Source organism: Micromonospora sp. NPDC048170, assembly GCF_040652795.1.
Taxonomy (GTDB): domain Bacteria; phylum Actinomycetota; class Actinomycetes; order Mycobacteriales; family Micromonosporaceae; genus Micromonospora.
The window spans coordinates 1-57,671 of record NZ_JBEZMR010000033.1; the positions used below are offsets into that span (position 1 = coordinate 1).

At 73.7% G+C, this 57,671-nt stretch carries 50 protein-coding genes and 1 pseudogene (1 of these 51 running past the window's edge); 30 read left to right on the plus strand and 21 right to left on the minus strand.

Annotation, left to right across the window (positions count from 1 at the left end):
• Positions 1–124 precede the first annotated feature (124 nt).
• The 4 genes from AB0D32_RS28060 to AB0D32_RS28075 form a co-directional block, all read right to left on the minus strand.
• Positions 125–1,756, minus strand: coding sequence for a cytochrome bc complex cytochrome b subunit (locus tag AB0D32_RS28060; RefSeq protein WP_357096585.1), 1,632 nt, complete (start codon positions 1,754–1,756; stop codon positions 125–127).
• The gene (locus AB0D32_RS28065) at positions 1,753–2,841 is read right to left on the minus strand and encodes a Rieske 2Fe-2S domain-containing protein (RefSeq protein WP_357096588.1); all 1,089 of its coding nucleotides are present in this window, start codon (positions 2,839–2,841) and stop codon (positions 1,753–1,755) included. The genes AB0D32_RS28060 and AB0D32_RS28065 overlap by 4 nt, the downstream gene beginning before the upstream one ends.
• Before the next feature lie 67 nt (positions 2,842–2,908).
• Positions 2,909–3,742, minus strand: coding sequence for a cytochrome c (locus AB0D32_RS28070; RefSeq protein WP_357096591.1), 834 nt, complete (start codon positions 3,740–3,742; stop codon positions 2,909–2,911).
• Positions 3,743–3,814: 72 nt separating this feature from the next.
• On the minus strand, positions 3,815–4,414 hold the full coding sequence (locus tag AB0D32_RS28075) for a heme-copper oxidase subunit III (RefSeq protein WP_357096593.1): 600 nt from the start codon (positions 4,412–4,414) through the stop codon (positions 3,815–3,817).
• A gap of 108 nt (positions 4,415–4,522) precedes the next feature.
• Between AB0D32_RS28075 and AB0D32_RS28080 the strand changes: the two genes are divergently transcribed.
• From AB0D32_RS28080 to AB0D32_RS28095, 4 genes are all read left to right on the plus strand, one after another.
• The gene (locus AB0D32_RS28080) at positions 4,523–5,467 is read left to right on the plus strand and encodes a cytochrome c oxidase assembly protein (RefSeq protein WP_357096596.1); all 945 of its coding nucleotides are present in this window, start codon (positions 4,523–4,525) and stop codon (positions 5,465–5,467) included.
• Between the two features lie 186 nt (positions 5,468–5,653).
• Positions 5,654–6,049 (plus strand): hypothetical protein, encoded by a 396-nt coding sequence (locus AB0D32_RS28085; protein WP_357096599.1) that lies wholly within the window; start codon positions 5,654–5,656, stop codon positions 6,047–6,049.
• A gap of 86 nt (positions 6,050–6,135) precedes the next feature.
• Entirely contained in the window at positions 6,136–7,182 is a 1,047-nt protein-coding gene (trpD, locus tag AB0D32_RS28090) for an anthranilate phosphoribosyltransferase (protein ID WP_357096602.1), read from the plus strand.
• 155 nt (positions 7,183–7,337) lie between these two features.
• Positions 7,338–7,541, plus strand: a complete 204-nt coding sequence (locus tag AB0D32_RS28095; RefSeq protein WP_357096605.1) for a hypothetical protein — start codon at positions 7,338–7,340, stop codon at positions 7,539–7,541.
• Between the two features lie 618 nt (positions 7,542–8,159).
• Here the strand turns inward: AB0D32_RS28095 and AB0D32_RS28100 are convergent.
• Together AB0D32_RS28100 and coxB are read right to left on the minus strand one after the other, a co-directional pair.
• Positions 8,160–8,588, minus strand: a complete 429-nt coding sequence (locus AB0D32_RS28100; RefSeq protein WP_357096607.1) for a cytochrome c oxidase subunit 4 — start codon at positions 8,586–8,588, stop codon at positions 8,160–8,162.
• A 10-nt stretch (positions 8,589–8,598) separates the two neighbouring features.
• Positions 8,599–9,570 carry a cytochrome c oxidase subunit II gene (gene coxB, locus AB0D32_RS28105; RefSeq protein WP_357096610.1) on the minus strand — a complete coding sequence of 324 codons (972 nt, stop codon included), beginning with the start codon at positions 9,568–9,570 and terminating at the stop codon, positions 8,599–8,601.
• Between the two features lie 188 nt (positions 9,571–9,758).
• Here coxB and AB0D32_RS28110 point away from each other — a divergent pair, with 188 nt between their 5' ends.
• Entirely contained in the window at positions 9,759–10,910 is a 1,152-nt protein-coding gene (locus AB0D32_RS28110) for an aminotransferase class V-fold PLP-dependent enzyme (protein WP_357096613.1), read from the plus strand.
• Positions 10,907–11,140 carry a sulfurtransferase TusA family protein gene (locus tag AB0D32_RS28115; RefSeq protein WP_357096616.1) on the plus strand — a complete coding sequence of 78 codons (234 nt, stop codon included), beginning with the start codon at positions 10,907–10,909 and terminating at the stop codon, positions 11,138–11,140. Before AB0D32_RS28110 ends, AB0D32_RS28115 begins: the two co-directional genes overlap by 4 nt.
• Positions 11,141–11,295: 155 nt before the next feature.
• Here AB0D32_RS28115 and AB0D32_RS28120 read toward each other — a convergent pair whose 3' ends face one another.
• From AB0D32_RS28120 to AB0D32_RS28130, 3 genes are all read right to left on the minus strand, one after another.
• Positions 11,296–12,273 (minus strand): carbohydrate kinase family protein, encoded by a 978-nt coding sequence (locus AB0D32_RS28120; protein ID WP_357096619.1) that lies wholly within the window; start codon positions 12,271–12,273, stop codon positions 11,296–11,298.
• Between the two features lie 169 nt (positions 12,274–12,442).
• Positions 12,443–12,811 carry an iron-sulfur cluster insertion protein ErpA gene (gene erpA / locus AB0D32_RS28125; RefSeq protein WP_132263018.1) on the minus strand — a complete coding sequence of 123 codons (369 nt, stop codon included), beginning with the start codon at positions 12,809–12,811 and terminating at the stop codon, positions 12,443–12,445.
• A gap of 320 nt (positions 12,812–13,131) precedes the next feature.
• Entirely contained in the window at positions 13,132–14,271 is a 1,140-nt protein-coding gene (locus tag AB0D32_RS28130; protein ID WP_357096736.1) for a glycerate kinase, read from the minus strand.
• Between the two features lie 68 nt (positions 14,272–14,339).
• Between AB0D32_RS28130 and nadA the strand changes: the two genes are divergently transcribed.
• From nadA to AB0D32_RS28145, 3 genes are all read left to right on the plus strand, one after another.
• Positions 14,340–15,539, plus strand: coding sequence for a quinolinate synthase NadA (gene nadA / locus AB0D32_RS28135; RefSeq protein ID WP_357096622.1), 1,200 nt, complete (start codon positions 14,340–14,342; stop codon positions 15,537–15,539).
• Between the two features lie 156 nt (positions 15,540–15,695).
• Positions 15,696–17,108 carry a UDP-N-acetylglucosamine 1-carboxyvinyltransferase gene (gene murA, locus AB0D32_RS28140; RefSeq protein WP_357096625.1) on the plus strand — a complete coding sequence of 471 codons (1,413 nt, stop codon included), beginning with the start codon at positions 15,696–15,698 and terminating at the stop codon, positions 17,106–17,108.
• A 73-nt stretch (positions 17,109–17,181) separates the two neighbouring features.
• Entirely contained in the window at positions 17,182–17,790 is a 609-nt protein-coding gene (locus AB0D32_RS28145) for a DUF3043 domain-containing protein (protein WP_357096628.1), read from the plus strand.
• Positions 17,791–17,886: 96 nt separating this feature from the next.
• On the opposite strand, the gene AB0D32_RS28150 is transcribed toward AB0D32_RS28145, so the two are convergent.
• From AB0D32_RS28150 to AB0D32_RS28170, 5 genes are all read right to left on the minus strand, one after another.
• Positions 17,887–18,849 carry an ATP-binding cassette domain-containing protein gene (locus AB0D32_RS28150; RefSeq protein ID WP_357096631.1) on the minus strand — a complete coding sequence of 321 codons (963 nt, stop codon included), beginning with the start codon at positions 18,847–18,849 and terminating at the stop codon, positions 17,887–17,889.
• Positions 18,846–19,637 (minus strand): ABC-2 family transporter protein, encoded by a 792-nt coding sequence (locus AB0D32_RS28155; protein ID WP_357096739.1) that lies wholly within the window; start codon positions 19,635–19,637, stop codon positions 18,846–18,848. Before AB0D32_RS28155 ends, AB0D32_RS28150 begins: the two co-directional genes overlap by 4 nt.
• A gap of 52 nt (positions 19,638–19,689) precedes the next feature.
• Positions 19,690–20,406: an ABC-2 family transporter protein gene (locus AB0D32_RS28160; protein WP_357096635.1), complete on the minus strand. Its 717-nt coding sequence runs from the start codon at positions 20,404–20,406 to the stop codon at positions 19,690–19,692.
• A gap of 3,562 nt (positions 20,407–23,968) precedes the next feature.
• A complete protein-coding gene (locus AB0D32_RS28165) occupies positions 23,969–24,619 on the minus strand; it encodes a hypothetical protein (RefSeq protein ID WP_357096638.1) in 651 nt (216 codons plus the stop codon).
• Between the two features lie 504 nt (positions 24,620–25,123).
• Positions 25,124–26,596: a hypothetical protein gene (locus AB0D32_RS28170; RefSeq protein WP_357096641.1), complete on the minus strand. Its 1,473-nt coding sequence runs from the start codon at positions 26,594–26,596 to the stop codon at positions 25,124–25,126.
• A 67-nt stretch (positions 26,597–26,663) separates the two neighbouring features.
• Here AB0D32_RS28170 and AB0D32_RS28175 point away from each other — a divergent pair, with 67 nt between their 5' ends.
• Positions 26,664–27,971: a WG repeat-containing protein gene (locus AB0D32_RS28175; protein ID WP_357096644.1), complete on the plus strand. Its 1,308-nt coding sequence runs from the start codon at positions 26,664–26,666 to the stop codon at positions 27,969–27,971.
• Between the two features lie 58 nt (positions 27,972–28,029).
• On the plus strand, positions 28,030–29,028 hold the full coding sequence (locus AB0D32_RS28180) for an aldo/keto reductase family protein (RefSeq protein ID WP_357096647.1): 999 nt from the start codon (positions 28,030–28,032) through the stop codon (positions 29,026–29,028).
• Between the two features lie 79 nt (positions 29,029–29,107).
• On the opposite strand, the gene AB0D32_RS28185 is transcribed toward AB0D32_RS28180, so the two are convergent.
• Positions 29,108–29,905 (minus strand): site-2 protease family protein, encoded by a 798-nt coding sequence (locus AB0D32_RS28185; protein ID WP_357096650.1) that lies wholly within the window; start codon positions 29,903–29,905, stop codon positions 29,108–29,110.
• The gene (locus AB0D32_RS28190) at positions 29,905–30,105 is read right to left on the minus strand and encodes a hypothetical protein (RefSeq protein WP_357096653.1); all 201 of its coding nucleotides are present in this window, start codon (positions 30,103–30,105) and stop codon (positions 29,905–29,907) included. The genes AB0D32_RS28185 and AB0D32_RS28190 overlap by 1 nt, the downstream gene beginning before the upstream one ends.
• Positions 30,106–30,307: 202 nt before the next feature.
• On the opposite strand from AB0D32_RS28190, the gene AB0D32_RS28195 reads away from it, so the two are divergent.
• From AB0D32_RS28195 to AB0D32_RS28215, 5 genes are all read left to right on the plus strand, one after another.
• Positions 30,308–30,508: a hypothetical protein gene (locus tag AB0D32_RS28195; RefSeq protein ID WP_357096656.1), complete on the plus strand. Its 201-nt coding sequence runs from the start codon at positions 30,308–30,310 to the stop codon at positions 30,506–30,508.
• A gap of 59 nt (positions 30,509–30,567) precedes the next feature.
• Complete coding sequence (locus AB0D32_RS28200) at positions 30,568–32,550, plus strand: protein kinase (protein WP_357096659.1); 1,983 nt, start codon at positions 30,568–30,570, stop codon at positions 32,548–32,550.
• A 49-nt stretch (positions 32,551–32,599) separates the two neighbouring features.
• On the plus strand, positions 32,600–34,567 hold the full coding sequence (locus AB0D32_RS28205) for a bifunctional adenosylcobinamide kinase/adenosylcobinamide-phosphate guanylyltransferase (protein WP_357096662.1): 1,968 nt from the start codon (positions 32,600–32,602) through the stop codon (positions 34,565–34,567).
• A complete protein-coding gene (gene cobS, locus AB0D32_RS28210) occupies positions 34,557–35,330 on the plus strand; it encodes an adenosylcobinamide-GDP ribazoletransferase (RefSeq protein ID WP_357096665.1) in 774 nt (257 codons plus the stop codon). Before AB0D32_RS28205 ends, cobS begins: the two co-directional genes overlap by 11 nt.
• A gap of 66 nt (positions 35,331–35,396) precedes the next feature.
• Positions 35,397–36,692: a DUF2314 domain-containing protein gene (locus AB0D32_RS28215; RefSeq protein ID WP_357096669.1), complete on the plus strand. Its 1,296-nt coding sequence runs from the start codon at positions 35,397–35,399 to the stop codon at positions 36,690–36,692.
• A 15-nt stretch (positions 36,693–36,707) separates the two neighbouring features.
• Here AB0D32_RS28215 and gcvT read toward each other — a convergent pair whose 3' ends face one another.
• Positions 36,708–37,844 (minus strand): glycine cleavage system aminomethyltransferase GcvT, encoded by a 1,137-nt coding sequence (gene gcvT, locus AB0D32_RS28220; RefSeq protein ID WP_357096672.1) that lies wholly within the window; start codon positions 37,842–37,844, stop codon positions 36,708–36,710.
• Positions 37,845–38,005: 161 nt separating this feature from the next.
• Here gcvT and AB0D32_RS28225 point away from each other — a divergent pair, with 161 nt between their 5' ends.
• Positions 38,006–39,577 (plus strand): leucyl aminopeptidase, encoded by a 1,572-nt coding sequence (locus tag AB0D32_RS28225; RefSeq protein WP_357096675.1) that lies wholly within the window; start codon positions 38,006–38,008, stop codon positions 39,575–39,577.
• A gap of 70 nt (positions 39,578–39,647) precedes the next feature.
• Here the strand turns inward: AB0D32_RS28225 and AB0D32_RS28230 are convergent, their stop codons facing one another.
• Entirely contained in the window at positions 39,648–39,977 is a 330-nt protein-coding gene (locus AB0D32_RS28230) for a hypothetical protein (RefSeq protein ID WP_357096677.1), read from the minus strand.
• Positions 39,978–40,155: 178 nt separating this feature from the next.
• Here AB0D32_RS28230 and lpdA point away from each other — a divergent pair, with 178 nt between their 5' ends.
• From lpdA to AB0D32_RS28250, 4 genes are all read left to right on the plus strand, one after another.
• The gene (gene lpdA, locus AB0D32_RS28235) at positions 40,156–41,547 is read left to right on the plus strand and encodes a dihydrolipoyl dehydrogenase (protein WP_357096680.1); all 1,392 of its coding nucleotides are present in this window, start codon (positions 40,156–40,158) and stop codon (positions 41,545–41,547) included.
• Positions 41,548–41,613: 66 nt separating this feature from the next.
• Positions 41,614–43,410 (plus strand): 2-oxoglutarate dehydrogenase, E2 component, dihydrolipoamide succinyltransferase, encoded by a 1,797-nt coding sequence (gene sucB, locus AB0D32_RS28240; protein ID WP_357096682.1) that lies wholly within the window; start codon positions 41,614–41,616, stop codon positions 43,408–43,410.
• A 156-nt stretch (positions 43,411–43,566) separates the two neighbouring features.
• Positions 43,567–44,898 (plus strand): low temperature requirement protein A, encoded by a 1,332-nt coding sequence (locus tag AB0D32_RS28245; RefSeq protein WP_357096685.1) that lies wholly within the window; start codon positions 43,567–43,569, stop codon positions 44,896–44,898.
• Positions 44,899–45,052: 154 nt separating this feature from the next.
• Positions 45,053–45,973: an LLM class flavin-dependent oxidoreductase gene (locus AB0D32_RS28250; RefSeq protein ID WP_357096687.1), complete on the plus strand. Its 921-nt coding sequence runs from the start codon at positions 45,053–45,055 to the stop codon at positions 45,971–45,973.
• A gap of 141 nt (positions 45,974–46,114) precedes the next feature.
• Here AB0D32_RS28250 and AB0D32_RS28255 read toward each other — a convergent pair whose 3' ends face one another.
• Positions 46,115–47,659, minus strand: coding sequence for a glycosyltransferase family 39 protein (locus AB0D32_RS28255; RefSeq protein WP_357096690.1), 1,545 nt, complete (start codon positions 47,657–47,659; stop codon positions 46,115–46,117).
• A 112-nt stretch (positions 47,660–47,771) separates the two neighbouring features.
• Here AB0D32_RS28255 and AB0D32_RS28260 point away from each other — a divergent pair, with 112 nt between their 5' ends.
• Positions 47,772–48,023 carry a hypothetical protein gene (locus AB0D32_RS28260; RefSeq protein WP_357096693.1) on the plus strand — a complete coding sequence of 84 codons (252 nt, stop codon included), beginning with the start codon at positions 47,772–47,774 and terminating at the stop codon, positions 48,021–48,023.
• Between the two features lie 50 nt (positions 48,024–48,073).
• Positions 48,074–48,973, plus strand: a complete 900-nt coding sequence (locus tag AB0D32_RS28265; protein WP_357096696.1) for a TIGR01777 family oxidoreductase — start codon at positions 48,074–48,076, stop codon at positions 48,971–48,973.
• 52 nt (positions 48,974–49,025) lie between these two features.
• Here AB0D32_RS28265 and AB0D32_RS28270 read toward each other — a convergent pair whose 3' ends face one another.
• The gene (locus tag AB0D32_RS28270) at positions 49,026–50,270 is read right to left on the minus strand and encodes a PHB depolymerase family esterase (protein ID WP_357096699.1); all 1,245 of its coding nucleotides are present in this window, start codon (positions 50,268–50,270) and stop codon (positions 49,026–49,028) included.
• Positions 50,271–50,432: 162 nt separating this feature from the next.
• On the opposite strand from AB0D32_RS28270, the gene AB0D32_RS28275 reads away from it, so the two are divergent.
• The 6 genes and pseudogenes from AB0D32_RS28275 (at position 50,433) to AB0D32_RS28300 (ending at position 55,329) form a co-directional block, all read left to right on the plus strand.
• Positions 50,433–52,253 carry a DUF2079 domain-containing protein gene (locus tag AB0D32_RS28275; protein WP_357096701.1) on the plus strand — a complete coding sequence of 607 codons (1,821 nt, stop codon included), beginning with the start codon at positions 50,433–50,435 and terminating at the stop codon, positions 52,251–52,253.
• A 65-nt stretch (positions 52,254–52,318) separates the two neighbouring features.
• Positions 52,319–52,957, plus strand: coding sequence for a lipoyl(octanoyl) transferase LipB (lipB, locus tag AB0D32_RS28280; RefSeq protein WP_357096704.1), 639 nt, complete (start codon positions 52,319–52,321; stop codon positions 52,955–52,957).
• A gap of 75 nt (positions 52,958–53,032) precedes the next feature.
• Positions 53,033–53,113, plus strand: a pseudogene (locus AB0D32_RS28285) (VOC family protein); the annotation flags it as partial.
• Between the two features lie 197 nt (positions 53,114–53,310).
• Positions 53,311–54,021 carry an SRPBCC family protein gene (locus tag AB0D32_RS28290; protein WP_357096707.1) on the plus strand — a complete coding sequence of 237 codons (711 nt, stop codon included), beginning with the start codon at positions 53,311–53,313 and terminating at the stop codon, positions 54,019–54,021.
• A complete protein-coding gene (locus AB0D32_RS28295) occupies positions 54,018–54,692 on the plus strand; it encodes a DUF4166 domain-containing protein (protein ID WP_357096711.1) in 675 nt (224 codons plus the stop codon). Before AB0D32_RS28290 ends, AB0D32_RS28295 begins: the two co-directional genes overlap by 4 nt.
• 13 nt (positions 54,693–54,705) lie before the next feature.
• On the plus strand, positions 54,706–55,329 hold the full coding sequence (locus AB0D32_RS28300) for a TetR family transcriptional regulator (protein WP_357096714.1): 624 nt from the start codon (positions 54,706–54,708) through the stop codon (positions 55,327–55,329).
• A 128-nt stretch (positions 55,330–55,457) separates the two neighbouring features.
• Here AB0D32_RS28300 and aspS read toward each other — a convergent pair whose 3' ends face one another.
• Entirely contained in the window at positions 55,458–56,744 is a 1,287-nt protein-coding gene (gene aspS / locus AB0D32_RS28305) for an aspartate--tRNA(Asn) ligase (RefSeq protein ID WP_357096717.1), read from the minus strand.
• A gap of 409 nt (positions 56,745–57,153) precedes the next feature.
• Here aspS and lipA point away from each other — a divergent pair, with 409 nt between their 5' ends.
• A protein-coding gene (gene lipA / locus AB0D32_RS28310; RefSeq protein WP_357096720.1) for a lipoyl synthase crosses the window boundary here: on the plus strand, positions 57,154–57,671 show its 5' portion. 532 nt of this gene lie beyond the right edge of the window; 518 of the gene's 1,050 nt are visible here — the first part of the coding sequence; it begins with the start codon at positions 57,154–57,156; its stop codon lies beyond the right edge, outside the window.

The following is a 57,671-nucleotide window of genomic DNA, read 5'->3' on the forward strand; positions in this document are numbered from 1 at the left end:
GATTATCTTGCTGCTGGGGGGGTCCATCCCCCCCCCCCCCGGGGTGTGGTCGGGGGTGCTGGTCGTCGGGGGGGCCGCGCGCCCGGGCGCCGCCGGGCGGCCCCCACGTCGAGGTGTCGCGGGATCAGCGGCGGCTGCCGCCGCTGTCGATCTCCTCCCGCTCCGGTCGGGGCTCGACCGGCGGGTGCCCTGGCGAGACCGGCGCCTCGGCCGGCTTCTCGATCGGGTAGAAGAAGCCCCGGATGGCCGGGCCGAGGGCGCCGAGCCGGTTCATCTTCTTCGGCACGACCCAGCCGGCGTACTCCAGACCGCCGTGGCCGTCGTCGTGCCCGTCCGTCACCGCGAGCGGCTGGTGCACCTCTTCGAACCGGCCGTCCGGCAGTCGCCGGATGATGCCGGTCTCGACGCCGTGGGCGAGCACCTCCCGGTCGTGCTGCTGGAGGCCCAGGCAGATCCGGTAGGTGACGTAGTACGCCAGCGGCGGCAGGAGGAGCAGGCCGACCCGGCCGCCCCAGGTCATCGCGTTCAGGCTGATCTGGAACTTGTCGGCGATGACGTCGTTGGCGCCCGAGAGGGTCAGCACGATGAAGAAGGTCAGCGCCATGGCGCCCAGGCCGGTCCGGGCCGGCACGTCGCGGGGCCGCTGGAGCAGGTTGTGGCTCCGCGTGTCCTTGAGGCGTCGGGCCTCCAGGAACGGGTAGAGCGTCGACATGCCGACGAGGATGCCCGGCAGCACGACCGTCGGCCAGAACAGCGGCGGGATCACGTACCCGTCGCCGATCGGGATATTGATCTCCCAGGCCGGCATCAGACGGGTCGAGCCGTCGAGGAACATGACGTACCAGTCGGGCTGGCTGGCGGCCGAGACCACCCACGCCTCGTACGGGCCGAACAGCCAGAGCGGGTTGATCTGGAACAGGCCGCCCATCAGCGCGATCACACCGAAGACGACCATGAAGAAGCCGCCCTGCTTGATCGCGTAGCGGGGGAACATCCGCTCGCCGACCACGTTGCCGTTGGTCCGGCCGGGGCCGGGCCACTGGGTGTGCTTCTGCTTGAAGACCAGGCCCAGGTGGGCGCCGATCAGCGCCAGCAGCAGGCCCGGGACGAGCAGCACGTGGGCGATGTAGAACCGGCTGATGATGATCGTGCCGGGGAACTCCCCGCCGAAGACCGCCGCGGTGACCCAGGAGCCGATCACCGGGATGGACAGCATGATCGACGAGGCGATCCGCAGGCCGGTGCCCGACAGGCCGTCGTCCGGCAGGGAGTAGCCGGTGAAGCCGGCGAGGAAGCCGACCCAGAACAGCAGCGAGCCGATGATCCAGTTGGTCTCACGCGGCTTGCGGAACGCGCCGGTGAAGAAGACCCGGAGCATGTGCACCACGATGGCGGCCATGAACAGCAGCGCCGACCAGTGGTGCATCTGCCGCATGATCAGACCACCGCGGACGTCGAACGAGATGTCCAGGGTGGAGGCGTACGCGGCCGACATGGGCGTGCCCCGCAGCGGGGCGTAGCTGCCGTTGTAGACCACCTCGGTCATCGCCGGCTCGAAGAAGAAGGTCAGGAAGACCCCCGTCAGCAGCAGGACGACGAACGAGAACAGCGCGATCTCGCCGAGCAGGAAGGACCAGTGGTCCGGGAAGACCTTGTTCAGCAGCCGGCGCAGCGGGGTGGCCACCTGGAAGCGGTCGTCCACTCCCCGGGCGGCGTTGCCCGGCACAGCTGCCATCTCGAACTTGCGCCGCTTCACGGCCGCTCCCAGAAGTCGGGCCCGACGGTCTCGGTGTAGTCGGACTTGGCCACGAAGTAGCCCTCGGCGTCAACCTCGATCGGCAGCTGCGGCAGCCGTCGGCTGGCCGGGCCGAAGATGGGCCGGGCGTTGTCGGTGATCAGGAACTGCGACTGGTGACACGGGCAGAGCAGGCGGTTGGTCTGCTGCTCGTACAGGCTCGCCGGGCAACCGGCGTGCGTGCAGATCTTCGAGTAGGCGGCGAAGTTGCCCCACATGTAGTCGCCGTGCCCGACCCGCTCGTTGGCCCGGAGCGACTCCTGCGCGTCGAAGTCCCGCAGGTGGATCAGCAGGGCCGGCGAGTCGGCGTGCAGGTTGCTCACGCCGTGGTCGATGCCGGGGAAGACGGTGATCTGGCCGCCGGCGCTGACGTCCGCCGGGCGGACCGGCCGGCCGTCCTCGCGGACCAGCCGGATCTTCGCGCCGCCCTCGCCGGGGGCGAACCCGGTCGTGAACATCTGGTTGTTCTTGTGCGGCTGGGAGATCAGGCCGCCGACCAGGGGCGCCGCGGCGACCGCGCCGACCGGCGCGAGACCGGCCAGCAGCGAGATGCCGAGCAGCGGCCGGCGCTTCACGCCCAGCTCGTCGGCCATGTAGAGCATGGTCTGGCCGGTGATGATCCGGTCGTCCTCGGAGACGGCACCCTCGTGCCGGTCCTGGATCGAGACCTCCTTCGGCAGCAGCTTCTTGCCCCAGGTCAGGATGCCGAAGCCGACGCCGAGCAGGGCCACGCCGAGGGTGACGCCGAGCAGCGGGGTGTACCACTTGTCGCCGCCGCTACCGGGGGCGTACTCCCACGGCCACCAGATGTAGATCACCAGGAAGGCGGTCGCCGCCAGCCCGGTCAGCAGGAAGAACGACGCGATCGTACGGGTCAGCCGGCGCTCGGCCTTGCTGCCCGGCGCGACCTGCGCCTCGTAGTGGACGATCTCGATGTCGTCCCGGCGCGCGCCCTCGCGGACGATGTCGAACTGGCTGAGCCCGGGGGTCCTCACGTCGAGCGGCTCCCGGCCCTGCTGAGCCTGGTGCTCGGTGTGCGTGGTCATACCGTCACCTCGCTACGCGGGGTGCCGGGCTGCGGCACCACAGCACTGAATCGGATGAGCCGCCCGGTCACGACTTGCCCGCAATCCACAGGCTCGCGAAGACGAGCGCGACGATGCCTACCAGGAAGATCGCCAGTCCCTCGGTGGACGGCCCGTACCGACCGAGGTTGAAGCCGCCCGGGTCCCCGTCGTGCTTCAGGGTCTGCTGGATGTAGGCGATGAGGTCCGCCTTCTGCTCCGGGGTGATCTGGTTGTCACCGAAGACCGGCATGTTCTGCGGGCCGCTCAGCATGGCGGCGTAGATCTGCCGGTCGGTGGCCGGGCGCAGGCCCGGCGCGTACTTGCCGGAGGACAGGGCGCCGCCGCTGCCGCCGAAGGCGTGGCACTGGGCGCAGTTGATCCGGAACAGCTCGCCACCGGCGGCGATGTTGCCGCCGGCCTGAAGGTTCTCGCCGCCGGGCACCTCCGGGCCGCCGCCGAGCTCCTGGATGAACTGCGCGAGCTGGCGGGTCTCCTCGTCGGTGAAGAGCTCGGGCTTGCGCTGTGCCTGGGCCTCCTGGCGGGCCATCGGCATGCGGCCGGAGCTGACCTGGAACTCGACCGAGGCCGCGCCGACGCCGATCAGGCTCGGCCCGCGCCCCTCGACGCCCTGGGCGTTGCGACCGTGACAGGTCACGCAGCTCACGTCGAACAGCGCCTTGCCCTCCGCGGCGGCGCCGGTGAGCGGGGCGTCCTGCGCCTGCACGCCGGGGGCGAAGACCGTGTAGGCGCCGCCGGCCAGCATCAGCGCGGCGAACAGCCGGACCGCGGCGCCCAGCCGGCGGCGGCCCCTGCTGCGCGCTGCGGGCCGCTCGCGCAGCCGCGCGAGCAGACCGCGTCGGCGGTCGTTGTCAGAAGTCATGACCTGTGTCCTTAACCGGTTGGACCTTGTCTCAGGGGACGGAGCAGCGGCGCGGTTCGTGACGCGCCAAGATCACTGAAGCCAGTAGATCATGGCGTAGAGCCCGATCCACACGACGTCGACGAAGTGCCAGTAGTAGGACACGACGATCGCCGACGTGGCCTGCGCCGGTGTGAACCGGCCCATGGTGGTGCGGATCATGAAGATGACGAAGGCGACCAGACCGCCGGCCACGTGCAGGCCGTGGAAGCCGGTGGTCAGGTAGAACATCGACCCGTAGCCGTCCTTGTTGATCTTGATGCCCTCGTGCACGAGCTCGCGGTACTCGTTGAGCTGGCCGAGCATGAAGATCAAGCCCATCACGAAGGTGATCGTGAACCAGCGCCGTAGCGCGTGGACGTCACCCTTCTCCGCGGCGAACACACCGAGCTGGCAGGTCACCGAGGACAACACCAGGATCACCGTGAAGGTGGTCGCGTAGGGGATGTTGAGGATCTCGGTGTGCTCCGCCCACTGCTCCGGCGCTGCCGCGCGGATGGAGAAGTACATCGCGAAGAGCGCCGCGAAGAACATGAGTTCACTGGAGAGCCACACGATCGTCCCCACGCTGACCATGTTGGGTCGGGTCAGGGAGTGGATCCGGCTCTTGTCAATGGCTGGGGCCGCAGTCACGCGGTCATTATTGCCCTTGACCGGGGCCGGCGATCAGCGGGGGGCCAAACCCGTGCCAACCACAGCCCGATCGGGGCAGTCCGGTTCGCCTGGCCTAGGCTGAAAAGCGTGCTGCACGCCGATCCGATTCCCGCCGCAGCCACGGTCGCCGCGCCGGTGGCGACCGCGGCCACCCCGCCGCCGTTCACCGTGACCTCGGTGTTCACCGAGACCAAGCTGGACAGCTGGCTCGCCGTCGGCCTGGTGCTGGCCGCCGGCATCTACCTCTACGGGGTGCACCGGCTGCGGGTCCGGGGCGACCGGTGGCCGATCGCCCGGACGATCTTCTTCCTCGGCCCCGGCCTCGGCGGCATCGCGGCGGTCACCGTCAGCGGCCTGCACGCGTACGACACGGCGCTGCTGTCGGTGCACATGGTCCAGCACATGGTGCTCTCCATGATCTCGCCGATCTTCCTCGCGCTGGGCGCACCGTTGACGCTGGCCCTGCGCACCCTGCCGCCAGGGCCACGCAAGCGGCTGCTGGCGATCGTGCACAGCCGCGTCGCGCGGATCTACAGCTTCCCGCTGGTGGCGTTCGCCATCTTCGTGGTGAACCCGTTCGCGCTCTACTTCACCGACCTGTACCGCTACACGCTGGAGAACGTGTGGGCGCACGAGGTCGTGCACGCGCACTTCATCATGACCGGCTGCGTGTTCTTCTGGCCGCTGCTCGGCCTCGACCCGCTGCCGGGGCGCTGGCCGTACCCGGGCCGGGCGCTGCTGATGCTGCTCTCCGTGCCGTTCCACACCGTGCTCGGGCTCACCATCATGCAGAGCAGCACGCTGTTCGGCGGCGACTGGTACCCGTCGCTCGGGCTGACCTGGTCGGACCCGTGGCAGGACCAGGTGGTCGCCGGCGGCATCCTCTGGGCGGGCGGCGAGTTCGTCAGCGTGACCATGCTGGCCGTACTGGTCGTGCAGTGGATGCGGCACGCCGAGCGGGAGGCCCGCCGCGTGGACCGCGACCTGGACCGCCAGGAGGCCCGCCAGCGGGCCGCGGAGTCCACCGCCTGAGCCCCGCCGGCGGTACGCTCCGCCACCGCCACCGGGCGGACGCCGCACACCTCACGCGGCCCGGTACGATCAACGTGCAGCTACGAGGTGGGAGCCAGTCCAGCCAATGAGTGTGCGCAGCGAACGAATCGTCAAGATCAGTGCGATGGTGCCTCACGACGGCACGGAACGAACCGGAGTGCCGGCATGAGTGATCGTCTTTGCACCGTCCTGCTCTACAGCGACGACCCGGAGGTCCGCGACCGGATGCGGCTCGCCATCGGGCCGCGCCCCGCGCCCGGCCTGCGGATCGAGTTCGTCGAGGCGTCCGCCTACGCCGAGTGCGTCCGGCTCGTCGACGACTACGAGATCGACCTGCTGGTGCTCGACGGCGAGGCGAGCCCGGGCGGCGGCATCGGCATCGCCCGGCAGATCAAGGACGACCGGGACGACGCTCCCCCGACCTGCGTGGTGATCGCCCGCGCCGCCGACCGGTGGCTCGCGTCCTACGCCGAGGTCGACGCCACCCTGGTACACCCGCTCGACCCGGTGACCACCGGCACCACGGTGGCCGAGCTGCTGCGGACGCACGCACCCGCCTGACGTCCTCCCGCTCCGGCCGCCGCGGCGCCGGGCCGACCGGTGCCGGTTCCATCCCACCCGTATCTCGCACGCTCGGGAGACCCGCCATGGGCGATCGGACCTGGCCGCACCTGCTCAACGCGCTGCTGCGCGGCGAGGAACTCGCCACCGTCGACACGGCCTGGGCCATGGGTGAGATCATGGCCGGCTCGGCCGCCCCGGCGCAGATGGCGGGCTTCGTGGTCGCGCTGCGCGCCAAGGGCGAGACCTCGGCCGAGCTGGCCGGGCTGGTCGAGGCGATGCTCGGCCGGGCGGTCCCGGTCGAGCTGCCCGAGGAAGTGCGCGCCACCGCCCTCGACGTGGTCGGCACCGGCGGTGACCTCGCGCACACGGTCAACATCTCGACCATGGCCTCGCTGGTGGTGGCCGGCGCCGGCGTCCGCGTGGTCAAGCACGGCAACCGGGCGGCCTCCTCCTCGTGCGGCACCGCCGACGTGCTGGAGTTCCTCGGCGTGCCGCTCGACCTGGGCCCGGAGGGGGTGGCCCGGTGCGTCGCCGAGGCCGGCATGGGCTTCTGCTTCGCGGCCCGGTTCCACCCCGGGATGCGGCACACCGGCCCGGTACGGCGGGAGCTGGGCGTGCCCACCGTGTTCAACTTCCTCGGCCCGCTGACCAACCCGGCGCGGCCCCGCGCCGGAGCGGTCGGCTGCTTCGACCTGCGGATGGCCCCGGTGATGGCCGGCGTCTTCGCCGCCCGCGGCGACTCGGTGCTGGTGCTGCGTGGCGAGGACGGGCTGGACGAGTTCACCACCGCCGCGCCGACCCGCGTCTGGGCGGCCCAGGGCGGCGCCGTCAGGGAGTCTCTGCTGGACGCTGCCGACCTCGGGGTGCCCCGAGCCACCCTGGCCGATCTGCGGGGCGGTGACGCCGCCTACAACGCCGACGTGGTCCGCCGGCTGCTGGCCGGCGAGACCGGCCCGGTGCGCGACGCCGTCCTGGTCAACGCGGCTGCGGCGCTCGCCACGCAGGGCCCGCTCGACGGCGATCTCACCGAGGCGCTGCGGGCCGGGCTGGACCGGGCGGCCGAGTCCGTCGACTCCGGCGCCGCCGCCCGCGTCCTCGACCGCTGGATCGAGGTCGCGCGCTCCCTCTGAGCGCCGGGCGTCGCCGGGTGGCCCGGGAGGGTGTCGGACCCTCGTGGAAAACTACAGCTGAGTAGTTCCCACATCTCTGCCGCGCCGTCGGGTGCGGCATCCCCCGCCGGACGGGTGCGAGCCCTTTGCGGGAGCCGGAGCGAGAGGAGACGCCCGTGTCGGAGCGCGAGCTCTACTGCGACACCTGTGAGGGCGTCGAGCCGTTCGAGGTGCCGCCGTGCGCCGACGGCCACGGCGCAGACTGCCCCGAGTTGGCCTGTACGGGCTGCGGCACGGCCCTGCTCGTCACCACCTTCACGGTCCACCGGGCACGCCCGGCCGGTCGGCCCGGGTTGTCGGCCCGCCGCCGCGCCGCCTGACCGCCACGCCGCCGCGCCACGCCACGCCACCACACCGCCTGACCGCCACGCCACGCTGCCATGCCGCGCCGCCTGACCACCGCGCCACGCTGCCGTGCCACGCCGCCCGTCAGCCGCCGCGCCACCTGACCACCGCGCCACGCCGCCCGCCGCGCCACCTGACCACCGCGCCACGCCGCCCGCCGCGCCACCTGACCGCCACGCCACGCCGCCCGCCGCGCCGCCGCGCCACGCCGCCACATCGGCCGCGCCACGCCGCCAGCCACACCGCCACACCGCCACACCGCCTGACCGCCTGACCGCCGCGCCACGCTGCCAGCCCGCCCGCCCGCCAAAGGTGGCCGACCTTCGCTTGTCCTGCTGACGAGGCTGGATGTGGCCGGCCGGGTCGGGCAGCGGAGATCGTTTGTCGCCTACCCGGGTCCCGCCCGCGGATCGCGCCGGGTGAGCAGCAGACGATCAAGGGGCGGCCCCACGGGCCACCCAGCCGACGGCCCGCCTCCCGAACGAACCGAACGAACCGAACGAACCGAACGAACCGAACGAACCGAAGGCCCGCCTCCCGAGGGAGGCGGGCCTTCGTGACGTTCGCGGGCCGCGGTCGACGCGACCGACGGATCAGTGTTCGGCGGTGCGCCGGGTGCCGCTGTAGTACTCGAACAGCAGGCCGCAGACGGCGAACGCAACCGTCAGCAAGCCGAGGCCGAGCAGCCAGAGCTGCCAGAACGCGAGACCGAAACCGGCGGTCCCGACAGCCAGCGCCAGGCCGAACGGCCAGTAGCTGCCCGGGCTGAAGAAGCCGACCTCGCCCGCGCCGTCGGCGATCTCACCGTCCGGCCGGTCCTCCGGCCGCAGGTCGATGCGGCGCGAGACGAACCAGAAGAAGCCGCCGCACATGGCACAGAGCAGGAAGCTCAACAGCAGGGCGACCGTACCCACCCACTCGACCTGGCCACCGGAGTCGGCGGCGGTCCACCCGCCGTAGAGGACGGCGGCGAAGAGCAGGAACCCGGCGATGGCCAGGAAGATGCGCCACTCGGTCTTCATGCCCGATCCCTCAGCTTCCCGCGCCGGCCGGCGCGTCGTCCGGGTTGAAGTTGGCCTCGCCACGACGGGTCTCGAACGGCTTCGTGGTCTTCGCGTACGGGTCCTCGCCGATGGCCGTCAGCGCTTCCTGCGTGGACTTGCCGTCCCGCTTGGCCGCCAGGAACTGGTCGTACTTCTCCGGGGAGACGACCCGCAGCTCGAAGTTCATGAAGGCGTGGTAGCTGCCGCAGAGCTCGGCGCAGCGGCCGACGTAGGCGCCCTCGGCCTCCAGCTTCGAGACCTCGAACACGTTACGGATCTTGCCCGGCATCACGTCGCGCTTGAACAGCAGCTCCGGCACCCAGAAGGAGTGGACGACGTCGCGGCTGGTCTCCTCGAACCGGATGGACCGGTCGGTCGGCAGCACCAGGATCGGGATGACCTCGCTGGTGCCGAGCACGGAGGCGACGGTGTTGGCGTCCTGGCCCTGGCCGTCGCGGTAGTTGAACTGCCAGTTCCACTTGAACGCGACCACCTCGACCGTGACGTCGGGGTTCTTGGTCGTCCGCACCACGTCGGTCTGCACGATCGCCGTGTAGTAGAAGAGCACGGAGACGATCAGGACCGGCGCAATGGTGTAGAGGAACTCCATCGGCAGGTTGTAACGGGTCTGCACCGGCAGCTCGTTGCCCCGCTTGCGGTAGCGCACGACGCACCAGAAGATCAGGCCCCACACGAAGACGCCGACCGCGAGCGCCGCGATGCACGAGGCGATCCACAGGTCGTACATCCGGCGCGACTCGGGCGTGATGCCGCCCTGCGGCCAGCCGAAGCCGCCGAACGCCGCGCCGACGTCACAGCCCGTGAGCAGAACCAGCAGCGCCGCTCCACCGAGGCCGAGCCCGGCGATCCGACCGGCACGACGTCCCCGGCGCCCACCGGCTCCTGAGGCAGCGTTGTGCCGTACGGCCGACGGCCGTACCTCCGAACTCCTTGCGAACACCTGGTCCTGCCTCCCTAGCGCGCCGCGGTGTCTTTCCCTGCCCTCCGCCTGCGGAGCGACAGCACCAGCGGCAAAGGCGTCACCGACGGTCGCAGATTACTCGACCATGACGGGCTGGACCGTGTTGGGGTCGCTGTCGGCCCCCATCGGGGGGATCTTGGGCATACCGGCGCGATACGTTGGCTTCCGTGAGCGCATCCCCGGTCTACCTGGACGCGGCCACGGCCGCGCCCCTGCACCCGGTCGCCCGGCAGGCGCTGCTGGCCGCCCTCGACGACGGCTGGGCCGACCCCGGCCGGCTCTACACACAGGCGCGTCGCGCCCGGCAACTCCTCGACGCCGCCCGCGAGGCCGCCGCGCAGACCCTCGGCGTCCGCGCCGACGAACTCTCCTTCACCCCCAGCGGTACGACGGCCGCGCACGCCGCCGTGCTGGGGGGCGTGGCCGGCCGGCGGCGGGTCGGTGCCGCCCTGGTGCACTCCGCGATCGAACACTCGGCCGTGCTGCACGCCGCCGAGAAGCACGTCGCGGCGGGCGGCACCGCCACGTCCGTACCGGTGGACCGGCTGGGCCGGCTCGACCTGGACCGCTGGGCGGCGGCGGTCCGGGCACCGGGGGTGGCGCTGGCCGCGCTGATCGCCGCCAGCCACGAGGTCGGCACCCTCCAGCCGGTGCCGGAGGCCGCGCGGGAGTGCGCCGAGGCCGGCGTGCCGCTGTACGTGGACGCCGCCCAGGTGGTGGGCCGCGCCCCGGTGCCGGCGGGCTGGTCGGTGCTGAGCGCCAGCGCGCACAAGTGGGGTGGCCCACCCGGGGTGGGGCTGCTGGTCGTACGCAAGGGCACCCGGTGGGAGTCGCCCTGGCCGGCCGACGAACGGGAGTCGGGGCGTACGCCGGGGACGCTCAACCTGCCGGCGGTGGTGGCGGCGGCGGCGAGCCTGCGCGCGGCGGCGGCCGACGCCACGGCCGAGGCGGCCCGGCTGGCGGCGCTGGTGGACCGGATCCGGGCCCGGGTGGCGGCGGAGGTGCCCGACGTGGAGGTGGTGGGCGATCCCGACCACCGCCTCCCGCACCTGGTGACCTTCTCCTGTCTCTACGTCGACGGTGAGGCCCTGCTGCACGCGCTCGACCGGCGCGGCTTCGCCGTCTCCTCGGGCTCCTCGTGCACGTCGTCGACGCTGCGGCCGTCGCACGTGCTGGAGGCGATGGGGGTGCTCTCGCACGGCAACGTGCGGGTCTCGCTGCACCGGGAGACGACGGAGACCGACGTCGAGAGGTTTCTCACCGAACTGCCCGGCATCGTGGCGGGGCTGCGCGCCGAGGCCGGGGTGGTGGGGCTGTGACGGCGCCGGCGGAGATCCTCGACTGTCGCGGTCAGCGCTGCCCGCTGCCGGTGATCGCGGCGGCCAGGCGGCTGCCCGAGCTGCCCGTCGGCACGGTGGTACGGGTACTCGCCGACGACCCGGCCGCGGCGGTGGACCTCCCGGCCTGGTGCCGGATGCGCGGCCACGAGTTCCTCGGCACGATCACAGGCCCCGACGGCCCCGCCTTCGACATCCGCCGCCGCCACTGACCCCCGCCCCCGCGCTCCCCGCGCCCTCCCCCCCACCCTCTCCCCCCGCGATCTTGCACTTTCTGCCCCAGCAAAGCGGACTTAAGGGACTACGGTCGGGCCGAAAGTGCAAGATCGGCGCAGTGGGGGGTGGGAGGGGAGGGAGGGGTGGGGTGTTATGGCGCCAGGTGGGGGCGGACGTCCTCGGCGGCGGCGTCGCCGTACGACTCGGCCAGGCGCTTGACGAACAGGTCGCGACGGACCTCGTACTCCTGCGTGCCGACGGTCTCCAGCACCAGCGTGGCGAGCAGGGAGCCGACCTGGGCGGCCCGCTCCAGGCCGAGCCCCCAGGAGAGCGCGGTGAAGAAGCCGGCCCGGAATCCGTCGCCGACGCCGGTCGGGTCGACCGCCCGGATCTCGCGCGCGATCGGCACGTGGATCGTGTCGAAGTCCCGCCCGGCGATCTCCACCCCGTGCTTGCCCAGCGTGGTGACCCGGACCTTGACCCGGTCGAGCAGCTGCGCGTCGGTCAGCCCGGCCTTGCTCTGCAGCAGCGACTTCTCGTAGTCGTTGGTCATCAGGTAGTCGGCGCCCTCGATCAGCGCGACGACGTCGTCGCCGTCCATGCGGGCGAGCTGCTGGGACGGGTCGGCGGCGAACCGGTAGCCCCGCTCCCGGCACTCGGTGGAGTGCCGCAGCATCGCCTCCGGGTCGTTCGCGCCCACCAGGACCAGGTCCAGCCCGTCGAGGCGGTCGGCCACCGGCGCCAGCTCGATGTTGCGGGCCTCGCTCATCGCCCCGGCGTAGAACGAGGCGATCTGGCACATCTCGGTGTCCGTGGTGCAGACGAACCGGGCGGTGTGTGCCACCTCGCTGACGTGCACCGAGTCGCAGTCGACCCCGTGCCGCTCGAGCCAGGAGCGGTAGTCGGCGAAGTCCGCGCCGACCGCGCCGACCAGGACCGGGCGCATGCCGAGCTGCCCCATGCCGAAGGCGATGTTGGCCGCCACCCCGCCGCGCCGCAGCACCAGGTCGTCCACCAGGAAGGAGAGCGAGACCTTGTGCAGCTGGTCGGCGAGGAACTGGTCGGCGAAGCGACCGGGGAAGCTCATCAGATGGTCGGTGGCGATCGAGCCGGTCACGGCGATCTTCATGTCAACCTCGGGGTCGGGAGCAGGGCGCCGGTCAGCCTACCGGCCCGGCCCGCTCAGGATGACCGGTCGGTCGGCCCCGAATCATCTTCCCGACGGCGCATTCCCGGCCGAAAGACGACGGCGGGGCCGCCCCGGAGGACGGCCCCGCCGTGGTCAGCGGAGATCTGGCTCAGCTGAACGAGTCGCCGCAGGCGCAGGAGCTGCCCGCGTTGGGGTTGTCGATGGTGAAGCCCTGGGCGTCGATCCGGTCGGCGAAGTCGATGGTGGCGCCGGCCAGGTAGGGGGCGCTCATCCGGTCGACGACGACCTCGACACCGTCGAAGTCGGCGACGACGTCACCGTCGAGCGACCGCTCGTCGAAGAAGAGCTGGTACCGCAGGCCGGAGCAGCCACCCGGCTGCACGGCGACCCGGAGCCGCAGGTCGTCGCGGCCCTCCTGCTCGATCAGGGCCTTGACCTTCTGCGCCGCGACGTCGGTGAGGACGACGGACGTGGGGGCCTTGGCCTCGGTCGACTCGGTCTGCGCTGGCGTGGTCACGTGAAATCTCCCTGCGCGGTTGGGTCCGGACGCACTGGCCAACATCTCGTGTCGCCCAGCCATTCCCGGTGTGGTCCAGCTCCGATCGTACGCCGCCACGGCCGGACCCACCCGGCCGGCGTGAGCAGGGTCGTCGCCCGACGCCCGTTGTCGTCGACCACCGCGCGGGAAAGGCCGGTGACCCAGAACGCGGCCGGATGCGAAGTCCGTGACCCGGGGCACAACCGGAGGTGAGCCGTCGGCGGCCCGGGGGCGGGCGGCGGCGAAGTCGGCGGGCGGGTCAGCGGGTCAGCGGGTCAGCGGGTCAGCGGGTCAGCGGGTCAGCGGGTCCACTGCCGGGCCAGCCGGGTGCCGAGCGCCCGCAGCCCCTCGGCCGGGCGCTCCATCGCGGCGGCCAGCCCGCCGCGCTCGTCGCCCCCGAAGTGCTCCACCAGGCTGTACGCGTCGGTGACCCCGGCCGCCCCGGCCTCCCGCCGGCCGGTGCTCACCTGGCCGGCGACCACCACGCAGGGCACGCCCCGGTCCCGGGCGGCGCCGGCCACCCCGGCCACCACCTTGCCGCGCAGCGACTGGTGGTCGAACGAGCCCTCCCCGGTGATCACCAGGTCGACCGCGTCGAGCGTGTCGTCCAGCCCGATCGCCCGGGTGACCAGGCCGATGCCCGACTCGCAGTGCCCGCCCAGCGCCAGGACGGCCGCGCCCAGCCCGCCGGCCGCGCCACCGCCGGGCAGCGCGCCCAGCCGTTCGGGGCAGCCGGGCAGGTCCCGTTCCAGCACGGCGGCGAAGCGCTCCAGCGCGGTGTCGAGCAGCAGCACGTCGGCCCGGTCGGCGCCCTTCTGCGGGCCGAACACGTTGCTGGCCCCGTGCAGCCCGAGCAGCGGGTTGTCCACGTCGGTGGCGGCCACGAGGCGGGCGTCGCGCAGCCGGGGCGCGCCGTCGAGGGCGTCGGCCGCGCCGAGGGCGGCCCCGCCGTACGGCAGTGCCTGGCCGGTGACGTCCAGCGGGGTCACGCCGAGCGCGGTGAGCATGCCCGCGCCGCCGTCGTTGGTGCCGGAGCCGCCCAGCCCGATCACCACCGTCCGGGCGCCGGCCTCCACGGCGGCGGCGACCAGCACCCCCAGCCCGTACGAGGTGGTGGTCTTCGGGTCACGCTCGCCCGCGTCGAGCAGGTGCAGCCCGCACGCCTGGGCGCTCTCCAGCCAGGCGGTCGCCCCGCCGTCGGTGAGCAGGATCTCACCGGCCGTCGGACGGCCCAGCGGGTCGACGGTCGGCACCGGGATCCGGCGCCCCCCGAGCGCGTCGGCAAGCACGTCGAGGAAGCCCGGACCGCCGTCGGACAGGGGCCGGACGAGCAGGTCGTCGCCGGGCGCGACCTCCCGCCAGCCGGTGGCCACGGCATCGGCGACCTCTGGGGCCGGCAGCGTACCGGCGAACTTGTCCGGGCAGAGCAGCACGCGCATACCGAGCAGTGTGGCAGCACACACCGGTGGAGGCTGCGGCCAGGCCGCACTGTGGGACCATGGGGCACGTGACTTCGAGCTGGGTGGAACCCTCCAACACCGCGACGGCACTGCTGCTGCTCGGCCGGGGCAGCGACCCCGCCACCGAGCGCGGCGTCGAGTGTCCAGGTGACCTGCCGGCGCCCAGCGACCCGGGTCTGGTGGCCCGGGCGAAGGCGGCGAAGGCGGCGTTGGGCAGCAAGGTCTTCGTGCTGGGGCACCACTACCAGCGCGACGAGGTGATCCAGTTCGCCGACGTGACGGGCGACTCGTTCAAGCTGGCCCGCGAGGCGGCGGCCCGGCCCGACGCGGAGTACATCGTCTTCTGCGGCGTGCACTTCATGGCCGAGAGCGCCGACATCCTCACCTCGGACGCGCAGAAGGTCATCCTGCCGGACCTGGCCGCCGGCTGTTCGATGGCGGACATGGCGGTGCTGTCGCAGGTCGAGACCGCCTGGGACGTGCTCACCGAACTGGGCGTCGCGGCGGACACCGTCCCGGTGACGTACATGAACTCCTCGGCGGACATCAAGGGCTTCGTCGGCCGTAACGGCGGCGTGGTCTGCACCTCGTCGAACGCGAAGCGGGCCCTGGAGTGGGCGTACCAGCAGGGTTCGAAGGTCTTCTTCCTGCCCGACCAGCACCTGGGCCGCAACACGGCCGTGCTGGAGATGGGCTTCTCGCTGGACGACTGTGTCCTGTACGACCCGCACAAGCCGAACGGGGGGCTCACCCCGGAGCAGCTGCGCGACGCGAAGATGATCCTGTGGCGCGGGCACTGCTCGGTGCACGGCCGGTTCACGCTCGACAGCGTCAACGACGTGCGGGAGCGGGTGCCGGGGGTGAACGTGCTCGTCCACCCGGAGTGCCGGCACGAGGTGGTCACCGCCGCCGACTTCGTCGGTTCGACGGAATACATCATCAAGGCCGTCGAGGCGGCCCCGGCCGGCTCCGCCTGGGCGGTCGGCACCGAGCTGAACCTGGTCCGCCGGCTCGCGCTGGCCCACCCGGACAAGCAGATCATGTTCCTGGACAAGGCCGTCTGCTACTGCTCGACCATGAACCGGATCGACCTTCCCCACCTGGTCTGGGCGCTGGAGGAGCTGGTGGCCGGCCGGGTGGTCAACCAGATCACCGTCGATACGGACACCGCGCACCACGCCCGGGTGGCGCTGGACCAGATGCTCGCCCTGCCCGGCGCCGTCACCCCGCCCCCGGCGGCGACCTGACCACTGTCGGTAGCGACACTGGTACGTAAAAGGGTTTGATCACCGATAAGTACCCTCCGGGGCGATGTGACCGGGTCCATGTCGGTCACCGAGGGCTATGCTGCCGGTGCGACGACTCACGCGGGCCGTTTCGACATGGCCGCCCCTTGGGTAGCGATGACTATCGCGAGCCCCCACCATCAACACGGCAGCACCGACGCGCTGGAGGTTGCGTTGACCGACGACGTCCTGGTCGTACACGGAGGAACTCCGCTCGAAGGGCGGATCCGCGTGCGCGGCGCGAAGAACCTGGTCTCGAAGGCGATGGTCGCCGCTCTGCTGGGTGACAGCCCGAGCCGACTGTTCGACGTGCCGAAGATCCGCGACGTCGAGGTGGTCCGTGGCCTGCTCGGCCTGCACGGGGTCAAGGTCACCGACGGCGCGGAGGACGGCGAGCTCGTCTTCGACCCGGTGAACGTGGAGAGCGCCAGCACGGACCAGATCAACGTGCACGCGGGCTCCAGCCGGATCCCGATCCTGTTCTGCGGGCCGCTGCTGCACCGCCTCGGCCACGCCTTCATACCCGACCTGGGCGGCTGCCACATCGGGCCGCGCCCGATCGACTTCCACCTCCAGGCGCTGCGGGAGTTCGGGGCGACGGTCGAGAAGACCCCGGAGGGGCTGCACCTGTCGGCACCGAACGGGCTGCACGGCACCAAGTTCTCCCTGCCGTACCCGAGCGTCGGCGCGACCGAGCAGGTGCTGCTCACGGCCGTGATGGCCGAGGGCGTCACCGAGCTGCGCAACGCGGCGGTGGAGCCGGAGATCATCGACCTGATCTGCATCCTGCAGAAGATGGGCGCGATCATCAAGGTGCACACCGACCGGGTCATCGAGATCCAGGGTGTGCCGAAGCTGCACGGCTACACGCACCGGCCGATCCCGGACCGGATCGAGGCGGCGAGCTGGGCGGCGGCGGCGCTGGCCACCCGTGGCCACGTCGAGGTGCTGGGTGCGCAGCAGGCCGACATGATGACCTTCCTGAACATCTTCCGCTCCGTCGGCGGCGAGTACGAGGTCACCGACGCCCGGCCGCCGAAGCTGGGCGACCCGGGCCAGGAGGGCGGCATCCGGTTCTGGCACCCGGGTGGCGAGCTGAGGTCGGTGGCCCTGGAGACCGACGTGCATCCGGGCTTCATGACCGACTGGCAGCAGCCCCTGGTGGTGGCGCTCACCCAGGCCCGGGGCCTGTCCATCGTCCACGAGACGGTCTACGAGCAGCGGCTGGGCTACACCTCGGCGCTCAACTCGATGGGCGCCAACATCCAGGTCTACCGGGACTGCCTGGGCGGCACCCCGTGCCGCTTCGGCCGGCGCAACTTCAAGCACTCCGCGGTGATCGCGGGGCCGAGCAAGCTGCACGCCGCCGACCTCGTCATCCCCGACCTGCGGGCCGGTTTCAGTCACCTGATCGCCGCGCTGGCCGCCGAGGGCACCTCCCGGGTGTACGGCGTGGACCTGATCAACCGGGGCTACGAGGACTTCGAGGCGAAGCTGGCCGACCTCGGCGCGCACGTCGAGCGTCCGTAACGTCGACCACTCCCGTACGCGCCCGGTGCACCGCGATGTGCACCGGGCGCCGTCGTTTGGCTACCCTTTCCGCGTGCCGTCGTTGTTTCGCCGCAAGTCCTCCGACCTCGTCGACGAGGCCGTCACCCCGGTGACCCCCGACGAGGAGTCCACGCTCGCCCAGCCGAGGGGTCACACCCCGAGCAAGAAGGAGCTGGGCAAGGTCACTCCGAAGCGGCCGACCGCCGGCCGCCGGCCCGCCGGGGCCACCAAGCCGTTGACCAAGGAGGAGCAGCGGGAGCGCAGGCGTCAGCTGCGCGCCGAGGCGGCGGCGGAGTTCCGCACCGAGGGCGGCCCCCGCGACCGCGGCCCGGAGCGGCTGCTGGCCCGCAACGTGGTCGACTCCCGGCGTACGGTCGGCACCTGGTTCTTCGGTGGCGCGCTGATCGTGCTGATCGGCTCGAACGCCGCGATGCCCCCGATCGTGCGCCTGGTCTCCAACCTGCTCTGGGGCGCGCTCGCCCTGGGTGTGGTGATCGACTCGGTCCTGATCTCGCGCAAGATCGGCAAGCTGGTCCGGAAGCGTTTCCCGAACACCGGGCAGCGGATGGGCTCGCTCTACCTCTACGCCATCATGCGGTCGATCACGTTCCGCCGGATGCGGGCTCCCGCGCCCCGGGTGAACATCGGCGACCCGGTCTGAGCCTGCCGCACCGACGGCCCCTCCCGTACGGCGGGTGAGGGGTCGTCGCCGTCCGCGGGCCGACACCCGGTGACCCCGCAGCGGGCGGCGTCGGCGTCAGCGGCTCCGGTAGAGCCGGGTCACCACGTCCTCGATGTCCGGCTCGACGATCGAGACGTCCCGCAGCGTGCCCAGCCCGGCCAGGGCCGCCACCACCTCGGCCACCCCCGCCGACTCCAGCGCGAAGACCAGCCGGTGCCCGTCGGCCTCCTGCCGGTGCAGGGGCGCGCCGGGCAGCACCGGCGGCTCGGGCAGCGGGGCGTCCAGGTCGGCGACGAGCAGGCGGCGCGAACCGTACCGCTCGTGCAGCGCGGCGATCGACCCGTCGTGCACCACCCGCCCGTGGTCGACCACCACCAGGCGCCGGCAGAGCCGCTCGATGTCGGCCAGGTCGTGCGTGGTGAGCACCAGCGTCGTGTCCCCGGCCCGGCCCAGCTCGCCGAGGAAGCCGCGGACCGCCTGCTTGCTGACCACGTCAAGCCCGATGGTGGGCTCGTCGAGGAAGAGCACCTCCGGGCCGTGCAGCAGGGCGGCGGTCAACTCGCCGCGCATCCGTTGCCCGAGGGAGAGCTGCCGGACGGGGGTGTCCAGGAAGGGGTCCAGGTCGAGCAGGCTGCGGCAGCGGCGCAGCCGGGCGGCGTGCGCGGCGGCCGGCACCCGGTAGACGTGCCGCAGCAGCGCGAACGACTCACCCAGCGGCAGGTCCCACCAGAGCTGCGAGCGCTGGCCGAAGACCACGCCGACGCGCAGCGCGAGCCGGGTGCGCTGGGCCACCGGGCGCAGGCCGCACACGCGTACCTCACCGGCCGAGGGCATCAGCACGCCGGTGAACATCTTGAGGGTCGTCGACTTGCCGGCGCCGTTGGGCCCGATGTAGCCGAGCGTCTCGCCGCGGGGCACCCGCAGGTCGATCCCGTCGACGGCGGTGACGAGCCGCTTCTCCCGGCGCAGCCGGCCGGCCCGCACCCGGACGGTGAACTCCTTGCGCAGCCCGTCGGCCACGATCACGTCGTCGCTCACGACCCCGTACTCCGGTAGTGGCGGATGCCGGTGCGCCAGGCCGCCGCCGCCCCGCCGGCCGCGACCAGCGCGACGGCCGGCGCGCTCCAGCCGACCCACGCCGGCAGGCCGAGCGGGTCGGCGCGGCCGAGCAGCGCCAGCGCCGGGTGGTAGCTGACGAAGGCGAAGCCCAGGCCGTACGCGAACACCGCGCGGAACCAGCCCTCGAAGACGGTGATCGGGTACGAGGTGAAGTCCCGGCCGCCGTAGGTGACCGAGTTGGCGAGCTGGCCCGAGTCGACCCACCAGAACGAGACGGTGGCGGTGGCCACGAAGACCGAGCCGAAGAAGACCACGCCGGCCAGCGGGGCGAGGACCACCAGCAGCGCCCGCGCCGGGGTCCACTCGACGCCGGCCGAGCCGACCGCGACGACCAGCACGGCGAGCCCGAAGACCGCGCGGGACACCTTGCGCAGCGGCAGGTCCATGAGCAGCAGTTGGGGCAGGGCCCCGAGCGGGCGGACCAGCACGGCGTCGAAGAGCCCGGTGCGCACGTACCGGGGCAGCCGCTCGATGTTGCCCACCAGCAGGTCTGCGACGGCGAACGCGCACGTCGAGAGGCCGACGATCACCATCGCCTCGCGCAGTGTGAATCCGCCCAACTCCCGGGTGACCCCGAAGATGACCAGCACGGTGATCACGTCGAAGACGGTGGACCCGACGTTGCCGACCACGTCGATCACGAACGAGGTCCGGTACGCCGTCTGCGCCCGTGCCTGCGCGCCGAGCAGCGCCCGGTACGCGGCCAGCGCCCCTCCGCCGTGCACCCCCGGGTCGACGCCGCCGGGTAGGCCCGACGCGTCAGCCACCCTGGACCACCAGGCGACGCTCCGCGCGGTGCTGCACCAGCCGGCAGGCGGCCAGGATCAGCACCGCCCAGGCGAGCTGGAGCCCGACCAGCCCGACCTGGGTGCCGGTCGGGTCGCGCTCGACCAGCACGTCGAGCGGGGTCTGGAGCAGGCTCGGGAAGGGGGTGCCCAGCCACAGGACGAGTTGGAGCCACTCCGGCAGGAAGCGCAGCGGGAAGGAGAGCCCGGCGAGCACGCCCGAGGCGAGGGTCCAGAGGATCACCGGTCCCCGGACGTCCTGCAACCAGTACGCGGTCGCGTTGACCAGGAAGCGGCAGCCGAAGCAGAGGACCACGGCGACGACGGCGGAGAACACGAAGATCGGCAGGGTGGACCAGCGGTGGGGCAGGTGGACCTCGAAGAAGATCGGCCCGACCAGCACCGGCGGGAGGAACCGGACCAGCGTGGCGTGGCCTGCGCGACCCAGGTCGGCGGCGAGATGGCTGGTCACGGGGTGCACCGGCCGGAGCAGGTCGCTGGCGACGTCGCCGGTGCGGATCCGGTCGGCCAGTTCCGTCCAGCCCCAGAGGAGGACGACCGACAGCAGGCCCTGACCCACCCAGACGAAGGTGGCGAGCTGGCCCCGGTCGTACCCGGCCACCGTGCCGGCGGCGCCGGCCGCCGCGAGCAGGACGTAGCACCGCAGGAAGCCGAAGACGGTGTTGGTCACGACGCCCGCCAACGACGCCTGCCGGTACGTGGCGTAACGTCGGAAGCCTGATCCGGTTATAGCCTTAAATGTCCGGAACCATAGGATAACGTTTGGGGCGGTGGGCGGTGCCACAGTGGCGGTGAGCGAGCCCACGCCGCTACCCTCCTTCCGCAGCCACGCCGTACCGGAGGGGCGACTCTACCGGCACGTGGAGCGCCCCAGCGCGACAATTTCCAACGAGGTGACATCGCCGTGAGCGAGCGGACGCGAGGCGGCCACCGGGGCGCCGCCGTGAGCGGGCGGACGTCAGCCGGTCACCCGGGCGCGCCCGCTCACCGACGGCACGCCGAGGGCGTTCCGCCTACCCTCCGTGGCGACCGCCGGATCTCGACCCGTCCGGCACGGGCCGTCGTCCGGGCCAGCGCAGCCGCCGGCAGGTCAGCCGGATGAGCCGATACGCCGACCACTGGCACGACTCCACCGAACCGGCCTGGATGATCGAGCCGACCACCGAGTGGCACCCGCAGTTCCCGGGCCAGCGCTACGCGGGCGACATCGGCATCGAACACGCGTCACCCGCGTACCGGGGCCGGTCGGCCGTCGTCGGCCGGGCCGAGGTGCCCCCGCTCGCACCGACCCGGCCGGACGGGACCTACCTCGGCCGGTCGTGGGACGACCTACCTGACGGCCGGCCCGGACGGCAGGACGGATGGAACGGCCGACCGGACGGCCTCGACGCACGACGGCACGGCGACGAGTCGTACCGGCACCCGCCCGCCGGGCCGCGCCGACAGGACGACGACCGGCAGTGGCCGCCCCGGCAGGAGCCGCCGCACCGCAACGACCGGGGCGGATTCGACACGTCCGGTCGGCCCGTCGACTCCCCCCGGCAACGCGACCACGCCGGTCAGGACCACTACGACACCCGCACGCCCCGGTACGAGCCGACCGGGCGGGACCGCCCCGTCTCCCCCGCCGGCAGGTCCGATCCGGGCTGGCTCCCGGAGCCCGACGAGGACGCCCCGCCCCGCCGCTTGCCGGCGTACGACCGCCCGGACGCCGGCTACGACCACCGGCCGGATCCGGGCCACGACCGCCGGGCCGAACGCGGCCACGACCGTTCGGCGGCACCCGGGCACGACCGCCGGCCGGAGACCGCCGGCGACCGCCAGTCGGGCGGGGACGGACACCGGCCCCGCTACCAGTGGGGACCCCCGGCCACGCAGTCCCACCCGTCCGACGGCCAGCGGGAACGCCCGTCCGACGCTCAGCGGGAACGCTCCTCGGGCGCGCAGTGGGAACGGCCGTCCGACTCCCGACGGGAGCGTCCGTCCGAGTCGCAGTGGGAGCGTTCCGCCGGCGCTCAGTGGGACCGGGGCCACGGCGGGCGGGGCCGCGAAGCCGGCGTACCCGCCGACGGCCGGCCGCGCCCCGATCGGGCTCCCGGCAGGCCGCAGCCGGCTCCCGACGGGCAGCAGCCGGCTCCTGACGGGCAACGGCGGTGGCAGGAGCCGGGCGAACGGCAGCGCACGCACGAGGCCGCGCGCGCCGAGACGTACCCGGAGCGGGATCCACGTGGGGTCGCCCGGCCGGACGCCCGGCGGGAGGCTGAGGCGTACCGGGAGCCCCGAGGGCATCCGCAGCAGGACGCTGGCCTGCCCTGGCCAGCGCCCGGCCCGGTGCGGCCCGGCTTCGACCGGGACGCGCGGCGGCGCGGCGAGCCCCACCTCGAACAACGGCGAACGGTCGAACCGGTCGACCGCTCCCGCCCCGACGACGCCGCGACACCCCCGGCCCCGCCCGGGTACGACCAACGGCGGGCATCCCCGACCTACGGCACCCCCGTCTCGGGGCCGCCGGCTCCCGGGCCGGCAGGCTTCCGGGTCCCGCCCGGGGACGGCGCGGTCCCGGGCCGCCCTGTCTCGCCCGCCCCGGCCCACGGTCTGCCGCGCTCAGACCGGCCCGACCCGACCGCGCCGGTCCGTGGCCGGCCGGTGTCGCCCGCCGTTCCCGCCTCCGTGCCCGTGTCACCCGCGGGCCCGGTCACCAGGCCGGTGTCACCCGCCGGCCCCCGTTCCGAGCAGACGTCGCCGGCAGGTCCCATTCCGGTCCCGCTGTCGCCAGCTGGTCCGACCGCCGGCCACCCGGTGTCACCGGCGGTTCCGACGAACCCGATGGTCGGCCATCCGGTGTCGCCCACAGGCCCGACGAACCCAATGGCCGACCGTCCCGTCTCGCCCACAGGCCCGACGAACCCAATGGCCGACCGTCCCGTGTCGCCTGCGGGCCCGGCGGGCGGCCGGCCGGGATCGTCTCCATCTGGTGCCGACCGGCCTGGCGCGCCAGCCCCGGCCCCGCCGGCTCCCGTTTCCGGTGTGCCCGTTCCCCCGCCGGTCCCGGTCGACGGGCCACCGGCTGCCAGCCCCCGACCGACGCCGGCGCCCGGGGAAACGTTCCCACCCACCAGCAGCACGCCGCGCCCTGCCCCCGAGGACGACGCCACGCCGGTCTCGGCACCTCCTGCCGCCCGACTGCGCATGGAGTTCCTGCCGGTGTCGGCGGAGACCCCCGGCAGAGCGTCCGGTCCGAAGCCGGAGACGACCGCCAGCCCGGCAGCCGGTCCAGCACCGGAGACGACCGCCGACACGGCGTCCGACTCGGCCCGACCGGCGACCGCCGACACGGTGTCCGGCCCGGCCGAGCCAGCCACCGACGACACCATGTCCGGCCAGGCTCCGGCACGCCCGGCGCCGACCCAACCGGACGCCCCGAAGCCGCACCCGGACGCCGGGCCCGACGGGTCCCGGACCGCGACGCAGCCCCCGGCCCCCGTACCGGCCGGCCGGCCGCCGATCGCCCACCCGACCGAACCGCACCGCTCGACCGGAAGTCAGCAAGCCACAGGCACGGCCGGACAGGACGCCCCGGCACCGCAGGCGTTCATCACGCCCGACAGGCCCAGGCGGTACGTCCCGCCACCGCCGAGCGACCCACCCACGCCGGCCGCCCCGCCACGTCCCGAGCCATCCGCGCAGAGCGGGTCTGATGCCTGGTTCCGGCCATCCCGGCCCACGCCACCACCCGCTCCCGCCGCTCCTCGGTCAGCTTCTCCGGCCGCGTCGGACGAGGTCCAGCCCACCGTGCGTACTGACGTTCCCCCCGACGCCCCGCCCGCCCCGCCGGCGCCAGGCACTGGCTCGGTTTCCAGCGTCGCCCCGGTTCCGAACGCCACAGTGGCCTCAACCGCGACGTCGGCTCCCAGCCCGGTGCCGGCTCCCGGCGTGGTGCCGACTCCCGACGCGGTCCCGACTCCCGACGCGGTCCCGACTCCCGGCGCGGTGCCGGCTCCCAGCGCCACGTCGGCTCCCAGCCCGGTGCCGGCTCGCCGCGCGGTGTCGACTTCAGGCGCCGAGTCGGGCGTCGACGCCGCGCCGGCCCTGAGCCTCGACGCGCCGATCCCGAAGCCCGGCGATCTTGGTCGACCGGCCGCGGTATTGGCAGCCGACGAAGATCCCTTGTCGCCGGAGCCCGCTGATAACGACCCCGAACCACCGACCGAGGCCGTCGCGGAAGCCCCCGATCAGGTCTCGCCAGCCGCCACAGCGGCAACCAGCCCGCCGGTATCCGACCCGCCGGTATCCAGCCCGATGGCCGGCCCCCCGGTATCCGGGCCGCCGGTGTCCGGGCCCCCGGTATCCGGCGTCACGGACTCCGGCGTCACGGTTTCCGGCGTCACGGATTCCGATCCCCCAGTGTCCGGGCCGCCGGTGTCCAGCCCTCCGGTGTCCGGACCGATGGCCAGGCCACCGGTCGTACCGGCTCCGCCGACGGCGCCCGCGTCCCCCGTACTCGTGCCGGTGTCGGGTCCACCTGCCGGGCAGACGCTTCCTGTGGCCTTCCATGTGTCCAGGCCGTCTGCCGGCCCAGCCTCCGAGCCTGCCCCGACTGCCCTTGAGCCTGCCGTACCGACCTCATCGACGGTTGAGCAGCCGGACGCCGCAGACCCGCAGCCGGGCACCACACCGTCGGCGCGGCCTGTCTCCGCACCGCCCACGTCATTCGCCACCGCACCATCCGCCCTGCCCGCGCCGTCGAACTCCGCACCGCCTGAGTCACCGAACTCCGCCTCGCCCGAGTCACCGGACTCCGCCTCGCCCGGGCCATCGGTTCCCGTATCGCCCGCGCCGCCGGCCTCGGCACCGTCCGCGCCGCCGGTCACCGTGTTGCCCACGCAGGCCCACTCCGCAGCATCCACCCCGTCCACGACATCCGTCTCCGCAGACCTCGCGCAGGCCGGCAACGCAGCGTTCCCGCCGCGCCCGGTCTCCGCACCTCCTCCCCAACCCGTGTCGGTACCTTCGGCCGTACCGTCGGTTCCGGCACCGGGCGTTCGCCCGGCGGCGGGGCCACCGGCGGAAGCAGTTCAAGCCCGCTCGGCCACGCCTGATGCGGATGCGCCGGATCGAACGGCTCCGGATACAGCACCACATCCCGGATACGCGCCGCCGCCCCGCGATGTACCGGCCGCCCAGGACGCCCCCGAGTCGTACGTTTCCGGACCGGAAACTCCGACACCTCGCGATGCCGACACGGGCTCTCCGGATCCACGTGTCGCCGACCCGGAGACCTCCGACCTCCGCGCCAGCAATGCAGAGACCTCCGAGCCGCACACGGCCCATACGCAGACCCGCGAGCCACGAACGGTCAACGCCAAACCCTCCGAGCCCCGCACGGCCTACGCGGAGACCTCCAAGCCGCACACGGCCCACGCGAAGACCTCCGAGCCACCACACACGGTCCCCGTGGAAACCCCCAAGCCACACACGGCCCAGGTGGAAACCTCCGAGCCGCACACGGCTGGCCCCGAGCCATTGGCCGCACGCACGGACAGGCCCGTCACGACACTCCCGCCCGAACTGGTCGAACGGGTGCCGGGCACCTCGGCTGAGCCCACGAGTGGAACGCCATGGTTGTCACCGGGGGCTTTTGACGTACCTGACGTTCCACTCGCCACGGTCGACCCACGCCCGGTGTCGGCGCCGCCCGTCAGCACCGCGATGTCGGTGTCAGCACCACCGGTCTCCCCCGTCGTCGATTCTTCGACGGGACCGGCAGAAGCGTCCTGGACCGGGTCCACCGTCCAGACGCCGACCGGGACGAGCGAGCCGGCCCAGGAAACGGGCGAGCCGGTCCAGGGGACGACCGAGCCGATCCAGGGGACGAGCGAGACGGTCCAGGCCGCACCCACATCACGGCCGGTCTCCGCGCCACCAGCCCAGCCGGTCTCCGCGCCACCAGCCCAGCCGGTCTCCGCGCCGCCCGTGGCGTCCGCTTGGTACACGCCCGCGCAGGACACCTCCGTTGCTGCCGCGCCGCAGGCCGAACCGGTGTCCGCCCCGCCCATCGAGCCGGTCTCCGCACCGCCTGCCGGAACGGCACCGGCCTCGCCGACCACCCCTCCCGTCGCATCGCCGGCACCGCAGGCTGTCGTCGCACCGCCGGCACCGCAGCCTGCCTCCGCACCTGCCACACACCTCATGCCGGCACCGCTGACCCGGCCCGTTTCCGCGCCACCGGCGGCCTCAGCACCGCTTACGGGCACCTTGCCGGCACCGTCCACTCCCGAGCCACCGAGGCAGCCGGTGTCCGTGCCGCCCGCACGGCCCATCTCGACCCCGTCGGCGCAGCCGGTGTCGTCGGCGCCCTGGGCACGGTCTGCCCCGTCGCCGTCGGCGCACGATGTCTCCGCCCAGTCCGAGGGCACCGTGCCGGCACAGCCGGTATCCGCACCGCTGGTTCCACTGTCGACGACGCATGCTGCATCCGCGCCGTCCACGGACGTGCCGACGCCACCCACCGCCACACCACCCGCCGCCGCACCACCAGTGGCCACACCGCCAGCTCCACCGACAACGGCACAGGCAGCACCCACGCCGTCTCCAGACGTGCCGGCGCCACCCACCACCACGCCACCCGCCGCCCCACCAGTCGCCACGCCGCCGGCTCCACCGACAACCACGCAGGCTGCATCCTCGCCGCCCATGCAGGTGCCGACCTGGCCGAGGTCCACGCCACCGCCCGCCGCCACACCACCCGCCGCCGCGCCGCCCATTGCCACGCCGCCCGCCGCCGCATTGTCAGATGGGCAGGTGCCAGCGACGGAGGCGGAATGGTTCACCGCACCGAACACCGCCGAACCAAGCACCACCGGGCCGCATGAGGCCGGAAAACGCGACGCCGGAACGCGAGACGCCGGATCCCGAGAAGCCGGGCGGTTGAGCGCGGCGCAGGGTGATCCGGAGCAGGTGCTGGCGAGCTACCGCTGGCGGCTCGATCCCGCGATCCTGCGGGAGATCGTGGAGGAGCCGGACGAGTTCCGGACGATCCGACGGCGCCTGACCGAGAAGCTGGGTGCGGCCGTGGACAACAAGTCGCGCGCCCGGCTGCTCAGTTTGCGGGCGGTGGTGTCCCGGATTCTCGGCGAGTTGGACGACGCCCTCGCGGACGGTCGGCTCGCGCTCACGTACGCCGAGGCCACCGGGGAGTTGCGGCGTACGGCGGTGGCCCAGGCGCGGCTGGCGCACGTGCTGCGCTGGCGCCGCGAGTTCGCCGAGGCTGACCGGCTCTTCGCCGAGGCCAACTCCACCGAGTTGCCCGAGCGGCTGCGCGCGGTGCTGCACGAACACGCCGGACGGTCCTGTTACGACCAGGGCCGGCTGATGGAAGCGTGTCACCACTTCGAGCGGGCCCTGGACCTGCGCGGCAACGAGGACCCCGAGTTGCAGGCCCGGATCCGGCTGAGCCTGGACGCGGTGGCGGGGCGGATCGCGGCGACGGGCTTCGGGCCGTACCCCCGCAGCCGGGAAGAGGTGCTGGAGCGGGACCGGCCCCCGGTTCCGGCCCGCGACGGCGACCTGTGGGGTTTCTCCGACCCGAACGGTGACATGGTCATCGCGGCCGAGTACGCGCAGGCGCAGCCGTTCCACGACGGGCTGGCCTGGGTGCGGCGCCCGGAGACCGAGCGGTGGTCGCTGGTGGACCGCGCCGGCACCACGGTGCTCGGACCGTCGTACCCGGTGGTCCGCCCGTTCTCCGACGGGCTGGCCTGGGTGTCCGACGGCGGCGACGCCGGCTGGGTGGCGGTCGACGACACCGGCGAGGTGGTCGTGCCGCACGGCTTCGCGGACGTACGCCCGTTCCGGCGCGGCGTGGCCGTGGTCCGTCGGGACGGCTGGGGCGCGGTCGACCGCAACGGCCGGATCGTGGTGCCAACCCGGCACCACGGGTTCGCCACCGTCCTGGCCGACGGCCGGTACGTCGAGGGTTTCACCGACGAGGGGCTGGCCGTGGTGGACCTGGCTGGCCGGCACGGCGTGGTGAACCGGGCCGGGAAGGTGCTGGTCCCGCCCACCCATCCGGCGCTGGTCATCCACCCGGTCGCGTTCCTGGTGGGCGACGGCACCGGCCGGTGGGGTGCGCTCGACCGCCGGGGTGAGCCGCTGATCGATCCGGTGCACCGCGACCGCGACGAGGTCCTCGCCGAGATCGAGCGGCTGCTCGTCGACACCAGCCCCGTGCTCTGAGCGACACCGGGCCCCGCCGCGAGAGGTGGGCATGATCCGAACGGGCTAGGGTCGGGGCATGGAATTCCGTCACCTGGGCCGTTCCGGCCTGCTGGTCAGCGAGATCTCGTACGGCAACTGGATCACCCACGGCTCCCAGGTCGAGGAGGACGCGGCGTTCGCCTGCGTCCGGGCCGCCCTGGACGCCGGCATCACCACCTTCGACACGGCCGACGTGTACGCGGCCACCCGCGCCGAGGACGTGCTGGGTCGCGCCCTGGAGGGCGAGCGGCGCGAGGGGCTGGAGATCTTCACCAAGGTGTACTGGCCCACCGGGCCGGGCCGCAACGACCGGGGCCTGTCCCGCAAGCACATCATGGAGTCGATCAACGGCTCCCTGCGCCGGCTGCGCACCGACTACGTGGACCTCTACCAGGCCCACCGGTACGACTACAGCACGCCGCTGGAGGAGACGATGGAGGCGTTCGCCGACATCGTGCACTCCGGCAAGGCGCTCTACATCGGTGTCTCCGAGTGGAAGGCGTCGCAGATCCGCGAGGCCCACCAGCTCGCCCGGCAGCTGCACGTCCCGTTGGTCTCCAACCAGCCGCAGTACTCGATGCTCTGGCGGGTCATCGAGTCCGAGGTCGTCCCCACCAGCGAGGAGCTGGGCGTCGGGCAGATCGTCTGGTCGCCGATCGCGCAGGGCGTGCTCTCGGGCAAGTACCTGCCGGGCCAGCCGCCGCCGGCCGGTTCCCGCGCCACGGACGAGAAGTCGGGCGCGGGCTTCATCTCCCAGTTCATGACCGACGACGTCCTGACCCGGGTGCAGCGGCTCAAGCCGCTGGCCGAGCAGGCCGGGCTGAGCATGGCGCAGCTCGCCGTCGCCTGGGTGCTGCAGAACCCGAACGTCTCCTCGGCGATCGTCGGCGCCTCCCGCCCGGAGCAGGTGCACGACAACGTCAAGGCGGCCGGCGTGAAGCTCGACGCCGACCTGCTCAAGGCGATCGACGAGATCGTCGACCCGATCGTCGAGCGCGACCCGGCCCGCACGGAGTCTCCCGCCGAGCGTCCGTGACGCTCGCGGCCCGGCCGGCACCGCAAGGCGACCGGCCGGGCCCGCAGGACGCCGGCCGGGCCGGACGAGACGAACCGGGTCAGCCCTGCCAGAAGCGGATCAGGTCCAGGCCGAGGGAGTAGAGCCACGGGGGCAGGCCGAGGAAGTCGCCGACGGCGAAGACGGCGTCGAAGAACCAGCGGCCGATCCGCGGGTTCCACAGCAGCGCGAACAGCAGGATGAAGCCGAACGGGGCGAACAGGTCGTACATCTTGCGCCACTGCGGGTTCAACCACGGCTGGATCATGTTGCCGCCGTCGAGGCCGGGCACCGGAAGCAGGTTGAGCACACTCGCGGTGAGCTGGAGGAACGCCAGCAGCGCCACGGCCGCCCAGAACTCGACCGGCCCGCCGCCGGCCGCGCCGAGGCGTACGGCGAGCACCAGGACGAGCGTGAACAGCACGTTGGTGGCGGGGCCGGCCAGGCTGACCAGGGTGTGCCGCAGCCGCCCCGGAATGGCGTGCCGGTCCACCCAGACCGCCCCGCCGGGCAGGCCGATGCCGCCGAGCAGCACGACCGCCACCGGCAACGCGATCGACAGCAGCGGGTGGCTGTACTTCAGCGGGTTGAGTGTCAGGTAGCCCCGGTGGGCGACGCTGCGGTCGCCGGCCCGGAACGCGACGACGGCGTGGGCGTACTCGTGCAGGCAGAGCGAGACCAGCCAACCGGAAACGACGAAGAGGAACACGTCGAGCCGGACGTTGCCGAACCTGTTCCAGGTGAGCACCCCGCTGGTCACGAAGAGCGCGACGAGGGCGAGGAAGACCGGGCTGGGCCGGAACGCCGCCCGGGGCACGCCGAGCACCAGCGGCTCGCCCCCCGGGCGGTCGCCGGCCATCACTCCGCCGTGGGCAGCAGGCTCATGCGGTATTCCACCCGGTCGTCCTCGACGAGCGCGACCGAGGTGACGCCGGACGCCGCGAGCTCCCGCCAGGCCTGACCGATCCAGGACTCGGCATCCGCCTGGCTGCCGAACGACTCCGTCGGCCCCTCGACCGACTCGCCGTTCGCGCCCTCGTACCGCCAGCTCCACGCCATGCCGCGTCTCCCCTCGCCGCTGATGTCCCGTGGGACGAACCCCCGCCAGCGTAGTCGGCCGGGCGCGGGGCGGCCCGACATCCGTCCGCCGGGGGCGCACCGCCCGGGTCACGCAGGGTTTCCCGGCCTCTGGCCGGGTATGGGCCTGCTGAGGCACGGCGGGGCGGTCGTGGACCGCCGACGGGGCCCGGAGGGGGCGACGATGGACCATTCGCTGCACGACAAGGACACCGAGACGCTGCGGGGGATCGCGGTACGCGGCGGCATCGTGGGGGCCGAGGACATGGAACGGGAGGATCTGCTCAACGCCCTCATCGCCCGCCCCGGCGAGGGCGCCTGGCAGGAGGACTCGAAGCCGGCGGCGGTCAACCCCAACGACTTCCAGTACCAGACACCCCGGTAGGACCGTCGCCCGCCAGCCGGGCGGCCCACCGTGTCCCGCCCGACCGGTACGGTGTCGCGGTGCTGACTCGAGGAGTGGTGCTGAGCGACCGCTACCGGCTGGACGAGCGGGTGGCGACCGGCGGCATGGGGGCGGTCTGGCGGTGCACCGACATCATGCTCGAACGCGAGGTGGCGGTGAAGGTGCTGCTGCCGGCGTTGAGCGCCGATCCCGAGTTCACCAGCCGGTTCCGGGCCGAGGCGCGGATGCTGGCGGCGCTGCGCCACCCGGGCGTGGTCGCGGTGCACGACGTGGGCCGCTCCGGCCTCACCGACGGCAGCCAGGCCGACTACCTGGTGATGGAGTACGTCGACGGCCAGCCGCTCAGTTCCTGGCTGCGGCGCGCGGGGCGGCTCGACCCGGCGTCGACCATGTCGGTGGTGGCGCAGGCCGCCGAGGCGCTGCACACGGCCCACCTCGCCGGCATCGTGCACCGGGACGTGAAGCCGGGCAACCTGCTGGTGAAGGCCGACGGCCGGGTGGTGCTCGTCGACTTCGGCATCGCCCGCTCCGGCACCACGGCGGGCATCACCGCCGCCAACGTGATGCTCGGCACCGCCTCGTACATGTCGCCGGAGCAGGCCGCGAACCAGCCGGTCTCGCCGGCGACGGACGTCTACGCGCTCGGCGCGGTGGCGTACTTCTGCCTGACCGGTCAGCCGCCGTTCGACGGTGACAACCCGCTCCAGGTGGCGCTGCGGCACCTCCAGGAGGAGCCGCCGCCGCTGCCGCCCGGCATTCCTGCGGCGGTGGCCGCGCTGGTGGAGCAGGCGATGGCGAAGCGCCCCGGCGACCGGTTCCCCGACGCGGCGGCGATGGCCGACGCCGCCGCCGGGGCGCGCGACGCGACCCTGGCCGTGGTCCCGGAGTCCGCCCGTCCGCCGTGGGCCGTCGCCGGACCGGCCCCGGCGGCACAGGCCGCCTCGGGAACAGACCCTGGTGGCGCCCCCGCCGCGGCGGTTCCCCCGGCCGTCCTCAGGACGGATCCGGGCGGCACCCCGGCCGCCGGTCCCGCCGTGTCGCCCGCCCACAGCGGGCCGATCGCACCGCCGGATCCGTGGGCACCACTGCCGCCCGTCTCCCCCGCACCGCCGCGCCCCGTCTCCGGCGGTACGCGTCCCGTGCCGGCCACGGGGTCGCCCTTCCCGCCCGCCGCCGTGCTGCCCGTTCCCGCCGCCGCTCCGGTGCCCGCCGGGCCACCTCCTGCGGGCGGCCCGTTCGCCCAGCTGGGACCGGACACCGGGAGCAACACCTGGGGGTCGGTCCCGCCGACCCGGGAGGACCCGGTCGAGCCGCAGCCTGCCCGGCGGCGCCGGGCCGCGTTGCTGGGCGCGGCGGCCACCGTGTTCGTGGTGCTGGCCGCAGTGGTGGGGACGACCGTCGCCCTCTCCGGCGACGACCCCGCCGGCGGGAACGTGCCGGCGGCGCTGACCGGCGAGCCCAGGCCGGCGGATTCGGCCGGCGCGGCCGTGGACGACGGCAAGGGCGAACTCCGCGTCGGCCCCTCGCCGACGGCCACCCGTTCGCCGGCTCCGTCGGCGTCGGGCACTCCGTCCGCGGCGTCGCCCGACCGCTCCCCGGCCCCGACGGCCGGCGGCGGCGAGCCGACCGTGACCGCTCCGGGGCGGCCCAGTACCGCCCCGACGACCAGCCAGCCGGCGAAGCCGAACCCGTACACGCCCGTCCAGGCGTGCGGCAGCGGGTACAAGGTGATCGACTCAGCTTCGCTGACCGCCTCGGGCACCCGGAAGGGCAGGGTCTATCTGCTCTACCACGCCGGCACCGGCAACAACTGCGTGGTCACGATGAAGGAGACCTCGGTCGGCTCGGCGACGGCCGCCTCGGCGTGGCTGGAGGTGCAGGGACGCGCGCGCAGCACCGACAGCGGATCGTTCGCGTACTACGCCGGGCCGGTGCGGGCCAAGGCCCCCGGGGTCTGCGTCAAGTGGGGCGGGTCCACCGGCGGGGCCAGCTACGGCAGCGGGTTCGAACACTGCGGCTGAGCCCGGCCCACGGGAGGCCGCCCCCTGACGCTGGCTCTAAAGTACGGGCATGTCCGTTGACGGGTGGAACACGGTCCTGGTGCTCGGCGGTATCCGGTCCGGAAAGTCCGAGTTCGCCGAGTCCCTGGTCGCCGACGCGCCGACGGTCCGCTACGTGGCCACGGCCGCCGACGCGCCCGCCGACGACGTCGAGTGGGCGGCCCGGCTGGCGGCGCACCGCGCCCGCCGACCGGAGACCTGGACCACCGAGGAGACCGCGGACGACCCGCGCCGCCTCGCGGACGTGATCGCCTCCGCCGGGCCGAACGAGACGCTGCTCGTCGACGACCTCGGCGGCTGGGCGACCGTGCTGCTCGACCCGGCCCACCAGCCGGCGGACGACACCGCCACCATCGCCGAACTGGCGGCGGCGGTCCGCGCCTGCGCGGCCCGGCTGGTGCTGGTCAGCCCCGAGGTCGGGCTCTCGCTGGTGCCCACCACCCCGCTCGGCCGGGCCTTCACCGACGCGCTCGGCGCGGCCAACCGGGCGGTCGCCGACGCCTGCGACACCGTCGTCCTCGTGGTCGCCGGCCAGGCGGCCTGGCTGAAGCCGGGCGCCCCGCGGCCCGCCACGGTGCCCGCGCAGGCCGCCCCCACGCAGCCTGCTGCGGTCGCGGCGCGCGGCACGGGCGAGCCGGTGACCGCGTCGGCGCCCTCCCCGGAGGTGCTCACCCCCGGCCCGTCGCCGGCACCGGCCGCACCCGCGACGGGCGGCACCGCCTGGGCCGCCCCGACCCTGGCGCTGCCCGTGGTCGCCACGGGCCTGGTCATCCAGCCCGGCATGGATCTGCCCATGCCCGACGAGCACGCCGGCCCGCAGGCGGTCGAGCGCCTCGCCACCCTGGACGTGCCCGGGGCGGGGCTCGGCGTGCTGGAGCGGGCGGTCGGGTTCGCCGCCGCCACCCAGGGCACCGTCACACCGGCCCCGTGGGGCCAGGTGCGGGTGCTGCTGCTGCACGGCGACCACCTCGGCGACGCCGCCGCCGGCACCGTGGAGGGCGAGTCGACGCGCCGGGCCGCCCAGGCCCGCGCCGGCCGGGGGGCGCTGGCCCGCCTGGCCGCCGAGAGCGGCGCCGAACTCCAGGTGGTCCCGGCCCCGGCGGCCGCGCCGATGGAGGTCGAGCCGACGCTGACCGGCGAGCAGGTCGAGGACGCCCTGCGCTACGGCTGGCGGCTCGCCGAGGAGGCCGCCGACGCGGGCGTACGACTGCTGGTGCTCGGGGCGTGCGGCGCCGGCACCGAGGCCGCCGCGGCGGCGGTGCTGGTGGCGACGACGGGCGCCGAGGCACCCGCCGTGCTCGGGCGGGTGACCACCGACTCGGGCGAGATCGACGACGCGGCCTGGATGAGGCGGTGCGCGGCGGTGCGGGACGCCCTGCACCGGACCCGGAACTCGCCGCGCGGCGCCAAGGACGTGCTGGCCGAACTGGGCGGCGGCGACATCGCGGTGGCCACCGGCGTCCTGCTCGGTGCCACCGCCCGCCGGATGCCGGTCATGCTCGACGGGCCGGTCGGCGTGGCCGCCGCCATGGTCACCCGCGACCTGGCCGGGCAGGCCCGGCACTGGTGCCTGCTCGCCGACCACGGCGGGCACCCCGCAGTCCGGCTCGGCGCCGAGGTGCTCGGCCTGACTCCGCTGCTCGACCTGCGGCTCGACCTGGGCGAGGGCGCGAACGCGCTGGCCGCGCTGCCGCTGCTGCGTTCGGTGCTGGCGCTGGCCGCCGCGCTGCCGACGCACCCGTCGCTCGGCGGCGACGAGGACCACGAGCCGGAGACCGCACCAAACGCCGACGAGCCCGACTTCCGCGAACCGGGACCCGCCGGTCCGGGGCCGACCAGCACCGAACCCGACTTCCGCACGGCGGAGCCGGCCGGCACCGAGCCCGACTTCCGCGAACCGGAGCCTGCCGGCCCGGGCCCGACCAGCACCGGGTCGGAGACGGAACCCGTGGACCCGTCCGGTCGGCGTGCCGGCTGAGTCGCGGCTCGCCGACGGGGCACGGCTGGCGCTGACCACCTTCACCACCCTGCCGGTACGCGCCGGTCGCATCGACCGGTCGGTGGCGGGTACGGCGATGGCGCTCGCCCCTGCGGTCGGCGCGCTGCTCGGCGTCGTCCTCGCCGGGATCCTGCTGCTCCCGGGCGCTCTCGCGCCCCCGCTGGTCGCGGCGGCGGTGACCGTCGGCGCCGGGGCGCTGCTCACCCGCGGGCTGCACCTGGACGGGCTGGCCGACACCGTGGACGCGCTGGGGTCGTACCGGCGCGGGGCGGACGCGCTGGAGATCATGAAGAAGCCGGACGTGGGCCCGTTCGGGGTGGTCGCGCTGGTGGTCGTACTCCTGGTGCAGACCGCCGCCCTCGCGGAGTTGGCGGGACGGTCGTGGCCGGCTGCGCTCGCGGCGGTGGTCGCCGCGACGGCCGCCGGCCGGTTCGGGGTGGCGGTGGCCTGCCGGCGCGGGGTGCCGCCCGCCCGCCCGGAGGGGCTCGGCGCACTGGTCGCGGGCACCGTCGGGCCGGTCGCGCTGGCCGCCGGGGCGGTCGCCGTCGCGCTGCCGGCGCTCGCGGCCGTGCCGGGCCGCCCGTGGCAGGGGCCGCTCGCCGTCGCCGCCGCGCTCGCCGTCGCGGTGGGGCTGCTGCGACACGTGGTACGCCGGCTCGGCGGCGTCACCGGCGACGTGCTCGGTGCGACCGTCGAGGTGGTCACCACGCTGGTCTACCTGGGACTGGTGCTGTCCAGCTGAACCGGGCAGGCCGCGACGGGTAGCGTTCTCCCACGACAGCACCGGCGCGGCCCACCGGGGGACGACATGCTCATCACGGACGACTTCATGCCCGTACCGGTTCCGGAGTCGCTGAGCGCGACCTACCTGGTGCCCATGACGGGGCTGCCGAAGGTGAGCGCGAAGACCGCCGTGGCGGGGCTGACCGGCCGGCTGGCCGAGCCGGTGCACGGGCTGGCGCGGCAGATGCTCGACAGTCCGCTGATGAGCGTGGACACCCAGCCGATCTCCGAGTTCCCCGAGCTGCCGCCGGACCTGCTCACCGCCTTCGGCGCCACCGAGGCCCAGCTGGCCCGGCTGGCCGCCGCGAGCCACCTGGTCGTGGTGCAGGCCGAGTACCGGCCCGGCTGGCCGCCGGCCCACGAGTGGGCGGCCCGGGCGGTGGCCGCGGCCGTCGCCGAGTCCGTCGACGGCGACGTGGTGGACGTCTTCGGCCTCCAGTTCCTCGACCCGGCGACGGCGCTGCGCTCGCTCCCCGACGAGCAGGGGCGGATCCGGCTGGTCGACTGGGTGCTGGTGCCCTACTCCTCCGACGCCGAGGGGCTCTGGTTCACCACGAAGGGGCTGCGCCGCTTCGGGCTGCTGGAGTTGCAGACCCAGGGCGTGCCGGACCACCTGACCCGGGCCTGGGGTGCGGTGATGACCGGTGCCGCCCGGCGGCTGCTGCGGGACTGGACCGACGGGCTCTCCGGCGAGGAGGTGCCCGCGTTCGTGCAGCTGCCGGTGCTGGCCACGGTGACCGGGCACGACATCGCCGTGGCGTACGGCAATCCGGAGCAGCACGGGGCGACGGCGCCGGTGCTGCTGCGGCTGGAGCTGGACCCGGCCACCGACCCGGACGCCGACTCGTTCCTCAGCCTGCGCCCGCCCGCCGGGCACGCGGGGCCGGACGGCCGCTACTACGCCGCCGCCTGCGCCACCCTCTTCGCCGGCATCCAGCCGGACGTGCGCTACGCCCGGCCGGGCGACGCGATGAGTAGGGCGGTCGCCACCGCCCGGGCCGCGCTGGGCGACATCCGGGCCCGGTTCCTCGCCGGCCAACTCCCGCCCGAGGCGCAACTGGTGGTGAAGTACGGCCTGCCCGGCGACGACGGCCCGGAGCTCGTCTGGGCCGGGGTGACGTCGTGGGACACGCCGGAGCGGATCGTGGCCGCCAGCGCCTCCGACGCCGACACCGACCCCACCGTGCGCATCGGCTCGCCCGTGGTGGTGGAGGCCGCCGACGTCGTCGACTGGGCCGTGCTCGACGGCACCGGCGTCATCGAGGGCGGCTGGACCCAGGCCGTCCTCGACGCCGGTGAACGCCCCCACCCCCCACTCTGACCCTTTGGGGTGGGGTTATCGGACCGAGGGGGTTACGAACGGGGGGCGGGTCAGGCGCATCTGGGCGCGGCGGCCACGGATGTCGACCTCGACCAGGTCGCCGTCGGCGAGCTTCGGGGCGGTGTCCAGCAGGGCCAGGGCGATGCCCTGCTTCCTGGTCGGCGAGAACGTGCCGCTGGTGACCGTGCCGACCTGCGCGTCGCCGACGTGCACCGTCATGCCGGGGCGCGGGATCGCCCGGTCGACCGCCTCCAGGCCGCGCAGCGTACGCCTCGGGCCGGCGGCCTTCTCCGCGAGCAGCGCGTCGCGGCCCCAGAAGGCCGGCTTGTCCCAGCCGACCGCCCAGCCGGAGCGCGCCTGCACCGGGGTGATCTCCAGCGACAGGTCCTGGCCGTGCAGCGGATACCCCATCTCGGTGCGCAGGGTGTCCCGGGCGGCCAGCCCGCAGGCGCGCAGGTCGAAGCCCGCCGCGAAGAGCGCGTCCCAGACCGCGACGGCGTGCCCGGCCGGCATCACCAGCTCGTAGCCCAGCTCCCCGGTGTAGCCGGTGCGGCACACGGTCAGCTCGACCGGGCCGGAGGCGGCGGCCAGGGTCGCGGCGGAGAAGCTCATGTAGTCGTGCCCGGTGGGCAGGCCCAGCGCGTCGAGCAGCTCGGCCGAGCGCGGCCCCTGCACGGCGAGGACGCCGTACGCCTCGTGCTCGTCGGTGACCGTGACCGACGGCGGGGCGGCGGCGCGGAGCCGACGCACCACCTCGGCGGTGTTCGCGGCGTTCGGGATGAGGAAGACGTGGTCGTCGTCGTGCAGGTAGGCGATGATGTCGTCCACCACGCCGCCGGTGGCGTCGTCGCAGCAGAGGGTGTACTGCGCCCGGCCCGGCCCGATCCGACCCAGGTCGTTGCTGAGGCAGGCGTTGACGAACTCGGCCGCCCCCGGCCCGGTCAACCGCGCCTTGCCCAGGTGGGAGACGTCGAAGACACCCACCCCGGTCCGCACCGCGGTGTGCTCCTTGAGCACGCCGCCCCCGGCGTACTCCAGCGGCATCTCCCAGCCACCGAACGGGGCGAACTTGGCGCCGAGAGCGGTGTGCCGCTCGTGCAGCGGAGAACGGCGCAGTCGGGTCGCGGCGGCGTCGGAGGTCACGTCGGTCATGGGTGGGAACTTACCGGGAGCTGGGCGGCTGGTTAGCATCGGCGGGACCCGCCGGAGCTGTCGGCGGGACAGCCCCGACCTCCGGCAGGTACGTTCCGCCGGAGACCTTCATCGCCGGTACGCGACGACGCGACCGGCCCGGCCCGCCCGGAGTAGCTTCAGTGACATCGCCCAGCACCACCCTGAGCCTGGTCGACACCGACCCCGCCGAACTCACCGTCGACGCGATCGTGATCGGCGTGCACAGCCAGACCGGAGAGCAGGACGCCACGAGCGGCCTCGCCGGGACCCTGCTGCTGGCCAGCGGCGCGGAGAGCATCGCCGCCGCCTTCGACGGCAGGCTGACCGAGACGCTGGCCCTGCTGGGCGCGACCGGTGGCCCCGGCGAGGTGATCAAGCTGGCCACGTTGGGCACCGTGACCGCCCCGGTGGTCGCCGCCGTCGGGCTCGGCCCGGAGCCGACCGGCGCCGCCCCCGCCCCGGAGACCCTGCGCCGGGCCGCCGGCGCGGCAGTGCGGGCGCTCGCGGGCGCGCCGCGGGTGGCGCTCGCGCTGCCGCTGCCGGACGACGCCGACGCGCCGGCCGCGCTGCGCGCGGTGGCGGAGGGCGCGCTGCTCGGCGGCTACCGCTTCGCCGGCTACAAGACCCGGCCGCAGCCGTCCCGGCGCGAGCCGGTGGCCGAGGTGCTGGTCGCCGTGCCGGACGCCGGTGACGCCGGCGCGCAGGCCGAGATCGCCCGCGCCCAGGCGGTGGGCGGCGCGGTCCGGCGCAGCCGGGACTGGGTCAACACCGCCCCCAACGAGCTGCGCCCGCCGTCCTTCGCCGACTCGGTGGCGGTCGCCGCCCGGGAGGCCGGCCTGACGGTGGAGGTGCTCGACGAGGCCGCGCTGGCCGCCGGCGGGTACGGCGGCATCATCGCCGTCGGGCAGGGCTCGGAGGCCCCGCCGCGGCTGGTGAAGCTGACGTACACCCCGGCCGGCGGCGGCAACGGCAAGCGGGTGGCGCTGGTCGGCAAGGGCATCACCTTCGACACCGGCGGCATCTCGATCAAGCCGGCGCAGGGCATGTGGGAGATGAAGTCCGACATGGCGGGCGCAGCCGCGGTGGGCGCGGCCATGCTGGCGATCGCCGAGCTCAAGCCGTCGGTGGCCGTGACGGCGTACCTGCCGATGGCGGAGAACATGCCGTCCGGGCGGTCGTACCGGCCGGGTGACGTGATCACCATGTACAACGGCAAGAAGGTGGAGGTGCTCAACACCGACGCCGAGGGCCGGATGGTCCTCGGTGACGCGATGGCGCGGGCCTGCGAGGACGGCTGCGACTACCTCTTCGAGACGTCCACCCTCACGGGCGGGCAGGTCATCGCGCTGGGCAAGCGGATCGCCGGGGTGATGGGCACCCCCGAGCTGTGCGAGCGGGTGCGCACCGCCGGCGACGCGGTCGGCGAGCCGGCCTGGCCGATGCCGCTGCCGGACGACGTGCGTAAGGGCATGGACTCCGAGGTGGCCGACATCTCCCAGGTCAACGCCGGCATGGACCGCGCCGGGCACATGCTCCAGGGCGGGGTGTTCCTGCGGGAGTTCGTCACCTCCGACGTCGCCTGGGCGCACATCGACATCGCCGGGCCGGGCTACCACTCGGGCGAGCCGACCGGCTACTGGACCAAGGGCGGCACGGGCGTGCCCGTGCGCACGCTCGTCCAGCTCGTGGAGGACGTCGCCACCAACGGCTGACGTACGCGGAAAAAGGGCCCCTCGTCGAGGAGGGGCCCTTTTCCGTTCGCCTGGCCGGCGCGGCCTCGGCTCAGAACAGCTCCGGGCGGCGCTTGCGGCGCTCGTTGTAGTCGCGCATGCGCTGCGGGTAGCCCATCAGCGCCACGTCGTAGACCGGGATGCCCATCCGGTACGCGAAGCGGCGGGCGCCGTCGGGGCCGTCGATGCGCCGGCGGGTCCACTCCCCATCGTCGGCGATCAGCATGACCGTGGTCTCGGTGACGGTGGTCCGCGGCTCGATGTACGCCTCGACCCCGCGCCGGCTGCGGACGAAGCCCTCGAGGTGCTCCAGGTCCGCGCGGTCGGCGGCCCGGTCGAGGCTGACCGCCCGCGCCTTCTTGCGTCGCCGGAACAGTCCCACCGAACGCCTCTCCTTCCGTCCGTCATCGAAGCAGGTGCCAAGCGTACGTGCCACGGACGTGTCGTTGGGCACCTCAGTACGCGGGCGGCGGGCGGTGGTGACAAGATGACCGAGGTGGGGTGTGCCCGTGTTGCCCCTCCGTGACCCCCGAAGCAGCGACGCGACCTGGGAGTTGGACGTGAGCGAGCCGAACGACGCAACCTTCGACATCGTCATCCTCGGAGGTGGCAGCGGCGGCTACGCGACCGCCCTGCGCGCCGTCCAGCTGGGCCTGACGGTCGCGCTGGTCGAGAAGGGCAAGCTCGGCGGGACCTGCCTGCACAACGGCTGCATCCCGACCAAGGCGCTGCTGCACGCGGCCGAGATCGCCGACCAGACCCGCGAGTCGGAGCAGTTCGGTGTCAAGGCCGAGCTGGTGGGCATCGACATGGCGGCGGTCAACTCGTACAAGGACGGCGTGGTCTCCCGGCTCTACAAGGGCCTGCAGGGCATGCTCAAGGGCAACAAGGCGATCACCATCGTCGAGGGCCACGGCAAGCTGGTCGGCAAGAACGTCGTCGAGGTCGACGGCAAGCGCTACACCGGCCGCAACGTCGTGCTGGCCTCCGGCTCGTACGCCAAGAGCCTGCCCGGCCTGGAGGTCGACGGCGAGCGGGTGATCACCAGTGACCACGCCCTCACGCTCGACCGGGTCCCGGCCTCGGCGATCGTGCTCGGCGGCGGCGTGATCGGTGTCGAGTTCGCCAGCGTGTGGAAGTCCTTCGGGGTGGACGTCACGATCATCGAGGCGCTCCCCCGGTTGGTCGCGGCCGAGGACGAGGAGTCCTCGAAGGCGCTGGAGCGGGCGTTCCGCAAGCGGAAGATCAACTTCAAGGTCGGCAAGCCGTTCGAGAAGGTCGAGAAGACCGACAAGGGCGTCAAGGTCACCATCGCCGGCGGCGAGACCATCGAGGCGGAGCTGCTGCTGGTCGCCGTCGGCCGCGGCCCGAACACCGCCGACCTCGGCTACGAGCAGCAGGGCGTCAAGATGGACCGCGGCTACGTGCTGACCGACGAGCGGCTGCGCACCAGCGTGCCGAACGTCTACGCGGTCGGCGACATCGTGCCCGGCCTCCAGCTCGCCCACCGGGGCTTCCAGCAGGGCATCTTCGTCGCCGAGGAGATCGCCGGCCAGAACCCGGCCGTCATCGACGAGGCCGGCATCCCCCGGGTCACCTACTCCGACCCGGAGCTGGCCTCCGTCGGCCTGACCGAGGCGAAGGCCAAGGAGCAGTACGGCGCCGACAAGGTCAAGAGCTACAACTACAACCTGGGCGGCAACGGCAAGAGCCAGATCCTCAAGACGGCCGGCTTCGTCAAGCTCGTCCGGGTGGAGGACGGCCCCGTCGTCGGCGTGCACATGGTCGGCGCCCGGGTCGGCGAGATGGTCGGCGAGGCGCAGCTCATCTACAACTGGGAGGCGTACCCGGCCGAGGTGGCGCAGCTCGTGCACGCCCACCCGACGCAGAACGAGGCACTGGGCGAGGCGCACCTGGCGCTCGCCGGCAAGCCGCTGCACGCACACGCCTGATCACGAAAACCGCGGCGTCCGGCGACGGGCGATGATCCCACCAGGGGAATGAAGGAGTCTTTGAAGATGCCGGTATCGGTCACCATGCCCCGGCTCGGTGAGAGCGTCACCGAGGGCACCGTCACGCGCTGGCTCAAGCAGGAGGGCGACACCGTCGAGGTCGACGAGCCCCTGCTCGAGGTGTCGACCGACAAGGTCGACACCGAGATCCCGTCCCCGGCGGCGGGCGTGCTGAGCCGGATCGTGGTCGGCGAGGACGAGACCGCCGAGGTCGGCAGCGAGCTTGCCGTAATCGCGGGCGAGGGCGAGTCCGCCGGCGGCGGCGAGGCGGCCCCGCAGCAGGAGGAGCCGGCCGAGGAGGCCGCCGAGGCCGCCGAGGAGCCGCAGGCCGAGGCGGAGCAGCCGGCCGTCGAGGAGCCGCCGGCGCAGGCCCCGTCGGCGCCGTCGGGCGAGGGCACCCCGGTCAAGATGCCGGCCCTCGGCGAAAGCGTCACCGAGGGTACGGTCACCCGCTGGCTCAAGCAGGTCGGCGACACCATCGAGGTGGACGAGCCGCTGTTGGAGGTCTCCACCGACAAGGTCGACACCGAGATCCCGTCGCCGGTGGCCGGCACTGTCCTGGAGATCAAGGTCGCCGAGGACGAGACCGCCGCGGTCGGCGCCGACCTGGCGGTGATCGGTGCCGCCGGCGGCGCCCCGGCGAAGCCGGAGCCCAAGGCCGAGCCGAAGCCGGAGCCGAAGGCAGAGGCGAAGCCCGAGCCGAAGCCGGAGCCCAAGGTCGAGGAGCCGACCCCGGGCGTTTCGTACAACGAGCCGTCGGCGGAGGCCGAGACCTCGGCGCAGCCCGCGCAGGCCGAGCAGAAGGCTGTGCCGTCGGCCCCACAGCGCCCGTCGGCGCCCGCCCAGGGCGGCGAGGAGGCCGCCGGCTACGTGACCCCGCTGGTGCGCAAGCTGGCCAGCGAGCACGGCGTCGACCTCTCCTCGGTCAACGGCACCGGCGTCGGCGGCCGGATCCGCAAGCAGGACGTGCTGGAGGCGGCGGAGAAGGCGAAGGCGGCCAAGGCCGCGCCGGCCCCGGCGCAGCAGCCCGCCGCCGCGGCGGCCCCGGCCAAGCCGGCCGCCAAGCCGCAGCCGAGCCCGAAGCGCGGCAGCACCGAGAAGCTGCCCCGGATCCGCGCGGTCATCGCCAAGCGGATGCACGAGTCGCTGCACGAGATGGCGCAGCTGACCACGGTGGTCGAGGTGGACGTCACCAAGGTCGCCAAGCTGCGGGCCCAGGCGAAGGAGTCGTTCCAGCAGCGGCACGGCGTGAAGCTGTCGTTCCTGCCGTTCTTCGCCCTGGCCGCGATCGAGGCGCTCCAGGCGTACCCGATCGTCAACGCCAGCATGGACCTCGGCGCCGGCACGATCACCTACCCGGCCTCGGAGCACCTCGGCATCGCCGTGGACACCGAGCGCGGCCTGATGGTGCCGGTGATCCACGGTGCCGGTGACCTCAACCTGGGCGGCATCGCCAAGCGGATCGCCGACCTGGCCGAGCGGACCCGGACCAACAAGATCAGCCCGGACGAGCTGGCCGGGGCGACCTTCACGCTGACCAACACCGGCAGCCGGGGCGCCCTCTTCGACACCCCGATCGTGCCGTCGCCGCAGTCGGCGATGCTCGGCACGGGTGCCGTGGTCAAGCGGCCGGTCGTGGTCAACGACCCGGAGCTGGGCGAGGTCGTCGCCGTCCGGTCGATGGTCTACCTGGCCCTGTCGTACGACCACCGGATCATCGACGGCGCGGACGCCGCCCGCTTCCTGGTCGCGATCAAGGAGCGGCTGGAGTCGGGCAGCTTCGAGGCGGAGCTCGGCCTGTAGTTCCCCGCGTACGGCACGAAGGGCGCCCCGGTCACCGATCGGGGCGCCCTTCGCCGTCCGGCCCGTCCGCCGCGGAACGTGCCCGGCCGGGCTGCCCGCCGTCGGGCTGACCCGATTCCGGCCCGGCCGCAGCAGTGCGCTGCCAGAGTGGAAAAGGTGGGTGGCATCCGGTGGCGCGAGCGGCTGGGACCGGCCGTCTCGATCGCCCCCGGCGCCCGGGTCGACCGGTTCGAGGTCTTCTTCGACCTGGTCTTCGTCTTCTCGTTCTTCATCATCACCCGGACCACCGCCGCCGACATCTCCGGTTGGCGACTGGGGCACGCCCTGCTCGTGCTCGCCGTGCTCTGGTGGTGCTGGGTGGTGCACTGCGTGGTCGCCACCCGCGTCCGGCTCGGTGAGGGCTTCGTCCCGGTGCTGATGGTCATCGGCATGGCGGCGCTGTTCTGCTTCGCGGTCTCCCTTCCCCAGGCGTTCAGCGACGCGACCGACGTGGCCGCCGGACCGATGGTGGTCGCGCTCAGCTACGTGGTGATCCGGGGCGTGCACCTGGCGCTGTACTGGCACATCGCGCGGGAAAAGCCCGGCGAACGCCGGATGCTACTGAAGTACTCCCCGGAGGTGACGATCAGCACCCTGCTGCTCACGGCCGCCGCGCTGGTCCCGCCGCAGATCGACGACCCGGCCCGGGCCGCGATGCTGCGCGACGGGCTCTGGGTCAGCGTCGTCCTGCTCCAGTACGGCATGGGCCTCCTCGCCGGCGCCTGGGGCTGGACGGTGACCTCCGCCGAACACTGGACGGAACGCTACGACCTCATCCTGATCATCGCCCTGGGCGAGTCGGTGATCTCCGTCGGCGTCGGCAGCAACCTGCTCGGCCAGGCCCCGACGTGGTCGGCGGTCGCCGCGGCGGCGCTCGGCATCTTCGTCACGGCGGCCCTCTGGTGGGCGCACTACGACGTGATCGCACCGGCCGCCCGGATCGCCCTGCACGCGGCCGAGGGCCGGCCCCGGGTCTCCATGGCCCGGGACGCGTACGCGTACCTCCACCTGCCGATGATCGCCGGGATCATCCTGTTCGCCCTCGGCGCCGAGGAAGTCGTGCACCAGGTCGCCGATCCCGACGTGCCGGTCGCGGACCCGACGCACGGCCCCGGTGTCCTGCTGCTCTTCGGCGGGGTGATCGGCTACCTGTGCTCGAACATGCTGTTCCAGCTGCGCACCCTGCGCACCGTCTCCTGGACCAGGGTCGGCACGGTGCTCCTGCTCGCCGCCGCCATCCCGGCCGGCCAACGGCTGCCGGGGCTGGCCGCCCTCGCCCTGCTCACCGTCATCTGCGTCGGGCTGGTGGCGGTCGAGGCGGTGGTCATGGCGGACTCCCGGCGCGCGCTACGCGAACTGGTCTTCGAGGAGAAGACCAGTCACGAGGCACACGAGGCCGCCTGGCGGGCCCGCTGGCGTGAGCCCGCCCGGGACGAGCCGTCGACGTGACGCCCCGCGGCCGGGGGCGAGTTCCTCGGCGAGACGACCGGCCTCCTGACCCATGCCTGGGGGCTGGTCCGCCGCGGACCGTTCGGGGTCTGCCGGTAGCAGAATCGCCGCCGTCGGGCTTGGTCGGCGGGCCCGTGGCCGGCAGGGTGGGCGCATGGCGACCTTCACCCTCCAGGCGACCCCGTCCGACGGCCCGAGCTGGCTGGACCTGGCCCGGCGGGCCGAGGGCGCCGGCTTCGACGCGCTCTCCACAGCCGACCATCCCGGCGCGGCGGCGTCCCCGTTCGTCGCCCTGGCCGCCGCCGCGGCGGTGACCGAGCGGATCGGCCTGGGCTCGTACGTCTCCAACGCCGGCGTCCGCGAACCGATGCTGCTCGCCTCGGACGTGGCCTCCCTCGACCTGCTCTCCGGCGGGCGGGCCCGGTTCGGTCTCGGTGCCGGCCACACCCCGGCCGAGTGGCTCGCGGTCGGCCGGGAGCGCCCCGACGTGGCCGGTCGGGTACGCCGCTGCCTGGCCGTGGCCGAGGCCGTCCGCGCCCTGCTCGACGGCGAGGAGGTGACCGTCGACTCCCCCGACCTGGTCGTGCGGGGCGCGCGGCTGGACAAGCCACGTCCGGTGCAGCGGCGGATCCCGTTCACCCTCGGCACGGCGAACTCCGCGATGCTGCGCTGGGCCGGCGCGCACGCCGACGTGGTCGGGCTGTCCGGCCTGGGGCGTACGCTCCCCGACGGCTACGCGCACGAGGTGCGCTGGCGCGAGGCGGACATCGAGAAGCAGCTCGAGTGCGTCGCCACCGGTGCTGCCGGGCGGTCCGAGCCGCCGGTGCTGGAGGCCCTCGTGCAGCACGTCGTCGTCACCGACGATGCCGGGGCCGCCGCCGCGCCGATCGCCGAGGACACCGGCCTGAGCGTCGCCGAGCTGCTCGCGACGCCGTTCGTGCTGATCGGCACCGAGGACGAGATCGTCGCGGCGGTCGCCGCGCACCGGCGCCGCTGGGGCGTCACCCGCTTCGTCGTACGCAAGGACGCGCTGGACCCGCTCACGCCGGTCCTGCCCCGCGTGGCCGCCGACTGAGCGACTGCCGTTCGCTACGGGTCGGCCCGGTCAGTCGGTCGGACGCCTGGATGACTTTCTCGGTGCGTTCGTAGCTCCCGCGAGCAGGTTGCGGGTGGTGGCCGAGTCGTAGCCGACCGTGTCCCTCGGCGCGGCTTCCGGTCACCCGGCGTGACGCACCTCGGTCTCCCAGATGTCGGTCCACGGGCGGCGCAGGCCGCGGCACAGCCAGATCGGGCCGCCGTTCTCGTCGTTGTCCACGTCGACCCGTTGGTCCACCCGCCCGGCCAGCGTGACCTCGGTGAACCAGGCCCGCAGCCGGTCCGGCCGCTGCCACCCGACGGCGATCGCCACGTCGGCGCCGTCTGGCGGCCGACCGAAGTCGGCCATGCTGTTGTGCCCGGAGTACGCGGCGGGCAGCCCGCGTGCGGGGCCGTAGCGGGCGACGGCGCCCGCCTCGCCGTAGTTGCCGGTGAGGATGACGGCCCGGGCCTGTTCGTCGGCCGGCAGCTGGCGGTGCACGGCGGCGAGCGAGTCGGCGAACGCCGGCCAGCCGATCGTCTCGCCGGCGTCGTAGTTGACGGCCACGACGAAGTCGGGCAGCCGGTCGGCCGGCAGCGTGGGCAGCAGCAGGACGCCGTTGCTGGCGGCGGTGAGCAGCACGACGGCCGCCGGTAGCGCCCGTCGTGGCCGGCTTCGGGCCATCCAGCCGGCGGTGACCACCGCACCGGCGGCGGTGAGCACCAGCAGCAGCGGTGCGTCGTAGTAGCCCTTGCCTCCGGCCAGCAGGACGGTGGCGACGACCACCAGCCAGGCCCAGCCGAGCGCGCGGTAGGCCCGCCATTCGGCCCGGCGCAGCAGCGCGACGAGGCCGGCCACCCAGACCGGCACCACGAACGGGCTGATGATCACGAACTGGAGGAACAGCGCGTCGAGTCGGCCGCTGTAGGAGCTGTCACCACCAGAGATCGCCGCCGTGACCGACAACTGGGGGAACCCGTGCGTCGCCTGCCAGATCAGGGTGGGGGCGGCGAGCAGGACGAAGACGCCGGCAGCCAGCAGCACCCAGCGGTCCCGCAGCAGCCGGCGCGGCCCGGCGATCGCCAGCCCGGCCAGCAACCCCACGCCGAGCAACGCGGGCAGCAGCTTGTTGAACATGCCGGCGCCGAGCACCGCGGCGACCGCCAGCGCCCAGCGGGTGTCCCCGGTGCGCAGCAGCCGTACCACGAACAGCGCGGCGGCCAGCCAGACCAGCAGGTCGACGGTGGTGGTGCTGAGCAGGTGACCGCTGGCCAGGACGATGCCCGACGTGCCGCCCAGCAGTGCGGCGAGCGTCTGGGCGACCCGGCCGGCGCCGAACTGCCGGGCGATCGCCGCGACCAGCAGCACCGCGCCGCCGCCCATCAGTGCCGACGGGGTACGCAGGGCGAGCAGGCTGCCGGGTGCCACCGTGTCGGCCAGCCGGGCCAGGACGGGTGCCAGGGGCCCCTGGTCGACGTACCCCCAGTCGAGGTGGCGGCCGGCGAGCAGGAAGTACAGCTCGTCGCGGTGGTAGCCGTAGCGTGGTGCCAGTGCCAGCAGGACCACGGTGACCGCCCCGGCGACCAGCCACGGGCCGGTGGCGCGGGGGCCGGGTGTGGGCGTCGCCGGGTGCTTCCCGCCCGGCGTCTGGGTTTCCGGCGTCGTGGAAGTGGCCACGGTGACCATTGTCGACGATGACGGCGGTGGCCGGGAGCCCGCTTGCTGCCCTGGCAGGGATCCCGGCCCGGAATATTTTTGTCAGGAGGTCGCGCGGAATGGGTGGTGGTCACGGGCAGCGGTGGGTGCGTACCCGCTCTGGCTCTGCCGGAAATGCGCCGCGTCGTGGCCCTGCGCGCCGGCCCGGCTCGTCCTGCTCCGCGAACACCCGCACGACCGGGTGGCGCTGCTCGTCTACCTTGGCGGGCTGCTGCACGACGCGGCCGGCGAACTGCACCGGCTGAATCCGCACGACGGGCCGACGCCGGAGCAGCTCTTTGCCCGCTTCCTCGGCTGGGCTATCTCCCGCCGGTCGACGGGGGCAGGCGGGTGACTCGCACCGCTCGACACGGCCTGGTCCGCGCCGTACCCGAAGATATGAGCATGCGGATCCTCATGGCCGGCGCGTCCGGCTTCCTCGGCACCCGGCTGGTCGACCGACTCAGGGCGGACGGGCACCAGGTCACCCGGCTGGTCCGCCGGCCGCCACGCACCCCCGACGAGCGGCAGTGGAACCCGTCCGCCGCCCAGCTCGACCCGGCGGTGGTGGCGGAGGCGGACGCGGTGGTCAACCTGGCCGGCGCGGGCGTGGGCGACAAACGGTGGAACGACGGGTACCGGCAGCTGATCCGGTCCAGCCGGGTCGACACCACCACCACGCTGGCGATCACCATCGCCGGCCTGCCGCAGGGCGACCGGCCGAGGGCGCTGCTCAACGCCTCGGCGGTCGGCTGGTACGGCAACACCGGTGACCGGGCGGTCGAGGAGGACGCCCCGGCGGGCGAGGGCTTCCTGGCCGATGTCTGCCGGGTCTGGGAGGCCGCGACCCGGCCGGCCGAGGACGCGGGCGTACGCGTCGTGCGGCTGCGCACCGGACTGCCCCTGCACCGCGACGGCGGCCTGCTCAAGCCGCAACTGCTGCCGTTCAAGCTGGGGATCGCCGGCCGGCTCGGCAGCGGCCGGCAGTGGCTGCCGTGGATCTCGATGGTGGACTGGCTGGGCACCGTGCCGTTCCTGCTGGGCCGCGACGACGTCGTGGGGCCGGTCAACGTGGTCGGACCGGCCCCGGTGACCAACGCCGAGTTCACCCGCGAGCTGGCCCGGCAGCTGCACCGGCCGGCGATCTTCCCCATCCCGGCGCTGGCGCTGAAGGTGGCGCTCGGCGGCTTCGCCCACGAGGCGCTGACCAGCGCCCGCGTCCTGCCGGGGGTGCTCACCGAGGCCGGCTTCACCTACCGCCACGCCGACCTGGCCACCGCCCTGCACGCCGCCCTCGCCGACTAGCCACGGCGGCCGGGGGATCACCGGCTGGCCGGGCGGCTGGCGCAGGTGCCGGTCAGCAGCCGATCACCCAGTGGTCGGGGCCGGTCTGCCTGAGGGTGCTGGTGTAGAAGGTGTTGTAGAGGCCCATCCGCTGGTTCGAGCCGTTGGCGTAGGCGTAGCCGCCGGAATGGTGGGCCCGCCCGGCGACGACGTGCGCGTAGTTGCTGGCGGTCACGCAGGTCGGCGTCGTCGGGCTCGCCGTCGGAGAAACGGTGGGGCTCGGCGTCGGCGAGGCGGTCGGGGAGGCGGTGGGGGTCGCCGTCGGGGTGGGGCTGGGAGTCGTCCCGCCGTTCAGGCCGAAGAAGACCGCGTCGTGGTACGCCGAGCAGATCGTGTCCAGGAGGTAGGCGGCGGCGGTGCCGCACTGGTCGGCCGCCGGTCCCGGGTCGACCGGGGTGCCGTGGCCCATGCCGGCGACCCGGTAGAGGCGGACGTCGTCGTTGCCGTACACCTCGAGGCTGGTGTTGGCGGGCAGCGACGCGGTGCTGGTGGGGGTCTGCGACACGCCGCGGACGTTGGTCCACTGGTCGCGCAGCTCGGTGGCGTTGGCGGGCACGACGGTGGAGTCGGACGTGCCGTGCCAGATCGCGACGCGCGGGCGCGGGCCGGTGTGCCCGGGGTACGCGGCCCGGACCAGGTTGCCCCACTCCTGCGGGGTCTTGTTCACCCCGCTGTACTGGCAGGTGCTGGTGGCGGCGGGCGGCGCGCAGCGGTACGGCAGGCCGGCGACGACCGAGCCGGCCGCGAAGACGTCAGGGTAGGTGGCGAGCATGACCGCGCTCATCCCCCCGCCGGCGGAGAGCCCGCTGACGAAGACCCGGCCGGCGTCGGTGCCGTAGTTGTCTTTGGCGTGTTCGACCATCTGCCGGATCGACAGGGCCTCGCCCGAGCCCCGGGTGACGTCCTGCTCGACGAACCAGTTGAAGCAGCTCAACGCCTGGTTGGCGCTGGACTGCTGGGGCACGATCAGGGCGAACTTCCACTGGTCGGCGAACTTCTGCCAGCCGGAGTTGGCGAAGTAGCCGGCGGCGTTCTGGGTGCAGCCGTGCAGCAGCACGACGGCCGGGGCGCCTGCCGGCAGGTTGTTCGGCCGGTACGCGTACATGGTGAGGTTGCCGGGGTTCGAGCCGAAGCCGGTGACCTGAGTGAGGGTGGCGGCCTGGGCGGGGGCGGCGACGGCCGTCACCGCGGTGGCGGCGAGGATCACCCCGGCGACCGCACCGGTCAGCCGGGTCGACAGGGACGGGGAGCGGCGCACGGGGGCCTCCTGGGGACGGGTTGTGAACTGGGTCACCCGCGAATTGCCGCGACGTTACGTCGATGCGTCGATGTTGTGACATGGGGCACGCTCACACATTCGAGGTCGGAAGGATGTGCGTCCTGACCGGCGTGCCCCGGTGCGGTTGGTAACGTCCGCTGCGTGCCGACCTCCCCGTCCCTGGCGCCTTCGCCGGCCTCGCCGCCCCGCGTCGTCCGCCACCGGCGGGCCGACCTCGTCGTGGCGCTGGTCGCGCTGGCGCTCGCCGGCTGGGTGACCAGCGGGCTGTGGCAGGACCCCAACGTCCGCGCCATCACCGTCAACTCCAGCGACCAGGCGCTCTTCGAATGGCTGCTGGCCTTCGGCGGCCACGCGGTGACCCACGGTGACAACCCGCTCTTCACCTACCTGGTCAACGTCCCCGACGGGGTCAACCTCGCGGTCAACACCTCGATCACCGTCTACGCCGTCGTCTTCGCGCCGCTGACGTACCTGATCGGGCCGCCGGCCACGTTCCTGGTGATCCTCACCCTCAACCTGGCCGCCACCGCGCTGGCCTGGTACTGGCTGCTCTCCCGGCACCTGGTCCGCAGCCCGCTCGCCGCCGCCGTCGGCGGGCTGTTCATCGGCTTCTCCCCCGGCATGGTCTCGCACGCCAACGCCCACCTGAACTGGACGGCGGGCTGGCTGGTGCCGCTGCTGCTCTGGCGGACCTTCGCGCTGCGCCGCTCCCGGCACCCGCTGCGCGACGGCGCGATCCTCGGCGTGCTCGTCGCCGTCGCCTTCTCCATCGCCGCCGAGGGGCTCTTCTTCACCGCGCTGGCGCTCGGCGTCTTCGTCGCCGTCTGGGCGCTGCACCCGGCCCACCGCGCCGAGGCCCGCGCGGTGCTGCCGGCCTTCCTCCGCGGTCTCGGAGTGACCGCCGTCGTGGCGGGGGTGCTGCTGGCGTACCCGCTGTGGCTGCACTTCGCCGGTCCGCAGCGCTTCCACGGCACCGGCTTCGACGCGGTCATCCACTCCGAGGACGTCGTCGCGTACGGGGCGTACCCGCGCCGGTCGCTGGCCGGAGAGGTGGGGCTGGGCACCCGGCTGGCACCCAACCCGACCGAGGAGAACTCGTTCTTCGGCATCCCGCTGCTGCTGCTCACCGTCGCCTGCTTCGTGGCACTCTGGCGCCGGGCCGACGCGGGACGCCGGGCGACACTCTGGGCGCTGGGCGTGACCGCCGTCGTCTTCACCCTGCTGTCGTTCGGCCCCGAGGCCAAGGTCGACGGCCGCCGCTTCGACCTGCCGATGCCGTTCGACCTGTTCGGGCACCTGCCCGTGATGAACGCCGCCCTGCCCGCCCGGCTGGCGCTGGTGGTGGCGCCGGTGATCGGGGTGCTGCTCGCGTACACCGTCGACCAGCTCCGCGCCGATCCACCCCGGCGCCGCTCCGCGCGGCTGGCCTGGTGGGCGGGGTTCGCGCTGGCGCTGGTGCCACTGGTGCCGACCCCGCTGCTGACCATCGAACGCGAACCGATCCCGCGCTTCATCACCGCCGGGACCTGGCGGGGGTACGTCTCCCCCGGCGGGGTGCTGACCCCGGTGCCGCTGACGCTCGACGTCTACCCCGACGGGCAGCGCTGGCAGGCGTACGCGTTGGCGCACCGGCAGGGCGAGTTCGCCATCCCCTCCGGTTTCTTCCTCGGGCCCGGCGGCCCGGACGGCCGGGGGCGGATCGGCCCGGCGCCGCGCCCGTTCAGCGCCATGGTGGACCAGGCCGGCCGGTCCGGGCTGGTGCCGATCGTCACCGAGGGCAGCATCCAGGAGGTCCGCGCCGACCTGCGGCACTGGCGGATCGAGACGGTCGTGCTCGCCGACGAGGTACACGGGGCGAAGTGGTCGGTCGACGAGGAGGCGATCCGACAGACCGTGACCGCGCTGCTCGGCCCGCCCGAGCGGGTGGAAGACGTGTGGCTGTGGCGGGTCCCGCAGGGCTGAGCCCGGGCCGGTCGTGAGCCGCGTCACCGCAGGTGACCGGCCGGTACGGGTCTAGGCTTGACGGCGTGACCACGACGACCTCCGGCCTCACGGCCGTCCGTGCCGGTGTCCTCGACTACCAGGCCGCCTGGGACGAGCAGCGCCGGCTGCACGAGTCGGTGGTGGCCGGCGAGTGCGGCGACACCGTGCTGCTGCTGGAGCACCCGAGCGTCTACACCGCCGGCAAGCGCACGGAGCCGTGGGACCGCCCCATGGACGGCACCCCGGTCGTCGACGTGGACCGGGGCGGCAAGATCACCTGGCACGGCCCGGGGCAGCTCGTCGGCTACCCGATCGTACGGCTGCCCGACCCGGTCGACGTGGTCGCCTACGTCCGCCGCACCGAGCAGCTGCTGATCGACGTCTGCGCCGAGTTCGGGCTGGCCGCCGGCCAGATCGAGGGGCGCAGCGGGGTCTGGGTGCCGGAGGACGACCGGGGCCCGGCCCGCAAGGTGGCGGCCATCGGCATCCGGGTCGCCCGTGGGGTGACCCTGCACGGCTTCTCCATCAACTGCGACTGCGACCTGGGGCACTTCGACCGGATCGTGCCCTGCGGCATCCGCGACGCCGGCGTCACCTCGCTCACCGCCGAGCTGGGCCGCCCGGTCACCGTGGCCGACGTGCTGCCGGCCGTCGAGCGGCGCCTGCCGACGCTGTTGGCGTGACCGCCGGCGGGGCCGTCGCGGGGCCGGGCGGACGGTCCCGCGAGTTCCGCCTCCGCCGCGTCGAGCGTGAAGCCGCCCCGCACCGAGCCGTACGGCCGGGTCGCCGTCTTCCGTGACATCGCCGGCAACCTCTGGGACCTTCTCGGCCCGGCCTGACCGTCCGCGCCGGCCCGACCGGACAGGCAGGGGCACCCGCAGCGACTGACGCCGGGGCCCTGCGTGAGGACGCGCAGCCGGACCAGCCGGGCGTCGGGATCTTCAGGCGCCGGCACCGATCACCGCATTCTTGAGCGTTCGCTCAAATCGCGGTACGCTCCGTTTTGAGCGAACGCTCAACAATGGGGAGGACGCCGATGCGGGCCGTCTACGTCGAGACGCTCATCGCCGCGCCGATGGAGCAGGTGTGGCGGGCGACGCAGGATCCCGTGACACACCCCCGCTGGGACGCCCGGTTCAGCAGCATCGACCCCGTACCAGGCTCGACACCCGCCCGGTTCCGCTACACCACGCGGGTGCTGCCAGCCGTACGGATCAGCGGCCACGGCGTGCACGCCGGCGAGCGGACACGGCCCGACGGCACGCGTACCTCGGCGCTGCGCTTCGGTTCCGACGACCCGCGCTCGCTCATCGCGTCGGGCTCGGGCTACTGGCGTTACCTGCCCGGCCCGGCCGGGGTGCGCTTCCTGACGGGCTACACGTACGCGCCCCGTTGGGGACCGTGGGGCCGACTCGCCGACCTCGCGTTCCGCCCGGTGTTCGGCTGGGCGACAGCGTGGTCGTTCGACCGGCTGCGGCTGTGGCTGGAGCAGGGCGTACCGCCGGAACGCGCCCTGGGCAACGCCGCACGCGAGGTCGCCCTGCGGACGCTCGCGATCGCGGGCGTCGGCGTCCTGGCCGCGCGGGTCACCGACAGCACCCTGGCCGGGGCGCTCGCGGTGCTCGCCGCCTCGGTGCTGGCGGTGACGCTGCCGCCCCACCCGCACACCCCCGCCGCCCGCCGCTGCCGACGCCGGCCGGCCGACCGTCTCGCCGCCCGACCGCCGTCCCTGTTGGAGAAGCTGTGACCTCCGTCTTCCAACGCGCCCTCGGTGCCGACTTCGACCGACTGCACCCGCAACTGCGGCGCCGCTTCGGGGTCGACGGCGGCACCGACGTGGGCTGCGTCGGCACCGGCGTCATGGAGCGCGTCTGGCGGGGGCCCGCCTTCACCGCGCCGTTCCTGCGCCTGGGCGCCCTGCGGCACATCCTGTTCCCGGAGACCGGCGTCGACGTTCCGTTCACCATCGAGAACTACGCCTACGCCGACTCGTACCGCCGGCCCACGCTGACGTTCGTGCGGACCTTCCAGGTGGCGACGCACCGTCGGCGCCGCTTCGACGCCACGATGGTCTACAGCCCGCGCCGCGGCCTCCTGGTCGACTACCTGGGCACGCACCAGCACCTCGCGGTCGACCTGCACCTGGGCGTCGATCCGACCGGCGCGCTGACCGTCCGCAGCGGTGCCCAGCGCTTCCGCGGCGGGGTGCCCTGCCCGGCGGCGCTCACCGGCCAGGCGCACCTGCGGGAGTGGTACGACGAGCACACCGGACGCTTCGGCATCGAGGTGCGGGTGACCAACCCTCTCGTGGGGCCGCTGTTCGGATACACGGGCAGCTTCACCGTCCAGTACGTCCGGCCCGGCCGGGCACCGGTGCCGGCGGCGGTGCGGCCGCTGCGGGAGAATCCCGGGGACTGACGAGAGGACCTCCATGGCCGCCACCCGCCAGAAGCTGATCGACGGGGCGCTCGCGGCGATCCGCGCCCACGGCATCGCCGGCACCTCGGCCCGCACCATCGCCGCTGCCGCCGGGGTGAACCAGGCCCTCGTCTTCTACCACTTCGGCAGCGTCGACGCGCTGCTCGCCGAGGCTTGCCGCGACGCGACGACGGCCCGCGTGGCGGCCTACCGGGAACGCTTCGCGGAGGTACGGTCGCTGCGCGAACTGCTCGACGTGGGTCGCGCCCTGCACGAGCAGGAACGGGCCGAGGGCAACGTGGCCGTCCTGGCCCAGTTGCTCGCCGGCGCCCAGAGCGACGAGCGGCTCGCGGAGCCGACCGCCGCCGCGCTCCGGCTGTGGACGGCCGAGATCGAGACCGTGCTGCACCGGCTGCTGCGCGATTCGCCGGTCGCTTCCGTCGCCGACCCGCCGGGGCTGGCCAGCGCGATCTCGGCCGCGTTCGTCGGCCTGGAACTCTTCGAGGGGGTCGATCCCGCCGGCGCGCGCGACGCCTTCGCCGCGCTGGAACACCTCGCGGTCCTGGTCGAGGTGGTCGAGGAGCTGGGTCCGCTGGCTCGCCGGGCGCTGCGCGGCCGGCTGCGTGCCCGGGGCTGACCTCCGGCGCGGGCCGGGGCACGACCGGTCCAGCGGCAGCGACCGGCCGGGAGGGCGATGACCGGCCGGGACGCCGTGGGGGCCGGTCGCTGCCGGCGTCGCCCCCACGGCGTCCCGACGAACCGCCCCTACGGGGTGAGCCGGTGCAGGTCGCGGGGGAAGGCGGTCACCTCCCGGACGTTGGCCGCCCCGGTGAGCCGGGCCACGAAGCGTTCCAGGCCGATGGCGAAACCGCCGTGCGGCGGCATCCCGTGCCGGAACGCGTCGACGTAGCCGGCGTATGGCTGCACCGGCTCGCCCCGCGCGGCGAGCGCCGCCAGGTAGTCGGCGTGCCGGTGCAGCCGCTGCCCGCCCGTCACCAGTTCCAGGCCCCGGAAGAGCAGGTCGAACCCGTTGGAGTACGCGGGTCGCGCCGGGTCCGGGTGGGTGTAGAAGGGGCGCTTCGCCATCGGGTAGCCGGTGACGAAGAGGAACTCCGAGCCGTGCTCCCGTCGGGCCCACTCGCCCAGTGCCCGCTCGTGCGCCGGGGCGAGGTCCGGCTCGTCGGCCGGCGCCCCGGCGATCTTCAGCGCCTCGGTGAAGTGCACGGCGGGAATCTCGGCCGGCACGTCCGGGGCCGACACCCCGAGGGTGTCCAGCGCGGCCCCGGCGCGCCCGCGTACCGCCTCGATCATGCCGGCGACGGTGTGCCGCAGCACGGCCATCACGTCCCGGTGGTCGGTGACGAAGCCCAGCTCGGCGTCGAGGGAGGTGTACTGCGCCAGGTGCCGTACGGTGTCGTGCGGCTCGGCCCGGAACACCGGCCCGACCTCGTAGACCCGCTCGAAGACGCCGACCATCAGCTGCTTGTAGAACTGCGGCGACTGCGCCAGGTACGCGGGCCGGCCGAACCAGTCCAGCGCGAAGACGTTCGCCCCGCTCTCGGTGGACGAGCCGACCACCTTCGGGGTGTGGATCTCCACGAAGTCGCGGGCGTCCAGCGCGGCGCGGAAGCCGGCCACCGCCGCCGCCGAGACGCGCAGGGCCGCCGACCGGGTCGGGTGACGCAACGCGACGGGCGCGTGGTCGAGCTGGGTGGGCAGGCTCGCGGTGAGCGCCGGCCGGTACAGGTCGAACGGCGGCGGCTCGGCGGGCGGGCCGAGCGGTCGTACCGTCGGCGCGGTCAGCTCGACCCCGGCGGGGGCCGTCGGGTTCGCGACCACCGTGCCGGTGACCTCGACGACCGTCTCCTCGGCGAGTTTCTCCACCTCGGCGCGGACGGCCGGGTCGGTGACGACCACCTGGGCGAGACCGGCCGCGTCCCGGACGATCAGGAAGGCCACCGACTTGAGCAGGCGGCGGCGGTGCACCCAGCCGGCGATCCGGACGGGCCCGCCGACATGGGCGGAAAGTTGGCTGGAAGGGATGCGTTGCATGGCGGGCTGCTCCTCGATCGATCGCAACGCCTTCGCGCCCGCGCGGGGCGGCGAAGCGTCGCCTCAGCCCCGTCAGGTGTGGGCGAGCGGGAACCTCGCGGTGCCACCACACCTTCACCCCCGCGAACGGGGGCCTCGTTCGTCGCCTTTTCACCGGGGCCAGCCGGGCGGGCTCTACTGGGCGCGGTAGGGAAGGTGCCCTTCCTGACGTGCCGTTCTTCCCGCAGCTCGGGAGAGTCTTCGCGCGCCGACGCCAGACCGCCTCACAGCAACCGGCGGCTCTCTGCAACTGGCGGGTCGGTGCGCTACTCGGCTCCGTCACAGCTCTGCCGGGCACGTTAGCACCCCGCCGGCACTGTTGTGACGGGCTTTTCCCGGCCCCGGTGTCCGGCGTCACAAGACTTCCGGGGTGACGCCGGTCGCCCGCGCTACATCGACGGCGGCCGTCGGGCGTAGGCTCGGTTTCGTGACGATCGAGCACTCCGCGCCGACGACCGGCCAGGCAGCGCGCACGGCGACGCCCGCCCCCGAGGGGCGGCGCCTCCTGCGGATCGAGGCCCGCAACGCCGAGACGCCGATCGAGCGCAAACCGCCATGGATCAAGGTCAAGGCCAAGATGGGGCCGGAGTACACCCAACTGCGCGGGCTCGTCTCGCGCGAGGGGCTGCACACCGTCTGCCAGGAGGCCGGCTGCCCCAACATCTACGAGTGCTGGGAGGACCGGGAGGCCACCTTCCTCATCGGTGGCGACCAGTGCACCCGGCGCTGCGACTTCTGCCAGATCGACACCGGCAAGCCGGCCGAGTTCGACGCCGACGAGCCGCGCCGCGTCGCCGAGTCGGTGGTCTCGATGGGCCTGCGCTACGCGACCATCACCGGCGTGGCCCGCGACGACCTGCCCGACGGCGGCGCCTGGCTCTACGCCGA

What these genes read in the sequence shown, in the direction of transcription:
- AB0D32_RS28065 (WP_357096588.1), bottom strand. Translation starts at nt 2,841, where the DNA reads ATGACCACGCACACCGAGCACCAGGCTCAGCAGGGCCGGGAGCCGCTC.
- AB0D32_RS28070 (WP_357096591.1), bottom strand. Translation starts at nt 3,742, where the DNA reads ATGACTTCTGACAACGACCGCCGACGCGGTCTGCTCGCGCGGCTGCGC.
- AB0D32_RS28085 (WP_357096599.1), top strand. Translation starts at nt 5,654, where the DNA reads ATGAGTGATCGTCTTTGCACCGTCCTGCTCTACAGCGACGACCCGGAG.
- trpD (WP_357096602.1), top strand. Translation starts at nt 6,136, where the DNA reads ATGGGCGATCGGACCTGGCCGCACCTGCTCAACGCGCTGCTGCGCGGC.
- AB0D32_RS28100 (WP_357096607.1), bottom strand. Translation starts at nt 8,588, where the DNA reads ATGAAGACCGAGTGGCGCATCTTCCTGGCCATCGCCGGGTTCCTGCTC.
- AB0D32_RS28120 (WP_357096619.1), bottom strand. Translation starts at nt 12,273, where the DNA reads ATGAAGATCGCCGTGACCGGCTCGATCGCCACCGACCATCTGATGAGC.
- AB0D32_RS28130 (WP_357096736.1), bottom strand. Translation starts at nt 14,271, where the DNA reads ATGCGCGTGCTGCTCTGCCCGGACAAGTTCGCCGGTACGCTGCCGGCC.
- murA (WP_357096625.1), top strand. Translation starts at nt 15,696, where the DNA reads ATGACTATCGCGAGCCCCCACCATCAACACGGCAGCACCGACGCGCTG.
- AB0D32_RS28180 (WP_357096647.1), top strand. Translation starts at nt 28,030, where the DNA reads ATGGAATTCCGTCACCTGGGCCGTTCCGGCCTGCTGGTCAGCGAGATC.
- AB0D32_RS28185 (WP_357096650.1), bottom strand. Translation starts at nt 29,905, where the DNA reads ATGGCCGGCGACCGCCCGGGGGGCGAGCCGCTGGTGCTCGGCGTGCCC.
- AB0D32_RS28190 (WP_357096653.1), bottom strand. Translation starts at nt 30,105, where the DNA reads ATGGCGTGGAGCTGGCGGTACGAGGGCGCGAACGGCGAGTCGGTCGAG.
- AB0D32_RS28195 (WP_357096656.1), top strand. Translation starts at nt 30,308, where the DNA reads ATGGACCATTCGCTGCACGACAAGGACACCGAGACGCTGCGGGGGATC.
- AB0D32_RS28205 (WP_357096662.1), top strand. Translation starts at nt 32,600, where the DNA reads ATGTCCGTTGACGGGTGGAACACGGTCCTGGTGCTCGGCGGTATCCGG.
- AB0D32_RS28215 (WP_357096669.1), top strand. Translation starts at nt 35,397, where the DNA reads ATGCTCATCACGGACGACTTCATGCCCGTACCGGTTCCGGAGTCGCTG.
- gcvT (WP_357096672.1), bottom strand. Translation starts at nt 37,844, where the DNA reads ATGACCGACGTGACCTCCGACGCCGCCGCGACCCGACTGCGCCGTTCT.
- sucB (WP_357096682.1), top strand. Translation starts at nt 41,614, where the DNA reads ATGCCGGTATCGGTCACCATGCCCCGGCTCGGTGAGAGCGTCACCGAG.
- AB0D32_RS28250 (WP_357096687.1), top strand. Translation starts at nt 45,053, where the DNA reads ATGGCGACCTTCACCCTCCAGGCGACCCCGTCCGACGGCCCGAGCTGG.
- AB0D32_RS28255 (WP_357096690.1), bottom strand. Translation starts at nt 47,659, where the DNA reads ATGGTCACCGTGGCCACTTCCACGACGCCGGAAACCCAGACGCCGGGC.
- AB0D32_RS28265 (WP_357096696.1), top strand. Translation starts at nt 48,074, where the DNA reads ATGCGGATCCTCATGGCCGGCGCGTCCGGCTTCCTCGGCACCCGGCTG.
- AB0D32_RS28290 (WP_357096707.1), top strand. Translation starts at nt 53,311, where the DNA reads ATGCGGGCCGTCTACGTCGAGACGCTCATCGCCGCGCCGATGGAGCAG.
- AB0D32_RS28300 (WP_357096714.1), top strand. Translation starts at nt 54,706, where the DNA reads ATGGCCGCCACCCGCCAGAAGCTGATCGACGGGGCGCTCGCGGCGATC.
- aspS (WP_357096717.1), bottom strand. Translation starts at nt 56,744, where the DNA reads ATGCAACGCATCCCTTCCAGCCAACTTTCCGCCCATGTCGGCGGGCCC.